The sequence below is a fragment of the Streptomyces ochraceiscleroticus genome (genome assembly GCF_000720485.1).
Lineage (GTDB): Bacteria > Actinomycetota > Actinomycetes > Streptomycetales > Streptomycetaceae > Streptomyces > Streptomyces ochraceiscleroticus.
In genome coordinates, this window is record NZ_JOAX01000031.1 from 1 (window position 1) to 55869 (window position 55869).

Sequence of the window (55869 nt, forward strand, 5' to 3'; positions counted from 1 at the left end):
GAGCGGGGCGGGGGAGCCGGCGGGCGGGCCCCACTGGCCGGCGCTCGGCGCGCCGGGGTGCGGCGGCGCGGGCGGCGTGGCGGGCTGCTGCGGCGCGACGGGCGCCGCGACCGGGGCTGCCGGCTCCTCGACGCTGACGCCGAAGTCCGTGGCGATGCCCGCCAGGCCGTTCGCATAGCCCTGGCCCACCGCGCGGACCTTCCAGGCGTCGCCGCGGCGGTAGACCTCGACGACCACCAGGGCGGTCTCGGGGCCGAGCTGGGGCGGGGTGAACGTGGCGAGCACGCTGCCGTCGTCGGCGCTGCGGACCGTCGCCGTCGGCTCCGTGCCGGCGAAGGTGGCGCCCGGCGCGTCCAGGCTCGCCGTGACGACGATCTTGTCGATACCGGGCGGCACGGCGGCGGTGTCGACCGTGATCGTGTCGCCGCCGCCGCTCGTGCCCGCGGTGTGGGTCACGCCCGGACCGCTCGGTTGGTTGTAGAAAACGAAGTCGTCGTCGGAGCGGACCTTGCCGTCGGCGGTCAGCAGCAGGCCCGACACGTCCAGCCGCACGGGAGCGGTGACGTCCACCGCGACCCGCGCTGCGGAGAGCGGGAGATTCGAGCCAGGAGTCATAGCGGTCATGCCCCCAGTAACGACCGGCACCGCTTTACGGTTCCATTACCCGCTCGGCCGTCCGCCGGCCGTGGGACGCGCCGCTTCAGCTGCGGGAGCGGGAGTTCCCGAAGAGCAGCCGGTAGGCGATCAGCAGGACCAGGGCGCCGGCGATGGAGGCGACCCACATGGCCGGGTCGAAGAAGTCCTTCGGTATGGGACGGTCGAGGAACTTCGTGGAGAGCCAGCCGCCCACGAACGAGCCCACGATGCCGGTCAGGGTGGTGCCGACGAGGCCGCCCGGGTCCCTTCCGGGCAGCAGGACCTTGGCGATGACGCCGGCGACCAGCCCCAGTACGAGCCAGCTGACGATGCCCATGATGATGTTCCTCGTTCCTGCAAGGGGTTGTTACGCCTTCAAGGACGCGAGGACGCCGCCCGGAGTTCCGTGCGGTATGCCACGACCGGCCACCGACGGGCAGCCGCCCGCCGCCTCTCGGGGCAGTCGCCCGCCCCGAGGAGCAGCGGGTCTCAGTACGGCCAGGCCGGCGGGTCCGTGCAGAAGGCCCCGCCCAGGTGCGCGTGTTCGGGGTTCTCCGGGTCCAGCTCGCCCTGAGCCGCGATGAGTTCGGCGGCGTACTCCTCGGAGTCGTCCTGCGGCTCGTAGCCGAGCGCGCGGGCGCTGCTCAGGTCCCACCACAGCCGGGTGTTGGCGGAGGAGCCGTAGACGACGGTGTGGCCGACGTTCTCGGCGGTGAGCGCCGCGTGCAGCAGCCGGGCGCAGTCGCCGGGGCTCATCCAGATCGACAGCATCCGTACGGAGGTGGGCCGCGGGAAGCAGGACCCGATGCGGACGGAGACGGTCTCCATGCCGTGCAGGTCCCAGTAGAGCGAGGCCAGGTCCTCGCCGAAGCCCTTGGACAGCCCGTAGAAGGTGTCGGGGCGGCGCGGGGTGTTCACCGGTATCGCGGCCGAGCCGTCGCGCGGGCGCGGGGTGAAGCCGACGGCGTGGTTGGAGGAGGCGAAGACGATCCGCCGTACGCCTTCCTCGCGCGCCGCTTCGTAGAGGTTGTACGTCCCCTCGATGTTGGCCTGGAGGATCTTCTCGAACGTCGACTCCAGGGAGATGCCTGCCAGATGGATCACCGCGTCGACCCCGTGCACCGCCTTGCGCAGCGCCTCCCGGTCGGCGAGGTCGGCGACGATCGCGTCCGGCTCGCCCTCGATGGGCAGGCGGTCGAAGAGCCGCAGTCGGTAGCCGTACGAAGGCAGCAGTTCGCGCATCAGGGTGCCGAGGCCGCCGGCGGCCCCGGTGAGCAGGACGGTGCGGGGTGCGGTCATGAGCGTCAACGTAAAGAAGGGGAGTGCTCCGGTCAAGATGGTGGACGAGGAAGGGCTCTTGACCCGCCGGATGCGCTGTTTTAGCGTCAACGCGTTCATGTAGATGGATGCTGGCCATGAATACGTTTCGGCGTATGTGGTTCTCCGGAGGGATCCCGATGCGTGCCGCCGCCTTTCTCTACCCGTGGGACGTCGTCGGGGACCCGGATGCCGCGCGGCGGACGGCCGGGCTCGGCGTCGCCCAGGTCACCCTCGCCGCCGCCTACCACTCCACCCGCGCCCTCACCCCGCGCCACCCGGAGCACCGCGTCGTCACCGCCCGGCACTCCGCCGTCCTCTACCCGCCGTCCCCGGAGCGCTGGGCCGGCCGCGCGCTGCGCCCGTATACGCAGGACTGGGTACCGGGCCCCGACCCGTACGAGGAGGCCGCCCGCGCGCTCACCGACGCGGGCCTTGAGGTGCACTCCTGGGTGGTGCTGGCGCACAACTCCCGGCTGGGCGCCGAGCACCCGGAGTCCGTCGTCCGCAACGCCTACGGGGACGAGTACCCCTGGGCGCCCTGCATCGCCCGCCCCGAAGTGCACGACTACCTGGTCACCCTGGCCGCCGAGGCCGCCGTACGGCCGCACACCCGCGGCACCGAACTGGAGTCCTGCGGCTGGTACGGGCTCGCCCACCTGCACGCGCACGACAAGATCGGCGGCGTCCCCTTGAGCGGCGCTGCGCAGTACTTGATGTCGCTGTGCTTCTGTACGGAGTGCCGGCACGGGTACGCGGCGCTGGGCGCCGACCCCGAGGAACTGCGCCGCGCCGTACTGCGCGCGCTGGCCCCGGTGTGGGCGGGCGGCGGCGCGAAGGGAGCGGGCGACCGGGCGGGGGAGTGGGCCGAGGTGGCCGAGGCGCTCGGCGAGGAGTACGCGGCGGTGGTCGCGGACTGGCGGGACCGGGCCGCAGCACGGCTGCAGCGCGACGCCGTGGCCGCCGTACGGGCCGCCGCCGGGCCGGACTTCCGCGTCCTGCTGCACGCCGACCCGGCCCCGCACCGCTGCGGCGCCAACGTGGGCGTCGACCCCGGGCAGGTCCTGGACCACGCGGACGGCGTGGTCGTGCCGTGCACGGGGAGCGCGGAGGAACGGGCCGCGGCGCTGGCGCCGTTCACGGGGCGCGGCGTCCGTGCCGCGAACTTCACGGTCGTCCGGGGCATGGGAGGCAGTCCGGACACGCTCGCGGCGGACGCAGCGCACGCGGCCGCGTGCGGCGCCGACGAGCTGCGGCTGTACCACGCGGGCCTGGCCTCCGAAGTGGACCTGGAGACCGTACGTACGGCCCTCACGGAGCTGAGCGGCTCCGGGGCCTGATCCCCTCGAAGGCGCGCGCCGCCCGTCTCATAGGCGCGCGCCGCCCCTACAGGCGCCGCGTCGCCAGCGTCAGCCGGTCCCGGGCGTCGAAGAGCGCATCCTTGATCATCTGCTCGTGGGCCGGGGTGAGCCGGGCGACCGGGACCGAGCAGCTGATGGCGTCGCGGGCCGGTGTGCGGTACGGGATCGCCACCCCGAAGCAGCGCAGCCCGAGGGTGTTCTCCTCGCGGTCGACGGCGTACCCCTGCTCCCGTACCGCGTGCAGCTCCTCGATCAGCGCTTCGCGGTCGGTCCTGGTGTTCTCGGTGAGTGAGGGCAGCGTCTCCGGGAGCATCTTGCGCACCTGCTCGTCCGTGTGCGTCGCGAGCAGGGCCTTGCCCAGGGACGTGGAGTGCGCGGGCAGCCGGCGGCCGACGCGGGTGAACGGGCGCAGATAGTGCTGCGACTGGCGCGTCGCCAGATACACGACGTTCGTGCCGTCCAGGCGGGCGAGGTGGATGGTCTCGGTGGTGTCGTCCGAGAGCCGGTCCAGGGTCGGGCGCGCCGCGGCCACGACCTCGTCGCCGTCGATGTAGGACGTGCCGACGAGCAGGGCGCGCACCCCGATGCCGTACCGCGTGCCGGTGGCGTCCGTCTCCACCCAGCCCAGGTCGACGAGCGTGCGCAGCAGCATGTAGAGACTGGACTTCGGGTAGCCGACGGCCTCCTGGACGGAGGCGAGGCTGTGCATCCCGGGGCGGCCCGCGAAGTACTCCAGCAGTTCGACCGTCCGCACCGCGGACTTGACCTGTGATCCCCCGGTCTCGGCAGCCGGCATCGCCCTTGACCCCTCAGTTCGGACAGTCATAGAGTCCCAGAGTATTCACACTCCGGGACGCAGTTCAGTATATCGAACAACGCCCGGACTGCAGAAGTACTCGGCCCGGGAGGAATGCACGGTGGCAGCACCAGTCTGGAGCGTCGACCCCCGCAGCGGGAAGCAGCGCGAAGAGGTTGCGGCCGAGGCCACAGCCGAGGAGGTCGACGCGACCGTACGGGCCGCGCACGAAGCCCGCGGCTCCCTCGCCGACCGGACCGTGCGCGCCGCCTTCCTGCGCCGCGCGGCCGACCTGCTCGACCAGGCGGGCGAGGCGGTGATCGAGGCCGCCGACGCGGAGACCGCGCTCGGCCCCGGCCGGCTCACCGGAGAACTGGCCCGGACGACGTATCAGTTGCGCGCGTTCGCGGACATCGTCGACGAGGGCGCCTTCCTCGACGTGCACATCGACCACGCGGACCCGCAGCTCACCCCGCCCCGCCCCGACCTGCGGCGCTACAAGATCCCGCTCGGCGTGGTCGCGGTCTACTCCGCCTCCAACTTCCCGCTGGCCTTCTCGGTGCCCGGCGGCGACACCGCCAGCGCCCTGGCCGCCGGCTGCCCGGTCGTCGTCAAGGCGCACCCGGACCACCCCGCCACCTCCGAGCTGTGCGCGGCCCTGCTGCGCCGCGCCGCCGCCGAGTCCGGCCTCCCCGAGGCCGTCGTCGGCCTGGTGCACGGCTTCGACGCGGGCGTGGAGCTGGTCCGTCACCCGCTGATCACCGCCGCCGGCTTCACCGGTTCGGTACGCGGCGGCCGCGCCCTGTACGACGCGGCGGCGGCCCGCCCGCACCCGATCCCCTTCCACGGCGAGCTGGGCAGCCTCAACCCCGTTGTGGTCACCCAGGACGCCGTCGAGGAGCGCGCCGACCAGATCGGCGCGGGCCTGGCCGGCGCGATGACGCTGGGCGTCGGCCAGTTCTGCGTCAAGCCCGGCCTGGTGCTGGTGCCCGAGGGCGCGGCCGGTGACGGGCTGGTCAAGGAGCTCACCGCCAAGGTCAGCGACACCGAGGCGGGCGTACTGCTCGACCACCGGATGCGGGACGCCTTCATCGCGGGCGTCCAGGCCCGCGCCGAACTCCCCGACGTCGAGGCACCCGTGACGCCCGGCGCGGGCGGCGAGCACACCGTGTCCGCCGGCTTCCTCACCCTCCCCGCCGCCCGGCTGGCCGCAGACGGCCCGCACGACGTGCTCCTGGAGGAGTGCTTCGGCCCGGTGACCGTGGTCGCGCGCTACGCCGACGACGCCGAGGCGACCGCCGTCCTCGGCCGGCTGCCCGGCAACCTCACCGCGACCCTGCAGCTCTCCAGTGGCGAGTGCGCGGGCGAGGGCAGCGGCGGCGAACTGCTCGCCGAGGTCACCGCGCTCGCCGGCCGCGTCGTGGTCAACGGCTGGCCCACCGGCGTCGCCGTGGCCCCCGCGCAGCACCACGGCGGCCCCTACCCGGCGACCACCTCGACCTCCACCTCCGTCGGCGGCACCGCCATCGAGCGCTGGCTGCGCCCGGTCGCCTACCAGGACACCCCGCCCGCGCTGCTCCCGCCCGAGCTGCGCGACGAGAACCCGCTGGGGCTGCCCCGCCGGATCGACGGCGCCCGCGAGGCGTAGCGGAGCGGCGGAGACACGACACCGTGCGCACTCCCGCGAGCGGCCCGGACCTCACCGTCCGGGCCGCTGCCCCGCGTGACCTCGACGCGCTGGCCGCGCTGCACTCCGGGGCCCGTGCCCGGTACTTCAGCGGCCGGCTGCCCGAGGCGCTCCTGGACACCCCCGCCGAACGCGCCCGCTCGCGCGAGACCTGGCAGCGCGCCCTGGCCTGCTCGGAGACGACGGTGCTGTGCGCCGAGCGGTCCGGCGCGCCGGTCGGCGTCGCCGCGTACCGGCCCGCCAAGGACGTGCCCCCGGACGGCGTCGAGCTGAGCCAGCTCCACGTCGACCCCGCCCACTGGCGCAGCGGCGTCGGCAGCGCGCTGCACGACGCCTGCGTCGCCGCCTGGCACGCGGCGGGCCACCCCCTCGCCCGGCTCCAGGTGTACTGGCACAACCGCCGGGCCCGTGACTTCTACGCCCGGCACGGCTGGCGGCCGGACGAGGGCCGCCGCCCGGCCCCCGACGACACCCACCTCAGCCTGGCGCTCATGCTGGCACCCGGCGTGCGATGAGCTGGAGCCGGCTCACGGAGTGACCGTGCAGCGCGCCGACGGTGTCCGTGCGCTCCTCGGTCACGGCGAAGCCGTGCATCCGCAGCAGCCGCCGCAGATGCTCCGGTTCGTGGTGCCGGACCACCGCGCCGTCCTCGGTGCGGAAGATCCCGTACGCGCCGAACTCGTCCTCGTACGCGGCGTACCGGGCACGCGAACGCGGGTCGGTCTGCAGCGGTACGTCGCTGAGGTGCAGCAGCCCGCCGGGGCGCACCACGCGCGCCAGCTCCGCGAGGACGGCGCGCTGTCCGTTGTCGTGCGCCACGCGGGTGAGCACCGCGAAGAGCAGCGCCGCGTCGTGGCGCCTGTCCTGGTAGGGCAGCGGCAGTCCGGGGCAGTGCGTGAGCGGCAGTCCGGGGTGTTCCCGCCGCCCGCGCTCGACCAGCGCCCGCGACCCGTCCACGCCCTCGGCCGCGTACCCCAGTGCCGCGAGCGCGGCCGTTCGCCGGCCGCTGCCGCAGCCAAAATCCAGCACCCGCGCGCCGGGTGCCAGATGGGACCGGAGCGCGGCGGGGTCGAAGGGATGGCCGGCGGCGGGGTCGGTCCCGGCGCTCTCCCAGGAGCCGAGACGTTCTTGCGGCGTAGTCATGCCCGGACCGTACCGGCGCGGGACGGCGCGAACGGCCCGATGCACGGCAAGTGCATCGCCGAGCGCCGGAGGATAGCGCAAAACCGCCCATGGGTGCGTAAAACTGGTCCCTCCACCCCCACGGAGACGCCTTCCGGCCCCCTCTCCAAGCAGTCCTTCGGGCGTGGCCAAGAAGAATCGGGATGGACGCCGGGACGCCGAACGATCAGAGTGAGGCAATGACCCAACAGCGACTGGGAGGCGCGGAGTTCGCGCCCGAGACGACCTATCTGAACACCGCCGCCAGCGGGCTGCTGCCCGCCAGGACCCGCGCGGCGCTGCGCGACGAGCTCGACGTCGCCACCTCCTACGGCACAATGGGCCACGACTACTTCGGCCCGGCGGACGCCGCTCGGGCCTCCTTCGCGCGGCTGCTCCACACCACCCCGGACCGGGTGGCGCTCGGCGGTTCGGTCGCCGTCTCCACCGCACTGATCGCCGCCTCGCTGCCCGAGGGCGCCGAAGTGCTGCTCCCCGAGGGCGAGTTCAGCTCGGTGGCCAACCCCTTCTCGATGCGGCCCGGCCTGCGGGTGCGGACCGCGCCGCTGGAAGGACTGGCCGACGCGGTACGGCCGGGCACGGCGCTGGTCGCCTTCGCCGCGGTGCAGGCGCTGGACGGCCGGATCGCCGATCGCGCGGCCGTCCGGGACGCGGCCCGCACGCACGGCGCCCGGACGCTGCTGGACGTGACGCAGGGCGCGGGCTGGCTGCCGCTGGACGCCCGGGAGTTCGACTATGTCGTGTGCGGCGCCTACAAGTGGCTGCTGTGCCCGCGGGGCACGTCGTTCCTGGTGGTCGGCGAGGACGCGCCGCAGCCGGCCGCGCTGCACGCGGGCTGGGTGGCCGGCGCCGACCCGATGCAGTCCAACTACGGCCCGATCGAGCGGCTCGCCGAGGACGCCCGACGCTACGACGAGCCGCACGCCGTCCTCTCGTACGCCGGAGCCCAGCACTCCCTCGCGCTCCTCGAAGAGACCGGGGTCGCGGCGGTGCACGCGCACAACACCGCGCTGGCGGAGCGGTACCGCGCCGGCCTCGCCGAGCTGGGGCACGAGCCGCTGCCCGCGCCCGGCTCCGCGATCGTCACGGTCCCCGGCCTCGCGGACGCGCACGAGCGGCTGGCCGAGGCGGGCGTCGTGGCGGCCGTCCGGGCGGGGAAGCTGCGGGCCGGCTTCCACCTGTACAACACGCCGGACGACGTGGACCGGCTGCTGGAGCTGCTCAAGTAACCGGGGGTCAACAAGTATGCGGAAAGCGGGAGTTGAGGGTGCCGGGAATGTCCCGGCGGGAGGTCGTGTTGGGGACCGGTGACCGCACCGGCCTTCGTGAAAGGAACGCCTTGACCACTGCCTTCGACCCCGTCGACGTAGCCGGGCTGACGCTCGCCAACCGCCTCGTCATGGCCCCGATGACGCGCAATCGCGCCACCGCCGACGGTGTGCCCACCCCGTCCATGGTCCGCTACTACACCCAGCGGGCCTCGGCCGGCCTCATCATCACCGAAGCCACCCAGCCGAACGTGGTGGGCCGCGGCTACCCGCTCACCCCCGGGCTGCACACCGCCGAGCAGATCGAGGGCTGGCGCACGGTCACCGACTCCGTGCACGCCGCGGGCGGCAAGATCTTCGCGCAGCTCTGGCACGGCGGCCGGATCGGCCACCCCGTGCTGCTGCCGGACGGCCTGATACCGGTCGGGCCCTCCGCGGTCGCCGCCGACCAGCAGGTCTTCACCCAGGACGGCATGAAGGACTGCGTCGTGCCGCGCGAGCTGTCCGACGACGAGGTACGCGAGACCATCGCGGACTTCGCGGTCGCGGCGCGCAACGCGATCGAGGCCGGCTTCGACGGCGTGGAGATCCACGGCGCCAACGGCTACCTCATCCACCAGTTCCTCTCGCCCGCGAGCAACCTGCGCACCGACGAGTGGGGCGGCTCGGACGAGGCCCGCGCCCGCTTCGCCGTCGAGGTCACCAAGGCCGTCGCGGCGGAGATCGGCGCGTACCGCACCGGCCTGCGGATCTCGCCCGGCAACCCCTTCAACGGCATGTCGGAGCCCGAGCCCGAGGCAACCTACACCGCCCTCGTCGAGGCCATCGCCCCGCTGGGCCTGGCGTACCTGCACGCCTGCGACGTGCGGGACACCGGGCTGCTCGCGCGGCTGCGGAAGCGCTTCGGAGGTACGTTCGTCCTGAACCCCGCCGCCGACGGCCGCCCCGCCGGGCCCGAGGAGCTGTCGCTGGTCGAGGAGGGCGAGGCCGACCTGCTGGCGTACGGCCGGCTGTTCCTCGCCAACCCGGACCTGCCCGCGCGCCTCGCGGCCGGCGGCCCGTTCAACGAGCCGGTACGGGAGAGCTTCTACGGCGGCGACGACAGCGGCTACGTGGACTACCCGGCGCTCACCGGCTGACCGGCGGCACCGCAGCGTCCGGGCGGGTGGCCGCGCCCTACGGCCATCCGCCCGGGCCCACCGGCGTTCGAGCCGCCGAGGTGTGTCCGCTTGTTCCCTGCCGGGGCGGTGCCGGATGGGGCTAGCGTCGCCCGGGCGCCGGGCAATTCGGCCGGGCGGACGGCTACCGCGCGGCGGCGCGGACGGCTAGGAATGGCAGCACGACCTCACGAGGTGGTGCCGGTGGACCGGAGAACTGCTCATTCGTCGACTCCGCCGCGCGACGAGGACCTGCACCGGCGACTGGTGTACGGCGACGAGTCCGCCCTCGGCGAGGTGTACGACGCCTTCGGCGGGCTGGTGCACGCCGTCGCCCGCAGCGTCATTCGCAGCACGAACGCCGCCGAGGACGTCGTCCAGGAGGTGCTCACCCACCTGTGGGCCCGCCCCTACGCCTTCGACCCGGCCCGCGGCTCGCTGCGCGCCTGGCTCAGCATGCTCGCCCACCGGCGGGCCGTCGAGCGGGTGCGCGACGAGGCGCGCGAGCCCGGGCCCGCCCTCGCCGACGCCGCGCTGCTGCACGCCGCGCTCACCGAACTCCCACTGGCCCAGCGGCAGGTGCTCCACCTGGCGTACTTCGCGGGGCGCACCTACCGGCAGGTCGCGGTGGAACTGAGCATTCCCGAGGACATCGCCAAGACCCGGCTGCGCGCGGCGCTGCGCAGCCTCGCCGACCGGCTGGCCGACCCGCCGGATCCGGCCGTCGAGAGAGGCATCTGATGGGCTGGGACGCCGCGGAGGAACACCCCGAGATCGACGCGCTGCTCGCCGCCTGGGCGCTGGACGCGGTGATGACCGGCGACGAGGAACGCATCCGCGCGCACGTCGAGGACTGCGCCGGGTGCGCGGAGGAACTGGCGCGGCTGCGGGAGGCGGTGCACCGGCTGGACGGGCCGCCCGCCGAGCCGGCCAAGGGCGCCCGCCGGGGCGTGGACAAGGTCGGCAGGGGCCGGCTGATGGCGGCGGCCCGCGCGGCGCGCACCGGGCACGACGCGCCCGCCGCGCACGCCGCTCCGTACGCCGCGGCGGTCGCGAGCCTGGAGGCGCTGCTGCGCGAGCTGGACGGTACGCCTGCGCGCTGGGGGACGCCGGTGGTGCACGACTGGGACGTACAGGGCACGGTCGCGCATCTGATCGCGGCGGACGAGCCGCTGGCCGAGCGGCTGGGGCTGCTGCCGGTGACGCGCGCCGAGCAGGGCGGCTCGGGGGACGCGGCGCCGTGGGAGGTGCGCTGGGCGGCGCGTACGGAAGAAGTGGTGGCGTACGAGCACACCCGCCCGCCCGCCGAGACGGCCGAGGCGTGGCGGACCCAGGCGCACGGGCTGCTGGACCTGCCCGAGGCGCGGGAGGCGGAGCCGGCCGCGCTGTCCACCGCGCTGATGGGCCGCCGGCTGCCGGTCGCGGACCACTACGGGATCAGGGCGTTCGAGACCTGGATCCACACCCGGGACATCGGACGGGCGCTCGGCCTCGGCGTGCCCGCGCCGCCTCCCGTCCATCTGCGGCGGCTGGTGTCGCTCGCGGTCCGCATCCTGGACTTGGCACTGGGGGACGGGGCCCGGCCCGTCCTGCTGGCGGTGGAGGGCGAGGCGGGCGGCGACTGGGTACTGGGTCCCGCCGCCGAGCCGGTCGCCGCGGAACTGGTCCTGGAGGCGGTCGACCTCTGCCTGCTGGTGGGCGGCCGGCTCACTCCGCAGGAGGTGAGCCGGGGCCAGGCAGGCGACGCGGCCGCCGCTCAGCATGTGCTGGCGACGGCCGCGTCACTCGCCTGGTTGTGAGCCGGAGACCCCTGGGCGGACCCAAGACCCCCCGGCCCCTAACCGGACTTCCTCGTCACGGGGGAGAGGACACCACGGGGTGCATCACTTGACCGGGGTGAAGTCCCGGGCACCGATGTACTCAGGGCGCCGCACCGGGGCCGCGAACGGCTCCACCGCCGGGTTGTCCACGCTGTTGAACACGATGAAGACGTTGCTCCGCGGGTACGGCGTGATGTTGTCGCCGGAGCCGTGCATGGCGTTGCAGTCGAACCACGTCGCCGAGCCCGCCTTGCCGGTGAACAGGCGGATGCCGTGCCGGTCGGCCAGCTTGGTGAGCGCCTCGTCGGTCGGGATACCCGCGTCCTGCATCTGCAGGGACCGCTTGTAGTTGTCCTTCGGCGTCTCACCCGCACAGCCCAGGAAGAACTTGTGCGAGCCCGGCATGATCATCAGGCCGCCGTTGGTGTCGTAGTTCTCGGTCAGCGCGATCGAGATGGACACCGTGCGCATGTTCGGCAGGCCATCCTCGGCGTGCCAGGTCTCGAAGTCCGAGTGCCAGTAGAACCCGGACGCACCGAAGCCCGGCTTGACGTTGATCCGCGACTGGTGGACGTAGACGTCCGAGCCGAGGATCTGACGGGCGCGCCCTACCACGCGCGGGTCGCTGACCAGCTTGGCGAACACCTCGCTGATCTTGTGCACCTCGAACACGGACCGGACCTTGTCCGACTTCGCCTCGACGATCGAGCGCGGGTCGGCCTTGACCTCAGGATCGTGGGTCAGGCGGTCCAGCTCGGCGCGGTACACCGTGACTTCGTCCGGCGTCAGCAGTTCCTCGATGGCGAAGAAGCCGTCGCGTTCGAAGTCGCTCAGCTCGGACGGCTGGAACGGGCCTGCCGTGCCGGGCTGCGACCACACCACCGGGTCCTGGCGCGGGGTGATCACCTCGGTGGCCCCACGGGTCGGGTACAGGTCGGCGGTGCGCTCGGGTGCGGTGGTCATGGTGTTGCCTTCCTCTCCTCTCGTACGTGCCTTCCTCAACTGCCGGACGGGGCAGCGGGCCTGATCCAGCGGCGTCAGCTCGCCTCGGGCTCGGTGAGCAGCGGGTACACGCCGTTCTCGTCGTGGTCCTCGCGACCGGTGACCGGCGGATTGAAGACGCACACGCAACGGAAGTCCGTCTTCGGCCGCAGGGTGTGCTTCTCGTGGCCGTTGAGCAGGTACATCGTGCCGGGCTCGATCCAGTGCTTCTCACCGGTCTCGCGGTCGGTGAGCTCTGCCTCGCCCTCTACGCACAGTACGGCCTCGATGTGGTTCGCGTACCACATGTCGGTTTCTGTGCCCGCGTAAAGGGTGGTTTCGTGCAGCGAGAAGCCGACACCCTCCTTGGCGAGCACGATGCGCTTGCTCTCCCACGTCCCCGAAGCGGACTTGACGTGGCGGTCGGTGCCCTCGATGTCCTTCAACGAGCGAACGATCACGTGGTTCAAAACCTTTCTGTTCTGCGGGTGGTGAGATCCGCCGGGGCCGGCCGGCGGGCAGCCGGCCGGCCCCGTGCACGTCGGTTCAGACGCAGTCGCGGACCGCGCGGGCGAGGGTGCGCAGCCCCTCGTCCAGCTCCTCGGGGGTGGTGGTGAGCGCCGGCAGCAGCTTGACGACCTCGCTCTCCGGCCCCGAAGTCTCGATCAGCAGGCCCAGCTCGAAGGCCCGCTTGGAGATCTTGTTCGCCAGGCTCTTGTCGGCGAACTCCATCCCCCAGACCATGCCGCGGCCGCGGTAGTCCACACCCGCCCGCGGGTGCTCCTCGGCGATGGCACGCAGGTGCGATTCGATGATCTCACCGCGGGCGATGGTCTGCTTCTCCATCTGGCCGTCGGCCCAGTACGTGTCCAGGGTCGCGGCGGCGGTGACGAAGGCGGGGTTGTTGCCGCGGAAGGTGCCGTTGTGCTCGCCCGGCTCCCAGACGTCCAGCTCCGGCTTGAAGAGCGTGAGCGCGAGGGGCAGGCCGTAGCCGCTGATGGACTTGGAGACCGTGACGATGTCCGGCACGATGCCCGCCTCCTCGAAGGAGAAGAAGGCACCGGTGCGGCCACAGCCCATCTGGATGTCGTCCACGATGAGCAGCATGTCACGGCGGTGGCACAGATCCGCGAGGGCGCGCAGCCACTCGGGACGGGCGACGTTGATGCCGCCCTCGCCCTGGACCGTCTCGACGATCACGGCGGCGGGCTGGTTCAGGCCGGAGCCCTGGTCCTCCAGCAGCCGCTCGAACCACAGGAAGTCCGGGTAGCGGCCGTCGAGGTAGTGGTCGAAGGGCATCGGGGTGCCGTGCACCAGCGGGATGCCCGCGCCGGCCCGCTTGAACGCGTTGCCGGTCACCGCGAGCGAGCCCAGCGACATGCCGTGGAAGGCATTGGTGAAGGACACGATCGACTCGCGGCCCTTGACCTTACGGGCCAGTTTCAGCGCGGCCTCGACCGCGTTGGTGCCCGTCGGGCCCGGGAACATGACCTTGTACGGCAGGTCACGCGGGCGCAGGATGACGTTCTGGAAGGACTCCAGGAACGCCCGCTTGGCCGTGGTGGACATGTCCAGGCCGTGGGTGACGCCGTCGCGCTCGATGTAGTCGATCAGTGCCCGTTTGAGCACCGGGTTGTTGTGGCCGTAGTTCAGCGACCCGGCGCCGGCGAAGAAGTCGAGGTAGGCGTGGCCGTCCTCGTCGTACATGCGGCTGCCCTGCGCCCGGTCGAAGACGGTGGGCCAGCCGCGGCAGTAGCTCCGCACCTCGGATTCGACGGTTTCGAAGACGCTCAGATCCGGCTGGGTGATGGTCACAGCATGCTCCTGGGAGATGTGGGGTGTGACAGAGAGGGGGAAGTCTTGGGGTGCGCTCTGCGCACTGGACGTGCGCTCAGCGCACTGGCTGGGCAGGGGCGGCGAAGGGGCCGATGTCGTGCAGCACCTCCGGCTCGTGGCCCTCCTCGGGGAACAGCCCGGCGTCGAAGAGGACCTCGCGCTCCACGGGGGCGCCGTGGCGCTCTGCGAAGGAGGCGAAGAGCCGGTTCGATGCGGTGTTGTCGGGCGAGATCGTGGTCTCGAGGCGAGTGATGCCCTGCTCCTGCGCGACTCGGCCGGCGAGGCCGTCCAGGAGAGCTGCGGCCAGCCCGCGGCCACGGTGCGCGTCGTCGACGGCGACCTGCCAGACGACGAGGGTCTCGGGGCGGGCGGGGCGGATGTAGCCGGTGATGAAGGCTGCCGTCTCGCCCTTCGCGTCGCGGGCGACGACGGAGGTGGCGGCGAAGTCGCGACACCACAGCAGGTAGCTGTAGGAGGAGTTCAGGTCCAGCGTGCGGGAGTCCCGGGCGATGCGCCAGATGGCGGCCCCGTCCTCCACTCGCGGGGCATCGAGCTTGAAGCCCTCCGGCATTTCTCTGAATTCGCTTCGGGCACGTGCAAGGTCTGCTTGTGCGGCGGTCATGCGAATTAAATTTACCGAGGGAAATTCGAAATTGCATCGCGGGCTGGGGTTACGGAGACGGGGGGTTCTGTGTTATCGCGCGGGGGCGCACGGGCGCACGGAAGACCCTTGGGATGTCTCGGTTTGCCCGGAAAATAGGGGGCAAATCAGTCTGCCTGTGTGGTCGGTCACATGTGCGTAACGGCCGCGAGATCCGTCCGAATTACGGGACTTGCGGGTCACCCGAATCGACGCGTTTGAGCTGCGGAAAAGCGGGCAGAAGAATACGGGAAGCTGCGCACCTGAAGAATTGGCAATTCGCTGGTAACAGGTGTACAGCAAGGAAAGCCCGGAGCGCCATGGGGTTTCCGGGATTCTTCCCCGGCGACCGTCCCGTCCAGCGCTGCACGCGCGGCTCGTACAGTGCGTGCATGAGCGATAGCGCGGTGCTGCACATCAAGGGGAGGGTCCTGGCCGGGCCGGACGACGTACGGGACGGCCTGTGGGTCGTCGGCGGACGCGTCAGCTACGAGCGGCCGGCCGGGGCGCGGGACGTCACCACCATCGAGGGCTGGGCGCTGCCGGGCCTGGTCGACGCCCACTGTCACGTGGGCCTGGACGCGCACGGCGCGGTCGACGAGGCGACCAGCGAGAAGCAGGCGCTCACCGACCGCGAGGCGGGCACGCTGCTGATCCGCGACGCCGGCTCGCCCGCCGACACCCGCTGGATCGATGACCGCGAGGACCTGCCGCGGATCATCCGCGCCGGCCGGCACATCGCGCGCACCCGCCGCTACATCCGCAACTTCGCGCACGAGATCGAGCCCGAGGACCTGGTGGCGTACGTCGCCCAGGAGGCGAAGCGGGGCGACGGCTGGGTCAAGCTGGTCGGCGACTGGATCGACCGGGAGACCGGCGACCTGGCATCCTGCTGGCCGCGTGGCGCGGTCGAGGCCGCGATCGCCGAGGCGCACCGGCTGGGGGCACGCGTCACGGCCCACTGCTTCGCCGAGGAGTCCCTCGCGCCCCTCGTGGAGGCGGGCATCGACTGCATCGAGCACGCGACGGGGCTGACCGAGGAGACGATTCCGCTCTTCGCCGAGCGCGACGTCGCGATCGTCCCGACGCTGGTGAACATCGCGACCTTCCCGCAGCTCGCGGCCGGGGGCGACGAGAAGTACCCGCGCTGGGCCGACCACATGCGGCGGCTGCACGAGCGGCGCTACGACACGGTACGGGCGGCGTACGACGCCGGGGTGCGGGTGTACGTCGGTACCGACGCGGGCGGGTCGCTCGCGCATGGGCTCGTCGCCCAGGAGGTGGGGGAGCTGGTCAAGGCCGGGATTCCGGCGGTCGAGGCGCTGTCGGCGACGGCGTGGGGCGCCCGGGAGTGGCTCGGGCGTCCCGGACTCACCGAGGGCGCCCCTGCGGACCTCGTCGTGTATGAGTCGGATCCGCGGGAAGACGTACGGGTTCTCGGTACGCCGCGGCGGGTGGTGTTGCGGGGGCGGGTCGTGAGCTGAGCGCCGCGAGGGTTTCTCCCGGTGGCCTTCCGCGGCGCCGTCGTGGCCGGTCGCGCAGTTCCCCGCGCCCCTGAGGCGGGCGCTGCGCGCCCTGCCCCAGGGCGCTTGCGCTGCGCGGCCGCCCCTCTGCGCGCCTGCTTACGCGGCGGTCTTGCGGGCGCCGCGGGCCATCCAGGCGGCCACGACCGCGCCCGAGATGTTGTGCCACACCGAGAACACCGCTGCGGGCAGAGCCGCTGCTGGGCTGAAGTGGGCCGTGGCCAGGGATGCCGCCAGGCCGGAGTTCTGCATGCCGACCTCGAAGGCCATGGCCCGGCTCGCCGGGCGGCCCAGGCGGGCCAGCGTGCCCGCGCCGTAGCCGAGGGCCAGGCCGAGGCCGTTGTGCAGCACGACGGCGAGCAGTACCAGCGCCGCCGCGTCCTTGATCTGCGCCGCGCTGCCCGCCACCACGACCAGCACGATCACCGCGATGGTCAGCGCGGACACCCAGGGGAGGGCCTTCAGCAGCTTGTCGATGAAGCGGCCGGCGGCCAGCCGGACCAGCAGCCCGGCGAAGACCGGCAGCAGGACCGTCTTGAGGATGTCCGTCACCATGACCCCGGCGTCCACATGCATGAACTGGCCGGCCAGCAGGTAGGTCAGCGGCGGGGTCACGAAGGGCGCGACCACGGTGGAGACCGTGGCGACCGAGACGGACAGGGCGACGTCGCCGCGGGCCAGGTAGGTCACGACGTTGGAGGCCGTACCGCTCGGGGCGCAGCCGACCAGGATCACGCCGGCCGCCAGCGCGGGCGGCAGGTCCAGCACGGTGGCCACCAGCCAGCCGAGGCCCGGCATGATCACGTAGTGCGCGACCAGGCCCAGCCCGACCGCCCACGGCCGCTTGGCGACCGCCGCGAAGTCCGGGACGGTGAGCGTGAGGCCCATCGAGAACATCACGACGCCGAGCAGCCAGGGCACGGACGGGGCCCAGCCGGTGAAGTGCGACGGCCAGAACAGGCCGATCAGCCCGGCCACGATCACGAGCAGCGGGAAGAGCGTGACGGCGCGCCGCGCGGCGCGGTCGGACGCGGGGAGGTCGCCGGTCCCGGGCTCGTGCGGCGTGGCGGGTGCGGGCCCCTCGGGCGCCGCGGCCTTCTGGTTCGTCTGCTCGTTCGTCACGTCGGCACCTTACGGGGACCTTACGTGTATCAAGCAATGGGGTTCCGGATGGTGGACGGCCCTCGGACCGCCGTCGTCAGACCGCCTTCGTCACGCCGCCGTCGTCAGACCGTCTTCGCCAGGGCCGTCACGAAGCGGTCGGTGGTGTCCCGGTCCCGGACCGCCAGCCGCAGCCAGTCGGTGCCCAGCCCCGGGAACGTGTCGCCGCGCCGGACCGCGAAGCCCAGCTTCCGCAGCCGCTCCCGTACGCCTGCCGCGTCCGGCAGCCGGATCAGCACGAACGGACCCTCGGCCGGACGCGCCACCGTGATCTGCGGGAACTCGCCCAACCGCGCGATCAGGTACTGGCGGTCGGCGGCGATCTGCGCGGCCGCCGCCCCGGCCTCGGCGAGCGCCGCCGGCTCGCAGCACGCTTCGGCCGCGGTGAGCGCGGGGGAGGAGACCGGCCACAGCGGCTGGACCCGCTCCAGCGCCTCGATGATCTCCGGATCCGCCAGTACGTACCCGATACGCAGCCCGGCCAGCCCCCAGGTCTTGGTGAGGCTGCGCAGCACCACCAGGCCCGGCAGGTCCGTACGGGAGGCCAGCGACTCCGCCTCGCCCGGTACCGCGTCCATGAACGCCTCGTCGACGACCAGCGTGCGGCCCGGCCGCGCCAGCGCCGCCACGGTCTCCGCGGGGTGCAGCACGGACGTGGGGTTGGTCGGGTTGCCGACCACGACCAGGTCCGCGTCGTCCGGTACCGCCTCCGGAGCCAGCCGGAAGCCGTCCCGCTCGGACAGCAGCACCCGCCGCACCTCGTGCCCGGCGTCCCGCAGGGCCGCCTCCGGCTCGGTGAACTGCGGATGCACCACGACCGGCTGCGTGGCGCGGACTGCCCGCGCGAGCAGCACGAACGCCTCCGCGGCGCCGGCCGTCAGCAGCACCCGGGAGACCGGCAGCCCGTGCCGGGCGGCGACCGCGGCGCGCGCCGCCGTGCCGTCCGGGTACGCGGCCAGCCCGTCCAGTGACGCGGCGATCCGGGCCTTGAGCCAGGCCGGCGGGGTGCCCGTACGGACGTTGACGGCCAGGTCGGTCAGGCCGGCCGCGGCGCCGCGTACCTCGGCGTCCCCGTGGTGGCGAAGGTCGGGCAGGGGGGTCACGGCGTCTCCTCGTGCGTGCGGGTCGGATGCGTGCGGACGGTCTGATGCGTGCTGCTGTCGTGCGGCGCGGCGCGGCGGGCGACCGCACAGGTGGCCCGCGCCGCGCCGCCGTCAGCGGACTTCCGCTTGGGCACGGCCAGCGTGGCGCCGGGGCCCGCCGCGGCCAGCGCGGCGGCCTCGGCCACGGACGGCGTCCCGGCGGCGGCCAGCACCGCGCCCGAGGGATGCGGCACCGGCACGGTGGCCAGCACGGCGGCCGGGTACGCCAGCAGTTCCACCCCCAGCAGCGCCGCCGCATCCCGCAGCCCCGGCTCCCGGGCCCTGGCGTCCACGGTGGCCAGCGCGCGCACCGCGGAGAGCGGCAGCCCGGCCTCCGCGAGCACGGCCCCGACCAGCGCCGTCAGCTCCCCGGCCGGTACTCCGGGCCGCGCGCCGACCCCCACCACCAGGTCCCGCTCCGGTCCGGGCACGGCACGTTCGGCAGGCACGGCGGGTCCTTTCTGGAGTGCGTAGCCGGACATGCGGGACCGGCAGGGGATCAGTAAGCAGGTGACACGGGTACCGGCACCGGTACACCTGTGGGCACGGCGGCGGAAGGGGCGAGACAGTGCCTGTGGTCATCGCGGTCGGCGCGTTCCTGATGACCCTCGTCGGCGGCTGGGTCGCGCACCGGGTCACCGACCGCCGCCACCTCGTCCTCGGCCTCGCCGGCGGCCTGATGCTGGGCGTCGTCGGCCTCGACCTGCTGCCGGAGGCCCTGGAGGCGGCCGGTGTGCGGCTCCTCGGCGTCCCCGCGGCGCTGCTCTGCTTCGTACTGGGCTTCCTGGCCGCGCACGCCGCAGAACGGCTGCTGGCCGTCCGGAAGGCGGCCCACGGCATGGACCCGGAGGAGCGCGTCCCGCAGGTGGGGCTGACGGCCGCGGCCGCGATGGTCGTGCACAGCCTGATGGACGGCTTCGCGATCGGCGCGGCCTACCAGGTCGGCAGCGAGATGGCGGTGGCCGTGGCGCTCGCCGTGATCGCCCACGACTTCGCCGACGGCTTCAACACGTACACCGTCGCCAGCCTCTACGGGAACGTCCGGCGCAAGGCGCTGCTGCTGCTCGGCGCGGACGCGGTGGCGCCGCTCGCCGGCGCGGCGATCACGCTGGCCGTCACCCTGCCGGAGCAGCCGCTCGGGTTTTACCTGGGCTTCTTCGGCGGTGTCCTGCTCTACCTCGCGACCTCCGACATCCTGCCGGAGGCCCACCACGACCACCCCGCGCTGTCCACCCTGGCCTGCACGGTGGCGGGCGTGGGCTTCATGTGGCTGGTGGTGGGCCTGTCGGGCGGCTGAGGCCATCAGGCGCTGCCCGCCCACGCCGCGGCCCGCGCCGCCAGCCGGTGCGCGAGCGACGGCTCGGCGGCCCAGTGCACATGCAGGTACGAGGCGTGCACCCCGTCCTGCACGAAGCCCTCGGTACGGCGCTCGGGGCGCACGAAGCCCCACGCCGGACTGTCGCCCGTACCCGGCTCCAGGACCGTGCGGTGGAACTCGTGGCCGCGCACCCGCGTCCCGGCCGCGGCCAGCGCGCTGTCGCCGATGGCCACCGCCTCCCGGTAGCCCAGCGTCAGCCGCTCCGACATCCGCCCGTCGGCGGGCAGCACACCACACATCGGCCTGCCGTCCAGCGACCGGGAGAGGTACAGCAGGCCCGCGCACTCCGCGGCGACCGGCGCGCCCGCGGCCGCCAGCCGGGCGACCTCCGCGCGCAGCGGCTCGTTCGCCGACAGCTCCGGCGCGTACACCTCCGGGAAACCGCCGCCGATCACCAGCCCGGCCGTCCCCGGCGGCAGCTTCTCGTCCCGCAGCGGATCGAAGGTGACGACCTCGGCACCGGCCGCCGTCAGCAGCTCGGCGTGCTCCGCGTACGAGAACGTGAAGGCCGCGCCGCCCGCCACCGCGATCACCGGGCGGCCCGCCGCGGGCGTCTCCGGGGCCGTCGGCGCCCACGCGGGCACGGTCAGCTCCGGCGCGCTGCGCGCCAGCGCCAGCAGCCCCTCCAGGTCGCAGCCCGTACGGATCTGCTCGGCGAGCGCCGCCACCGAGTCCACCGCCTCCGGGGCCCGCTCCGCGACCGGGACCAGGCCCAGGTGCCGGGCGGGCGTATTGACCTTCGGCGCGCGCCGCAGACAGCCCAGTACCGGCACGCCCGCGCCGCCCAGCGCCTCGCGCAGCAGCGCCTCGTGCCGGTCGGAACCGACCTTGTTGAGGATCACACCGGCGAGCCGCACCTCCGGGTCCCAGGACGCGAAGCCGTGCACCAGCGCCGCCACCGAGCGGGACTGCGAGGACGCGTCCACGACGAGGACGACGGGCGCCCGCAGCAACTTCGCGACCTGCGCCGTCGAGCCCAGCTCGCCCATCCCGGACGCGCCGTCGAACATGCCCATGACGCCCTCGACGAGCGCCAGGTCCGCGCCCGCCGCGCCGTGCAGGAACAGCGGCTCGATCCGCTCCGGACCGCACAGGTACGCGTCGAGGTTGCGGCCGGGGCGGCCCGTGGCCAGCGCGTGGTAGCCGGGATCGATGTAGTCCGGGCCCACCTTGTGCGGGGACACCGCGAGGCCCGCCTCGCGGAAGGCCGCCATCAGGCCCGTGGCGACGGTGGTCTTGCCGCTGCCCGAGGAGGGCGCGGCGATCACCAGGCGCGGAACGTTCACCACTGGCTCATCACTTCGGTCATCGCTGCGGTCACCACTCGATGCCCCGCTGGCCCTTCTGGCCCGCGTCCATGGGGTGCTTGACCTTGGTCATGTCGGTGACCAGGTCGGCGAAGTCCACCAGCTTCTCCGGCGCGTTACGGCCCGTGATCACGACATGCTGGGTGCCGGGACGGTTCCGCAGCACCTCGATCACCTCATCGGTGTCGATCCAGCCCCAGTGCATCGGGTACGCGAACTCGTCCAGCACGTACAGCTTGTACGACTCCGCCGCCAGGTCCCGCTTGACCTGCTCCCAGCCCTCGCGGGCCGCCTCCTCGCTGGACTCGATGTCGCGCTGGACCCAGGACCAGCCCTCGCCCATCTTGTGCCAGGCGACGGTGCCGCCCTCGCCGGTCTCGCCGAGCACCTTCAGCGCCCGCTCCTCGCCGACCTTCCACTTCGCGGACTTCACGAACTGGAACACTCCCACCGGCCAGCCCTGGTTCCAGGCGCGCAGCGCCAGCCCGAAGGCGGCGGTGGACTTGCCCTTGCCGGTGCCGGTGTGGACGAAGACGAGCGGGCGGTTGCGGCGCTGACGGGTGGTGAGGCCGTCGTTCGGTACGACGGTCGGCTGTCCCTGCGGCATCAGGCGGCCCTCCGGTGAGTGGTGTCGGTGACGGTGCGGACGAGCGCGGAGACGCTGTCCGCGCGGAGTTCGTCGAGGGTGACGGCGGTGCCCTGCAGATCGCGGGCCAGCTCGCCGGCCAGGCCGAGGCGGACGGGACCGGCCTCGCAGTCCACGACGACCGAGGCGACGCCCTCGGAGGCCAGCAGGTGCGCGGCCTTGGCAGCGCGCGGGCGCGGCTCGACGCCGCCGGTCGCCCGGCCGTCGGTGACGACCACGACCAGCGGGCGGCGCGAGGCGTCCCGCATCCGCTCCACGCGCAGGACCTCATGGGCCTTCAGCAGGCCCGCGGCCAGCGGGGTGCGGCCGCCGGTCGGGAGCTGCTCCAGCCGGGCCGCGCCCGCCTCCACGGAGGAGGTCGGCGGCAGCGCGAGCTCGGCGTCCGCGCCCCGGAAGGTGATCATGCCGACCTTGTCGCGCCGCTGGTACGCGTCCAGCAGCAGCGACAGCACCGCGCCCTTGACCGCGGTCATCCGCTTCCGCGCCGCCATCGAGCCGGACGCGTCCACGACGAAGAGGACCAGGTTGCCCTCGCGGCCCTCGCGTACGGCCTCGCGCAGATCGTCGCGCCGGACCAGCAGCCCGCGGCCGCTGCGCCCGCGCGCCTTCTGGTGCGGCGCCGCGGCCTGCACGGTCGCCGCCAGGTGCAGCTTGCTCAGCGCGCCCTGCGGGCGGCGGGCGCCGGTGGTCCGGCCGTGCGCGGTACGGGCCCGCGACCGGCGGCCGTCGGCGCCCTCGCCGAGCCCCGGCACGTCCAGCCGCCGGGTCTTGAACGGCTCGGTGGCGCCGACCGCGGCCTTCTCCGGGGCGGCCCCGCCCTCGGCGGCCTCGCTCTTGGGCTGAGCGGGCTGCTGCTCCGGAGCCCCGTCCGAGCGCTGGTCCGGTACGGAGGGCTGCTCGGGGCCCGCGTCCGCGCCGGCCGGTGGCGGCGCGTCGTCCGGGCCGCCCTGCGGCGGCAGCCCGCCGCCCCCGTCCGGGCCCCCGCCGTCCGGCCCGTCCGGACCGTCGTCCGGGCCCTGCGGCTCGGGGTCGGGCTCGTCGTCGCCCTGGGAGTCCTCCTGGGGGCCGAACTCGTCCAGGGTCTGGTCGAGCTTGTCCTCGTCGAGGCCGGGGGCGTCGAAGGGGTTGCGGCGGCGCCGGTGCGGCAGCGCGAGCAGCGCGGCCTGCCGGACGTCCTCTTCCAGCACCTCGTCCCGGCCCGCCCACGCGGCCAGCGCCGTCGCGGTACGCGCCATCACGATGTCCGCGCGCATGCCGTCCACCTCGAAGGCCGCGCAGGTGGCGGCGATCTGGCGGAGCGCCGCGTCGCCGAGCGTCACGTCGGGGAGCAGCGCGCGGGCGGTGGCGATCCGCTGCCGCAGGGCCTCCTCCTCGGCGGCCCAGCGCGCCGCGAAGCCGGCCGGGTCGGCGTCGTACGCCAGCCGCCGCCGTACGACCTCGACCCGCTGGTCCGGCTCGCGGGAGGCCGCGACCTCCACGGTCAGCCCGAACCGGTCCAGCAACTGCGGCCGCAGCTCGCCCTCTTCGGGGTTCATCGTGCCCACGAGCAGGAACCGCGCGGCGTGCCGTACGGAGACGCCCTCGCGCTCGACGTAGGAGGCGCCCATGGCGGCGGCGTCCAGGAGGAGGTCGATCAGGTGATCGTGCAGGAGGTTGACCTCGTCGACGTACAGGATGCCGCGGTGGGCGTGTGCGAGCAGGCCCGGCTCGAACGCCTTGACCCCCTCGGACAGGGCGCGCTCGATGTCGAGGGCGCCCGCCAGGCGGTCCTCCGAGGCGCCCACCGGGAGCTCGACCATGCGCGCCGCACGCGATTCGGCTGGGCTCACCTCGTGCGGCCCGTCCGGGCACTGCGGGTCGGGACCGGCGGGGTCGCAGCTGAAGCGGCAGCCGGCGACCACCGAGACGTCGGGCAGCAGGTCGGCCAGCGCACGGACCGCGGTCGACTTGGCGGTGCCCTTCTCGCCGCGGACCAGGACGCCGCCCACCGCCGGGCTGACCGCGTTCAGCAGCAGCGCCAGCCGCAGGTCGTCCATGCCGACGACGGCGGTGAACGGATACCGGGTGCTCACGTACGGATCACTCCTCCGAGTGGCTTTCGTTGGCTTGTCGCCGGGCGTGCTCACGGTGCCCCCGGCGGTACGAACGGCAGATCCTTCGGCACCCCGTCCTCGATCAGCCGCAGCAGGGCCGCGGTGTCCGCGTGTTCCTCGATCAGGTCGCCCAGCGCGTCGAGCTGTTCCTCACGCAGCGCGTCGAAGCAGGTGTCCGGCGCGGGCACGAACGCGCGCCCCGCGGCGGCGGCCACCCGGCGCAGGAAGGCACGCCGGAAGCCGTCGCTCTCCAGGGAGCCGTGCCAGTGGGTGCCCCATACGGAGCCGACCCGGCAGCCGTCCAGGAACGGCTCGTCGCCCTCCCGGACGTCGGCCACGCCGTGGTGGATCTCGTACCCCGCCACCGGCTCGGACAGCGCCTCGCCTTCCGGCCGGGCGAGGGTCTTCTCCGGTGCGAACCGCACCCGTACGGGCAGCAGTCCGAGCCCGTCGACGGCGCCGGCCCGCGACTCCACCTCGTCCTCGATGTGCTCGGCGAGCATCTGGAAGCCGCCGCAGATGCCGAGCACCGGGCGGCCCTCGGCGGCCCGGCGGGCGATCGCGTCGGCGAGGCCGCGCTCGCGCAGCCACTGCAGGGCCCGTACGGTCCCGCGGGTGCCGGGCAGGACGACCAGGTCGGCGTCGGCCAGCTCCTCGGGGCGGTCCACGAAGCGCACCACGACGCCCGGTTCGGCGGCGAGCGCGTCGACGTCCGTGAAGTTCGACATCAGGGGGACGGCGGCGACGGCCACCCGCAGGATGTCCTTGCCGTGCGGCGGCGCGACCGTGCTCTCGCGCACCGCGCCGCGCAGCGAGACGTGCAGGCCGTCCTCCTCGTCGATGCCGAGCCCGTGCCGGAACGGCAGGACGCCCAGCGTCGGCCGCCCGCTCAGCTCCTTGAGCATGTCCAGGCCCGGCTCCAGCAGCGTCACGTCGCCGCGGAACTTGTTCACCAGGTAGCCCGCGATGTGCGCCTGGTCGGCCTCGGAGAGCAGCGCGGTGGTGCCGAAGAAGGACGCGAAGACGCCGCCGCGGTCGATGTCGCCGACGACGACCACGGGCAGGTTCGCGGCGCGTGCGATGCCCATGTTCACGATGTCCGTGCGGCGGAGGTTGATCTCCGCGGGGCTGCCGGCGCCCTCGCAGATCACCGCGTCGTGCGTACGACGCAGCTCCTGGAGGCAGTCGGTGACCGTGCCGAGCAGCTTCTCCTGGCGCCCGGCGTGGTACCCACGCGCGCTCAGCTCACCCACCGGCTTGCCCAGCAGCACGACCTGGCTGCTGCGGTCGCTGCCAGGCTTGAGCAGGACCGGGTTCATCAGCGCGGTCGGCTCGACGCGGGCCGCCGCGGCCTGCATGGCCTGCGCCCGCCCGATCTCCGCGCCCTCGCGCGTCACATACGAATTGAGCGACATGTTCTGCGCCTTGAAGGGCGCGACCTTGACGCCTTTGCGCGCCAGCCAGCGGCAGATGCCCGCCGTGACCACGCTCTTGCCCGCGTCCGACGTCGTCCCGGCGACCAGCAGGCCGCCGCCGAGAGTCCTGTCCGTACCGCTCACCGGGATCTCCTCGCCTTCCGCGCACCGCGGACCGCGCCCACGGCGATCCGCGCCCCGACCGTCGTCGCCAGCGCCAGCGCGCTCACCCGGCGCGACAGCCGCACCGCGCGCGCGATGTCCGCGCCGTCGACCGCGCGTGCGCCGTCGTTGAGCACCGGCCGGTGCTCGACCCGCCCCGCGTACGCGAGCGTGCCGCCCAGCCGTACGCCGAGCGCGCCCGCGAACGACGCCTCCACCGGGCCCGCGTTGGGGCTCGGGTGCCGCTTGCCGTCGGTCCGCCAGGCGCGCCACGCGCCGCGCGGGTCGGGCCCGGCGACGGTGGCCAGCAGGGCGGTGAGCCGCGCGCCGGGCCAGCCCGCCACGTCGTCCAGCCGGGCCGAGGCCCAGCCGTACCGGCGGTAGCGGTCCGACTTGTGGCCCACCATCGCATCGAGCGTGTTGACCGCGCGGAAGGCGACCAGGCCCGGTACACCGCCCACGGCGCCCCAGACCAGCGCGCCCACGACCGCGTCGGAGGTGTTCTCGGCGACGGACTCCACGACGGCGCGGGCCATCTGCTGTCCGTCGAGGGCCTGCGGGTCGCGGCCGCACAGGTGCGGCAGCCGCTCGCGCGCCGTGTCCAGGTCGCCGGCCTCCAGCGCGCCGCCGATGGCGCGCGCCTCCCGGCCCAGCGTCGTCCCGCCCAGCACGGCCCAGGTGGCGGCGGCGGTCAGCGCGATGTGTGCGGGGGCGCAACGGCGTACGGCACGGGAGAGCAGGGCGGCGCCCACGGCGGCCCCGCCGGCGCACAGCGCGGTGTGCGCCGCTCCGTATCCACGGTGGTCGCGCCACAGCCCGCGCTCCACGGCGCCCGCGGCCCGCCCGAAGGCGGCCACCGGGTGGCCGTGGCGGGGATCGCCCACGGCCAGGTCGCCGAGAAAGCCCAGAGCCGCGCCGCACGCATAGGTGGCGTGTTCGGCACGCATCGTCGGATCAGCCTGCCGTCGTGCCTCGGAGGGACGGCCGCACGCGGTCGCGTACCGGGCGTACGGCACAGGAAGGCAGGGGTCTCGGCTCGGGGCCCGGCATGACGTGTGTCCTCACTCAGGGTCCGCGCCCTGGCTCGACGTGACGGGCGACGAGAGTCTCCTGGCTCCCGGATCGGCGCTGCCCCCGGCCTTCCAGCCCGGTGTCTGCGGCGGGCCGTGGCCTCTTCTGGAGGAGCGCTCCCCGGTGACAGTGGCGGGACCGCGCCGGATTCTCACCGGACTTCCTCATCTGTCGCCGAATGGCACCGGGCAGTCCACCACGTGCCGCGAATGCCCGTCAACTCACCCTTGACCTGCGACGCGAACGTATGGCAGCCCCTGTGGCCAAGGACACAGCGTGGACGGTGGTTGACGACCTGTTGCCTGCCGCACCTCCGGCACGACACCATCGGGGCACCTATGGCAAAGGTGCCGCAGGAGGGGGACGGGATGACGGAGAGCCGACAGCGTCACGAGGTACGCATCAGAGTCACCGGGACGCATGACGGGGGCCAGGATCTGGAGGACCTCCAGCGCTGGCTGCAGCGCGAGTCCTGGCTGACGCCCGGCAACCACGACTGGCGCCGGGCGCCGGGCGCGGAGACCGCCCCGAGCGCCGGAGCGGACGCGGCGGACCAGGGTCCCGAGATGGCCGTCGGCATCGACGACCTCGTCCTGGTCCTCATCGGCGCGGTCGCGGCGCCGATGACCGAGCAGCTCCTCATCGCCCTGCGGGAGTGGCTCGCCCACCGCAGGGAGACCGCCGCCAGTGGCGAGGCCCCGGGCCTCGACATCACCGACGCCTCCGGACACCGCCGCCTCGACGACCCCGATCCGCGCACCGAACGCGACGACCGGAGCGGCCGCGTCGGCACGGAGTAACCGGCGATGCCCCTCTACGACGCGCGGGGCAAGCAGAACCGCGCGCTGATCATCGGCGTCAGCCGGTACCAGGACCCCCGGCTGCACGACCTCGACGCGGTCTTCGCCAACCCCGACGAGCTGGGCCGGGTGCTGTGCGCCCCGGCCACCGACCTCTTCCTGCCCCAGGAAGTGACGCCGCTGCGCCCGGACACCCCCGAGGAGCTGACCGCCGCGCTGCGCACCGCGGCCCGCGAGGCGCGCGGACTGCTGCTCGTCTACTTCTCCGGGCACGGCCGGGTCCGGCGCGACGGCAGCGACCTGCACCTGCTGGTCGGCTCCTCGCGGGTCGCGCAGGACGAGCGCAGGGTGGCCTCGCACGAAGCGGTCTCCTGGGCCAAGGACGTCCTGCCGCGGCTGGAGGCGTCCCGGGCCGACCGTGTCGTCGTCGTGCTCGAGTGCTGCTTCGCGGGCAACGCGGACGACAGCTTCCGCACCCACGAGAAGCCGGTCTCGCTGCTGATGGCCGCCCAGCCGAACCGCCGCATCTTCAGCGGCACCGAGCCCGGCGGCGGCACCCTCTTCACCCGCGCCGTGCTCGACATCCTCGAACACGGCATCGAGGGCAAGGAGTTCGTCACCTTCGAGGACCTCGCCGGCGAGCTGCGCCGCCGGCTCGCCGGACACACCACTCCGCAGGGCGGCGCCTGGGTGCCGCGCGCCTCCAAGCAGAACACCGTCGACGACGTGGTGGTCTCCTTCGCCACCCGGGAGCTGCGGCCCCGCACGCCGTTCGCCGTCCGGGCCCGGCGCTGGTGGCGCTCCCGCCCGCGGCGCCGGTTACGGCTGCTGACCGCCGCCGCCGTCGCGCCGGCCCTCACCGCCGCCGCTCTGATCCTCGTCGATCGGCTGGGGCCGCCCGAGAGCTGCCCGCCCGCCCAGGAGCTGCGGCTGCTCACCGCCCCCGAGGCCGAGCCGACGCTGCGCGCCGCCGCCCTCGCGTACGAGATGTCCGGCCTCAACACCGAGCCCGTGCCGGGCGAGGACGACGTCCCCGACGGCTGCCGGCGCACCCAGATCACCGTCTACTCCGCCGCCAAGGACCAGGTGGCACAGGGCTTCGCCGCGGCGGACCGCTGGCAGGGCGAGGCCGAGGGGGCCGACGAGGCTCCGCCCGGAGGCAGCGGCGGCCAGGCCACCGAGCCGCTCTACCGGCCGGGCCCCCAGCCCGATCTGTGGGTGCCCGAATCGACCGTCGACTACCTCCAGGTCCGCCAGGGCATGGCCGCGCACGCGCCCGTCACCCTGCACCGGACCGGCCCGGTCGCCTTCACCCCGCTCGTCGTCGGCGTCCCCGCGGCGCGCGGCCTCAGCGACACCGAGCAGGCCGGCAGCAGCTGGCACAAGATCCTGGACGACGCGGCGGACCGCAAGCTGCGGCTGCTCCGCCCCAGCCCCGCGCTGTCCGGCATCGGCCTGATGCACACCATCGGCCTCTACCTGGCCGACGACGGCGCGCCCGTCGGCCGGGACAGCGGCGCGCCCCGGCCGGAGGTGGCCGAGCGGGTGGAGAGCCGGCTGCGGGCGCCGGGCAGCCAGTACGCCGGCAGCGCCGAGCTGCTGTGCTCGCTGCGCCCGGGCGCCTCGGCGGCCGCGAAGGCGCGCGCCACCGCGGCGCCGCTGGTCACGGAGAAGTCCCTCACCGACGCCAACCTCGGCCACGCGGTCGGCAACTGCCCGGCCCTCGCCACCGTCCCCGAGAAGGACGACCGCTACGAGGCGTACTACCCGGCCGGCGTGCCGGGCCTGGACCACCCGCTGATCCGGGTGGCCTGGCAGGGGGCCGCCGACGCCGCCCGCCGGCAGGCCGCCTCGGAGCGGTTCGCCGACTGGCTGCGGCGGCCGGACGGCGGCCAGCGGGTGATCACGGAGGCCGGGTACCGCGGGGTGAACGCGGACGGCCGCGCCGCCCCGCCGCCCACCGGCTCCCCGCTCCGCGACAGCCGGGCGGGCGTCCTGCCGGACGTCGGCGTGGAGCCGTACACCGCGGGGCAGCAGCGGGTCGCCCAGGTGCTGGCCGCGTACGACACGGCGCACCGCCCCGGGCAGCTCCTCTTCCTCCTCGACACCTCCACCTCCATGGCGGACGGGGGCCGGATCGCCGGGGCGGCGGACGCGGTCGGCCGCGCCCTGGAGGTCCTCGGGCCGAAGGACACGTACGGGCTGTGGACGTATCCCGGGCCCGGCACCACCGCCCGGGACCGCGAGCACCCCGTCGAGCGCATCAGGACCGGCAGCTCCGGCCCGGACGCGGGGCGCAGGCTGCTGGAGCGCCTCCAGCGGGACGACGGCGGTCTCGTCGACCAGGGGGCCTGGATGCAGGAGGCGCTCACCGCCGCGCTGGACCGGCTGCGCGACAGCCCGGCCGAGCGGACCAAGGCCGTGGTGCTCGTCCTCGACGAGGACGACGGCGCGGGCAAGCGGTCGAAGGCGGCGCGCGACGCGCTCTCCGAGGCGCTCGCCGCGCACCCCCGGATCCCCGTGGTGGTCCTGGCGACCGGCAGGGGCGGCTGCGACGCGGCCCCGGTCCGGCACGTCGTCGAGGGCTCGGGAGGGAACTGCGTGGCCGGCGGCCCGGGAGCCGCGGACACCCTGGCCGGACTGGTGGCCTCCTTCGGTACGGGCGGACAGGAGGCGGGCCGGTGAAGCGCGTGGCCGCGGCGGTCGCCGTCCTCTGCCTGCTCGCGGCGGGCTGCTCGGACCCGGGGCCCGCGCCCGCCGCGGACGGGGACATCGTCCTGGCCACCGGCAGCGACCTCAGCAGCACCGGGGTGCGCCGGGAGCTGATCCGCCAGTGGGAGCGGCGGACCGGAAAGACGGTCCGCATCGTCAAGCTGCCGGACACCGCCGACGGGCAGCGCAGCCAGCTTCTCGCCGCCGGCCAGTCCGGCAACAGCGGGTACGACGTGCTCAACATCGACGTGGCCTGGACCGCGGAGTTCGCCGCGGCCGGCATCATCCGGCCCTGGGGCAAGGAGCTGGGCGGCGACTTCCTCAGCAGCGTCAAGAAGACGGCCACCACCGGCTCCGACGGCACCGTCTGGGCCGTCCCCTTCAACACGGACGCCGGGCTCCTCTACTACCGCAGCGACCTGCTGGAGAAGTACGGGTACGACGGGCCGCCGGACACCTGGGAGCAGCTCCGGACCTGGTCGCAGGAGATCATGGCCAAGGAGAACGCCCACCGCCCGGCGGACGAGAAGCTGTACGGCATGGTCGCCCAGCTCCGGCCCTACGAAGGGCTCACGGTCAACACCCTGGAGTCGGTCTGGGCGTCCGGCGGCGACCCGGAGCGGACCGCCCACCTCGCCGGGGCGCTGCAGCAGGGCGTGTACGCGCTCAAGGAGCGGCTGCGCACGATCATGCCGCAGGAAGCGACGGCGATGGACGAGACCGCCAGCCGGCAATGGTTCGCCGACGGGCGGGCGCTGTTCATGCGGAACTGGCCGGTGGAGTACGCCTCGGTCGCCGAGAAGCTCGACCCCGGCCGGCAGTTCGACGTGGCCCAGCTTCCCGCGGGCTCCTCGGAAGGCCGGCACCGCACGGTCCTGGGCGGCCAGAACCTCGCCATCGCGGCCGACGCCGCGCACCCGGACGAAGCCCGCTCCCTGATCACCGCCCTCACCTCGGCGCGCAGCGAGCACTGCCTGCTGCAGCGCGGCTTCGCGGCCACCCGTGCCTCGGCGTACGACGGCACGGCGCCCGCGTGCGACCTGCCGCCCGACGACGCCCGGCGGGAGGAGGGCGACGGCGCCCGGCACAGCACCGCGCCGCCCGGCCGGGTCCCGCCGTACACGGACCTGCTGCACCGCGCGCTCAAGGACGCGGCGCCCCGGCCACGCAGCGCCCACTACGCCACGTACAGCAAGGTCGTCCAGCTCTATGTCTCCGACTACCTCACCGGCCAGGACGACGCGTCCATCGCCGACGAGCTCGCCGAGGAAGCGACGAAGGCGCTCAGCGGCCGCGGAGAACGCGGACGCTGAGCGCCTTCAGTGCTATGCGGGGGTGTCAGCCGGCGACGATCAGGAAGATGCCGTAGCCGACGGCCGCGAGGCAGAGCGCGAAGCAGGCGTAGCCGCCGGTGCGGGCCACGGCGGAGGTGCCGCCGCCCACGGCCGCGGCGGTGCCCGCCTCGCCCTCCTGGCGGGGCTTGCGGGACGTGCCCACGATGCCCAGGGTGAACAGGCCCACCATCGCGACGGTCACCACGAGGGTGGTGCCGAAGACCTGGCCGAGTGCGGCCCAGTCGATGTTCATGGCGTGAGTTCCTTAAGGCGAGCGCCCGGCGTCAGCGGACGGCCGAGGTGGCGGGGGAGCGGGTGGTGGACTGGGCCGGGATGCCCTCTATCGTCCCGGCGCCGGCCGTGGTCGAACCCGCGGGCGGCGGGGCGACGCTCTGCAGCGCGGCGGTGACGACACCGGCCGGCGCTGCGGACTCGGCGGGCGCGACGTCGTTGACGTTGCTGTGGTCCACCGGCTTGCGGCGGGAGGCGGCCCAGATGGCGCCGCAGATCGCGACACCGAGCACGGCGACGGTGGTGACGCCCCAGGTGCCCTGGCCGGCCAGGAAGGCCGCACCGGCGGCCACCAGCGCGGCGGCCGGCAGCGTCAGGCCCCAGGCGATCACCATCCGGCCCGCCGTGGACCAGCGGACCACGCCGCCCTTGCGGCCGAGGCCGGAGCCCATGACCGCGCCGGAGCAGACCTGGGTGGTGGAGAGCGCGAAGCCGAGGTGCGAGGAGGCGAGGATGGTCACCGCGGCGCCGGTCTGGGCGGCGAAGCCCTGCGGCGGCTGGATGTCGGTGATGCCCTTGCCCATCGTGCGGATGATCCGCCAGCCGCCCAGGTACGTGCCGAGGGCGATGGCGATGCCGGCCGAGGCGATGACCCACAGGGGCGGGTCGGCCTGCGGGGCGAGCACGCCGCCGGTGATCAGCGCGAGGGTGATGACACCCATCGTCTTCTGGGCGTCGTTGGTGCCGTGCGCGAGGGAGACCAGCGCGGCCGAGGCGATCTGCCCGGCGCGGTAGCCCTTGGCGGAGTCCTCTTCGGCGCGGTTGCGGGCCAGCCGGTACGTGAGCCGGGTGGCGGCCGTCGCGGCGATGCCGGCGACGATGGGTGCGGCCACGGCCGGGATGAGGACCTTCATGACGACCGCGTCGGCGTTGACCCCGCCGATGCCGACGGACACCAGGGTCGCGCCGATGAGGCCGCCGAAGAGGGCGTGCGAGGAGCTGGAGGGGAGGCCGGCGAGCCAGGTGAGCAGGTTCCAGACGATCGCGCCGACCAGACCGGCGAAGATCACTTCGGGCCGGATACCGGCACCTTCGTCGATGATGCCCCCGGAGATGGTCTTGGCCACCTCGACGGAGAGGAAGGCGCCGACGAGGTTCAGCGCCGCCGACATCGCCACCGCGGTCTTGGGCTTGAGGGCCCCCGTGGAGATGGTGGTGGCCATGGCGTTGGCCGTGTCGTGGAAGCCGTTCGTGAAGTCGAACACCAAGGCCGTGACGATCACGATCCCGATGAGAAGCGTGATGTGTTCCATTCACCCAGGCAATCAGTTCGATGGTCAGTGACGCGAACGACCGTAGGGAGGATGGGTGAACGGAAGATGAACGACAACGGGCCTGGTGGTGACGCCCCCGCCGATTTCGTGCGGAGGCGCCTCACCTGTCACTTGAGGTTCATCCGGAGGTGTCCCGGACGTGCTGCGTGCTAGCCCGCGGCGAACCTGCGGAGCTGGCCGTACGTACCGTTCCAGGCGTTCTGGTCGCCCGGGAACCTGCCCTTGTTGGAGTACTGCCAGATACTGAGGAAGGACCAGCCCTTTGGCAGCTTGCCGGGCTTGCCGTGCCAGGACGCCAGCCACAGCGGGTGGCTCTGCGCGAAGGCGCCGCTGCCGCCGGTGCAGGTGTTCCACCAGCGCGTAGTCGTGTAGATGACCGGCCGGCGCCCGGTCTGCCGCTTGATCTCGTCGCTGAAGCCCCAGATCCAGCGGACCATCTTCTTCTTGCTCACGCCGTAGCACTTGTGCTTCTTGCTGTACGGATTGTGCTCGATGTCCAGGGCCGGCGGCAGCGTCCGGCCGTCCGCCTTCCACTGGCCACCGTGGTTCAGGAAGTACCGGGCCTGCGCGGTCCCGGAGGACTGGTTCGGCACCGCGAAGTGGTACGCGCCGCGCAGCAGGCCGGCCTGGCGGGCGCCGCGGTACTGCCGGCCGAAGTAGGGGTTGGTGTAGGAGGTCGATTCGGTGGCCTTGACGTAGACGAACCGCGCGCCGTTCGCCCGGGCTTCCGGCCAGTCGACGTTCTTCTGGTGCGAGGAGACGTCGTGGCCGTGCGGTACACCGCTCGCAGTCGAGGGACTCGCGGCGGCGAGATCGGTGAGCGCGGCGCCGGCCAGTACGGCCAGTGCCAGAGCGGTTCCGGTGGCGGCGGTGGTCAGGCGGGGCAGTAAGGCCGGTGTGTGGTCACCTTTGTGGTCACGAGCCATGGTTCCCCCCGGATGGCGACGTGCATGACAAATCATCCAGAGGTTATTGGATGATCCCGAGATGACGGTGACCTCCGGCCAATCACCGATTATCGCCGAGGTGTCCCTGTTTGGGGGGTACCGGAGGGGAATGGTCCGCCTTACAGTGCCGCGGCTGCGCGGGGGGCGGCCGGTACGGTGCGGAGCCCAGGTGCGTCAGGAGGGAGTGGGGCGGGATGACGGAGCGGGAGTCCGGACCGGTACGAGAGGTGGCGGAGGCGTGGGACGCGCTGGTGGCCGCGGCGCGGCGCACGGTGGCGGACGGGCTGGTGGTCGGCACGTCGGGGAACGTCTCGGTGCGCGTCGGCGGGCTGGTGCTCGTCACGCCCAGCGGCGTCCCCTACGACCGGCTCGGCCCTGACGACCTGGTGGCGGTGGACCCGGCGGACGGGCGGCAGGTGGCCGGTGAGCTGAAGCCCACGAGCGAGTTGCCGATGCACCTCGCGGTGTACCGCCACACCAGTGCCGCCGCCATCGTCCACACCCACGCGGTGCACGCCACCGCTGTCTCCACACTGGTCCCCGAACTCCCGCCGGTGCACTACATGACCGCGGCCCTCGGCGGTACCGTCCGGGTTGCCTCATATGCGACGTACGGCAGCCAGGAGTTGGCCGACAACATGCTGCACGCGCTGCGCGGCCGCACGGGCGTGCTCCTGCAGAACCACGGCACCCTCACCTACGGCGACACTCTCGACCAGGCGTACGACCGTACGGCGCAGTTGGAGTGGATGTGCCGGCTGTGGCTGACCGCCGCGTCCGTCCCCGGCCATACGCCGTCCCTGCTCTCCGAGGACCAGCTCGCCGAGGCGGGCGACCGACTGCGGGGATACGGACAGCGGGGATAGGGGCGCGGTGACGCGGGCAGCGGTGGTACCGGCAGCGGGGCGGGCCGGGGGTGGCCGGGTCCGTCACCCGGCCGGAGCGGCCCACTGGCCAGGCGCCGCCCGGCTCCCCAGACTGGGGAGGGTGCGCCTGGGTACCGCGGCGGCTGCGGCCGTCACCACCGTGATCGGTACCGGAGCGGCCGCGTTGGCGGCCGGCCGGTACGCCAGCGACGTCGCTCTGAAACCCGCCCCCGACCGGCCGTTCCCGGGCGACGGGCGGCTGACGGTGCACGCCACGACGGACGACCGGGTCACGCTCACCCGCAGTCTGTCCGCGCTGCGGCCCGGCCGGTACGGCCTGACGGGCCGCGGCTGCCACGCCGTCATCGGCCCGGTGTGCGACGGCGAGCCGCACGCGGCCGACACCGTCGTCCGGCGCCTGGAGCGGATCACCCACGGCACCCTCGCGCGCGGCACCCGGATGCGGCTGACCCCGCAGGTGTACCTCGGCAGCCCCTCCGACGCGCTCGGCCTGGAGTGCGCGGACGTGGACGTGCCCGGCGAACTGGGCGCGCTGCCCACCTGGTTCCTGCCGGGCGACCGGGACACCTGGATCATCGCCGTGCACGGCCTCGGCACGACGCGGGAGCACCCGATGGTCGTGATGCCGTTCCTGCGACGCCATCACTTCCCGGTGCTGGCACCGGCGTACCGCAACGACCTCGGCGCACCGCGCACCGTGGACGGCATCGGGCACCTCGGGGACACCGAGTGGCGCGACGTGGACGCGGTGATCCGGTACGCCCTGCGGTACGGCGCGCAGCGGGTGGTCCTGCACGGCTGGTCCACGGGCGCGACGATGGCGCTACAGGCCGCGGCGCACTCCGCGCTGCGCGACCGGATCGCCGGGCTGGTGCTGGACTCACCGGTACTGGACTGGCGCGCGACGGTACGGGCGCTGGCGGCGGCGCACCGGGTGCCGCGCCCCGTGCTGCCGCTGGCCGTGCGGGCCGCCGAGGGGAGTACGGGCCTTCACTCCGACCGGCTGGCGGAGGCGCGCGACCCGGCGCTGCTCTCCGTACCGACGCTGATCTTCCACGGCCCCGGCGACACCATCGCCCCCTGGGCGGCCTCCCGCCGTCTGAAGTCGGCCCGGCCCGACCTGGTCAGCCTGCACACCGTCAACGACGCCCCGCACGGCGCCATGTGGAACGCGGAGCCGGAGGAGTACGAGGAGTCGCTGCGGCGGTTTCTGACGCCGCTGATGTAGCTGCTGATGCAGCCGCTCCAGCCGTGGGTGCAGTGGGCAGCGCGGGTGTGTTTCCCCTGGCACGGAGGGGCGGAGAGCCTGGCACGGGGTGCCGCGGGGAAGGGGGCGATCATGGGCGGAACGGGCGCGAGCGGACCTTCCGAAGAACGCAATCCGCATTCCGATTGGGTTTTCGGGCCCACAAGAGCAAGACTGCTCCTGTGACGTCCCGTACTCCGCGCGACTCCCGGCTCCGCCTCGTCCCCAGACAACCGATCGCCGCCGCCCGCCGCGCGGTGAGCACCCGGACCGCCAGGCCCGCGACGCGGCCGCCCGAGGGCACTCCGCCGCCCGCTGAGCTGGCCCGGATGGCGCGCAGCGGACTGGCGGGCGCCGTCCGCGTGGCCCGCTGGGCCGACCGCGCGCGGGGCGAGGGCGTGGGCGCGTGCGCGGGCCCCGACGGCTCGCTCCCGGACGCCGCGGCCGAGGAGGCCGCCGCCGAACTGGATCTGACGCCGAAGCAGGTGCGGGCCGACTGGGACCGGGCCCGGCTGGCCGGACTCATCGAGCTGCACGGCGGGGAGGCCCGGCCGGGCTGGCGGCTGCGTGCCTGGGACCGCGACGACTCGGCGGCGCTGCGCGGCTGGGTCGCGCTCTTCGACGCCTGGTCACTGGCGCGCCCCGCCCCGGAGGCCGCGCGCCCCGGAGCGGTCGCCGAGGTGATCGAGGCGCTGCCGCAGGTGCTGTCGCTGCTGTACCTCTCCTCGGGCCCGGTCCAGGTGGCCGATCTCCTGGAGCTGCTCGACCAGCGCATCGCCGAACTCCGTACGGAGCGCTGCGAGGTGCCGTACGAGGGCCCGGCGGTGGACGAGGCCACCGGGGACGCGGAGCCCGGCGGACAGGAAGCAATCGGCACCGCCCCGGATGCCGATGGCCAGGCCACTGAACACACGCCCGAGGGGCACCCCGCCGCCTCGGCGGAAGAGACGGGCCCGTCGGAGCCGACCGGCGCGGCGGACGCGGACCGGGCCGTCGGTGACGCCGCGGCCGAGGCGCCGCCCGCCGAGCTGCCGTCCACCGAGTTGCCGTCCACCGAGGTGTCGTCCGCCGAGCTGCTGGACTGGGCGCTGGGCGCGCTCGCCGCGGTCGGCGCGCTCGTCGTACGCGGCGGGAACGGCGCTTCCCGGGCGCGCGGTGCCGGGGACGCCGCCACCCTGCTGCGGGGCGGCGAACCGTCCGGCGAGCGGCAGGCCCGGCTCACCCCGCTCGGAAGCTGGGCGGTGTGGGTCAAGCTGGAGCAGATCTGCGTGGCCGCGCAGAGCCCCGCCGGCAACATCGAGCAGTCCGCCGAGGCGATGCTGCGCGGCTGCGCGCGGCTCACCCCGGGACCCGCCCGCGCCGAGTACCGGGCGTGGCTGGCCGCGCGCTCGGCCGGCAGCGCGGTCGAGGAGCTGCTGGCGGTCGCCCGCGGCGACGACGCCCTGCTGCGCGGACTCGCCTTCGAGGCGCTCCGCGCGGTCGGCGCACCGGCCGAGCCCGCCGTACGGGCCGCGGCCGACGAGCCCGCCCTGCGCCCCTACGCCCTGCTGTGGCTGGTCGAGCACGAGGGCGGCGACCCGGAGACCGCGCCGGACGTGCTCACCCGCGAGGAGTCCACCTGGCTGTGGGTGGACACCGCGGCGGCCGTCGCCGACCACGGCGAGAGCCGGCTGCTCGTACGGCATCTGGACTCCGCCGTGCAGGGCTCCGTGCCGCGCCTGCTGGAGGAAGTACGCGCCGTGGGGCACCCGCGCACCGTCCAGGTCCTCGTGGCGCTGGCCGCCGCGCACCCGGACCCGGCCCTCGCCAAGGCCGTCCGCCGCGCCGCCTTCCAGGTCCACACGGGCGGCGCCTGACAGCCACAACCGGCGCTCCGGGCCACGGGCGGGGCTCCGGGCCATGCGCGGCGCTGACCGGCCACCGGGCCCCACCCGACGTGCCTCGGTCCGGCGGCCGGGCGAGGGTGCCACCGACCGGCCGGCGGGGCGCCGCTCAGGCGTTCGCGTCCTTGGTCGACGGGGCGTACGTGCCGAAGCTCCAGACGTTTCCCTCCTTGTCGCGGGCCATGTAGTCACGGGAGCCGTAGTCCTGGTCGGTGGGCGGCATGAGGATCTCCGCGCCGGCCGCCGCGGCCTGCTTGTGATGCGCGTCGACGTCGGCGACGGCGACATAGACGCCGGTCGGCCCGGCGTCGGCCATCGCCTCGGCGAAGACGCCGCCGCGGCCCTTCGCGCCGATCATGACCGTGCCGTTGCCGTACGACAGCTCGGCGTGCAGCACGGTGCCGGACTCGTCCTCGTACAGCGCGCCCCTGGTGAAGCCGAAGGCGGTCGTCAGGAGCTCGATCGCTGCTTTGGGATCGGCGTAGAGCAGGGTCGGGCAGATGGAGGGAGGCGGGGTGGCGGGCATGATCTGTCCCTTCGCGAGCCGTGTGGCCTGACTCACACAAGTCTGCCAGCGGGGTCTGACAACGCCACCTGACCTGGGAGTTCGGCCCTTCTGACGGCTCTCGCCGCAGGGTCACGCAGGGGCGGCGGTGGCCGGGAAATCTGCTTGCACACCACCGTTAGACTGGCCCTATGGCAATTCTCCTTGTGCATTAGACGGCGCCGGCCCGTCCGCGCTCCCCGCGGAGCGCGCCGCGTTGCGGCTTCTTCCGCCCGTCCGTCCCGCCGTCCACCCTGCCCTGGAGTCTTTCCGTGATCACCGCCTCCGGCCTCGAGCTGCGCGCCGGCGCCCGAGTCCTCATCGAGTCCGCCTCTTTCCGTGTCGCCAAGGGCGACCGCATCGGCCTGGTCGGCCGCAACGGCGCGGGCAAGACCACCCTCACCAAGGTCCTGGCGGGCGAGGGCATCCCCGCCGCCGGCACGGTCACCCGCTCCGGCGAGGTCGGCTACCTCCCGCAGGACCCGCGCACCGGCGACCTGGACGTGCTGGCCCGCGACCGCGTGCTCTCCGCGCGCGGCCTGGACGAGGTCCTGCGCAAGATGCGCGAGAACGAGGACCGGATGGCGGGCGGCAAGGGCGCCACCCGTGAGCGCGCGATGAAGAAGTACGAGCGCCTGGAGACGGAGTTCCTCACCAAGGGCGGGTACGCCGCCGAGGCGGAGGCCGCGACCATCTGCGCCAGCCTCGGCCTGCCCGACCGCGTCCTCGCCCAGCCGCTGCACACCCTCTCCGGTGGTCAGCGCCGCCGCGTCGAGCTGGCCCGGATCCTCTTCTCGGACTCCGACACGCTTCTCCTGGACGAGCCGACCAACCACCTCGACGCCGACTCGATCGTCTGGCTGCGGGACTACCTCAAGACCTACCGCGGCGGCTTCATCGTCATCTCCCACGACGTGGACCTCGTCGAGACCGTCGTCAACAAGGTGTTCTACCTGGACGCCAACCGGTCCCAGATCGACGTCTACAACATGGGCTGGAAGCTGTACCAGCAGCAGCGCGAGGCCGACGAGAAGCGCCGCAAGCGCGAGCGCGCCAACGCCGAGAAGAAGGCCGCCGCGCTGAACACCCAGGCGGACAAGATGCGCGCGAAGGCGACGAAGACCGTCGCCGCGCAGAACATGGCCCGTCGCGCCGAGAAGCTGCTCTCGGGCCTGGAGGAGGTGCGGCAGTCCGACAAGGTCGCCAAGCTGCGCTTCCCGAAGCCCGCGCCGTGCGGCAAGACCCCGCTCACCGCGGAGGGCCTGTCCAAGTCGTACGGCTCGCTGGAGATCTTCACCGACGTCGACCTGGCCATCGACAAGGGCTCCCGGGTGGTCATCCTCGGCCTCAACGGCGCCGGCAAGACGACCCTGCTGCGGCTGCTCGCGGGCGCCGAGAAGCCCGACACCGGCCAGGTCACCCCCGGCCACGGCCTCAAGCTCGGCTACTACGCGCAGGAGCACGAGACGCTCGACCCGGACCGCACGGTCCTGGAGAACATGCGCTCGGCGGCGCCGGACCTGGACCTCGTGGAGGTCCGCAAGACCCTCGGCTCCTTCCTGTTCTCCGGCGACGACGTGGACAAGCCCGCAGGCGTGCTCTCCGGCGGCGAGAAGACCCGGCTGGCGCTCGCCACCCTGGTCGTCTCCTCCGCCAACGTCCTCCTCCTGGACGAGCCCACCAACAACCTCGACCCGGCCAGCCGCGAGGAGATCCTCGGGGCGCTGCGCACGTACGAGGGCGCGGTGGTCCTGGTGACCCACGACGAGGGCGCCGTGGACGCCCTGGAGCCGGAGCGGATCATCATGCTGCCGGACGGCGTGGAGGACCTGTGGGGCCCGGATTACGCGGATCTGGTGGCGCTCGCCTGATCCCCCCGCGGCGCCCGGCGCCGCGCTCGCCCGGCCGCTCGCGGCGCCCGGCACGGCGCCGCACGGGCCGTAGGACATCTTGATCAACGCGGTATGGATCATTCGGCCGACGGGTGATCCATCATCTGAGTGAGAACGGCTCGTACCCGGCGCGCCGCGTGTCACGGGCGGGGCCGGACGGCTACGGATTCCGTGGCGCTTCGCCCCGTACGCCCTGACCTGGCCCTTCTTCACACGTCTCGGCGCAGGCGGCCACGTAAGGCCCTTGGAATCCATGATTCCGAGCGGCCGTGCGCCGCCGCGCGCGCCAAACGATGTCCTACGGACCTTGCCGAATGGGTGGCCAGGACGGGCGGGAGGGGTGATCATGAGAGTCCAGAGCGCACTTCCCATGAGGAGGCACGGGTGGCCGAGACTCTGAAGAAGGGCAGCCGGGTGACCGGCGCCGCGCGCGAGAAGCTCGCGGCAGACCTGAAGAAGAAGTACGACTCCGGAGCGAGCATCCGGGCGCTGGCCGAGGAAACCGGCCGCTCCTACGGATTCGTGCACCGGATGCTCAGCGAATCCGGTGTGGTCCTGCGCGGTCGCGGTGGGGCCACGAGGGGCAAGAAGGCCGCCTCGGCATGACCTGAGAGGCGGCCCGCGACTCCGAAGAGCCGACGGTGCCACCCGGTCGAAGAAGCCGTCGACCGGGTGGTTACTGTTCAGTAGACTCACTGGTTACTGTTCAGTGGCCGACGGCCGACTCGGAGGCGCGCGATGAGTTCCCTGACCCTGCTCGACAAGGACGGTGTCCGGCTCACCGTTGACGACGCCGTCGCCACGGTGACCCTCACCAACCCTGCGAAGCGCAACGCGCAGTCGCCCGCCCTGTGGCGGGCCCTGGCCGAGGCGGGGCAGCAGCTCCCCGGGAGTGTGCGGGTCGTGGTGCTGCGCGGCGAGGGCAAGTCCTTCTCCGCCGGCCTGGACCGGCAGGCATTCACTCCCGAGGGCTTCGCGGGCGAGCCGTCCTTCCTGGAGATGGGGCGCGGCCCGGAGCACGAGATGGACGCGCTGATCGCCGAGTACCAGGAGGCGTTCACGTGGTGGCGGCGGAACGACATCGTGTCGGTCGCCGCCGTCCAGGGGCACGCCATCGGTGCCGGGTTCCAGCTCGCGCTCGCCTGCGACCTGCGGGTGTGTGCGCAGGACGTGCAGTTCGCCATGCGTGAGACGAGCCTTGGCCTGGTGCCGGACCTCACCGGCACCAAGCCGCTCGTCCATCTCGTGGGCTACGCCCGGGCGCTGGAGATCTGCGCCACCGGGCGGTACGTCCACGCGGAGGAGGCCGAGCGCACGGGCCTCGCCAATCTCGTGGTGCCCGCGGACCAGCTCGACGGCGCCGTCACGGATCTCGCGGCGGCGCTGCTCGCCGCGCCCAGGGACGCCGTCATCGAGACCAAGGCCCTGCTGGCCGGCGCCGCGACGCGCTCCCTCGACGAGCAGCGCGCGGCGGAACGGGCGGCGCAGGGCCGCCGGCTCCGCGACCTCGCCGGCGCAGGCGAGTAACGCCTGCCTGTGGTGCGCCGGGCGAGTAACGCCTGAGCCGTGCGCCGGGGCGCGTGGCAGGGGAGCAGCCCTGCCGCGGTACGCCGGGGCGTGCGAGGGGCGAGTCCGCGTCGTTCCGCGCCCACTCGGCGTATCCAGGCGGCGCGGTGCCCCGGTCCCGCCTAATGTGGGCATCGGAGCGGACGTCAGCTGTGCCGTTCCGTCCGCTCCTTCCGCGGAAAGGGACGATGCGATGAGCGACACCGCACAGGGCGGCCAGCAGCACGGCGAGGGCGCCGCCCGGAAGACCCTCGGAACCAAGCGCGGCGGCGGCGACCCGGCGACCCGGGGGCGCACGACCATCGCGGACGGCGTGGTCGAGAAGATCGCCGGCATGGCGGCCCGGGACGTCATGGGCGTCCACGCGATGGGCAGCGGCTTCGCCCGCACGTTCGGCGCGGTACGGGACCGGGTGCCCGGCGGCCGGTCCGTCACGCGCGGCGTGAAGGCCGAGGTCGGCGAGGTGCAGACGGCGCTGGACCTGGAGATCGTCGTCGAGTACGGCGTGGCCATCGGCGAAGTCGCCAGGGCGGTACGCGAGAACGTCATCGCGGCGGTCGAGCGGATGGCGGGCCTGGAGGTCGTCGAGGTCAACATCGCGGTCAGCGACGTCAAGCTGCCGGACGAAGTGGAAGAGGAAGAACAGGAGCCCAGGCTCCAGTAACGGCCCGGCAGCAGCAATGGCCCCACAGCAGTCCGAGGGCAGTGGTCCGACCGCCATCCCGGCGGGGTGGCAGCGAGGGAGTGCACGATGAGCATGGCCGTGGCCGGTCTGTTGGCCGGCATGGCGCTGGGCTTCGCCGGGTACTTCGGCGGCTTCGGTGCCTTCTTGCTGGTGGCGGCGCTGGGCGCGGTCGGCTTCGTGGCCGGCCGGTTCCTGGACGGGGACATGGAGCCCGGCGACTTCTTCCGCCGCGCGGGCGGCCGCGAACGCGACGCCCGGCGGCGGTGAGGCGTGGCCGGACAGACCCCGCAGCCCGCTGTCCAGTCGTCCGCCGTCCAGCCGCCCGCCGTCCCGCCGGCACAGCGCGGCGCGACACGGATCTCCGACCGGGTGGTCGCGAAGATCGCGGCCCAGGCGGCACGGGAGGCGCTGCGGCGCGGACCGGACGCGGTGCCGCGGGACGGCAGCGGCGCGCACGCCGCCGACAGCCCGTACACCGACGACCTGGCCGCTCGTGACGGCGCCCCGGACAGCGACACCCCGCAGCGCGGTACCCGCCCCCGCGACGTCCGTCCCGATGATGCCCGTGCCACCGTCGTGGTGCGGCGGCACAACAGCCAGGACACCCATGGCGAGGCACACGTCCGGATCTTCGTCGAGCTCGGCTACCCCTGCGACATCGGCGCGGAGTGCGGCGCCGTGCGTCGGCAAGTGACCGAACGGGTATGGGCGTTGGCGGGCATGACGGTGCCCGAGGTGGCGGTGCAGGTGACGCGCCTGCACTCGCCGCAGCTCAAGCGGGCCGGGCAGGGGAGAGTGCGATGAGGCGTACGGCGACCTGTGCGACGGGACGCGGGACATGAGCGAGCCGGACACGACGCGTCGGCTCCCGACGCTGGAGAAGGCACCGAGCGGACCCGGCGGCCCGGAAGGGCCCGAGCAGTCCGCCTCCGCCGCCGCGTACACCTCCGGCACCGGCGGCGGCAGGGCCGGACGCTTCTGGTCGGCCCGGCGGCTGCCGGCCGCACTGGTGGCGCTGGTGCTGCTCGCGGTGGCCGGGCTCTTCCTGTACGACGTGGCCGCGGTGCGGGCCGGGCAGCAGGCCATGGCCTGGCGCCAGTGGCTCGCCGACGAGCTGGCGTCCCGCCCCCTGGACAGCCCCTGGGTACTGGCCGCGGCGGCGCTCGCCGCGGCGCTGGGCCTCTGGCTGATCGTGCTCGCGGTGACGCCCGGGCTGCGCGCCGTCCTGACGATGCGGCCCGCGACGCCCGCGATGCGGGCCGGGCTGGACCGCCCGGCCGCCGCGCTGGTGCTGCGCGACCGCGCCATGGAGGTGGCGGGCGTGCAGTCCGTACGGATCACGGTCTCGCGCCGCCGGGTGCGGGCGCGCGCGATCGCGCACTTCCGCGAGCTGGACGAGGTGCGCGGTGACGTGGACGCCGCGCTCGCCGAGGGCCTGGAGCGGCTCGGCCTCGTCCGCCCGCTCGCCCTGTCCGTCCATGTACGCCGTCCCGGGAAGAGGTGAGCGGTGCCGATGCGTCAGGTACGGCGGGCGGTCAACCGTGTGCTGCTGGGGCTGATGGGACTGGTGCTGCTGGGCGCCGGCGGGCTGGTGCTGTTCGGCGGCCTCGCGCCGGAGAAGTGGCACGACGGGCTGCCGAAGGGGTGGCCGTGGGCCGCGCCCGGTGACGTCCTGCTGCCCGCCGCGGACCGTACGCGCTGGACGGGCACGGGCTGGTGGTGGCCGGTGGTGATCGCCGCACTCGCCGTCCTGGCGCTGCTCGCCCTCTGGTGGCTGGTGACCCAGTTCCGCGGCCGCCGGCTGCGCGAGGTCCTGGTCGACACCGGGGACGGCGAGGGCGCATTGCTGCGCGGGCGCGCCCTGGAAGACGTCCTCGCGGCCGAGGCGGCGAGCGCGGACGGGGTGCACAAGGCCGTCGCGCACCTGACGGGCCGGCGCCGCGAGCCCCGCGTACGGGTCCGGCTCCTGCTGGAGCCGCACGCGGACCCGGTCGGCGCGGTGGATCTTCTCGGCACGCAGGTGGTGGAGCACGCCCGCGAGTCGACGGGCCTGGCCGAGCTCCCGGCGGAGGTCAGGCTGCGGGCCGTACGGCACCGGGCCGAACGGGTCAGCTGACGCCCGCGCGGGAGCTCGAGTACCGGCTCCTGGGCTCAGGTGGGCTCAGAACCCGTGCCGCGCCCCGCCGTCGATGGGCAGCATGACGCCGTTGACGTACGACGCCGCGGGGGAGAGCAGGAAGGCGGCGGTGCGGCCGAACTCCTCCGGGGTGCCGTAGCGGCGCAGCGGGATCGTCGCGGCGTTGCGGGCGCGGGAGCCCTCCGCGTCGCCCGACAGCTCGTCGAGCTGCTGCATCCGGTCGGTGGCGATGCGGCCGGGGAGCACGCCGAGGACGCGGATGCCCTGCGGGCCCAGCTCGACGGAGAGCGACTTGGCGAAGCCGGCGAGGCCGGGGCGGAGCCCGTTGGAGATGGTGAGGCCGGGGATCGGCTCGTGCACGGAGCCGGAGAGCACGAAGCCGATCACGCCGCCCTCGCCGAGCGCCTCGGCGGCCGTACGGGCCATCCGTACCGCGCCCATGAAGACGGAGTCGAACGCGGCCTGCCACTGCTCGTCGGTGTTGGAGGCGGCGCTGCCCGGGGGCGGGCCGCCGACGCTGATGAGGATGCCGTCCAGGCCGCCGAAGCGGTCGCGGGCGGCGTCCACCAGGCGCTGGGCCGCGGCCGGGTCGGCGTTGTCCGCGCCGACGCCGTGGGCGCGCGGGCCGAGCTGCTTCGCGGCGTCGGTGGCCGCTTCCTCCGTACGCCCGGTGAGCACGACGTTCGCGCCGTCGGCGACGAGCGCACTGGCGGTGGCGCGGCCCAGTCCACGGGTCGCGCCGGTGACGATGTACGTCCGGTCGGTGAGTCCAAGGTCCATGGGGTCAGTCTGCCTTGAGCATCCCGGCCAGCGTGAAGGCGGTACCGATCAGGCCGACGTGGCTGAACGCCTGCGGGAAGTTGCCGAGCTGGCAGCCGGTCGCCGGGTCGTACTCCTCGGCCAGCAGCCCGAGGTCCGTGCGGAGTTCGAGGAGGCGGTCGAAGAGCTCGCGGGCCTCCTTCTGCCGCCCGGTGAGGTGCAGCGCGTCGGCGAGCCAGAAGGAGCACACCAGGAAGGTGCCCTCCTGGCCCGGCAGCCCGTCGGTCTTGTGGTGGGGCCCGTCGGCCCGCCGCGTGCTGTAGCGGTGCACCAGGCCGTTGTGCGTGAGCTCCCGGTGTACCGCGTCGACGGTGCCGATGACGCGCGGGTCGTCGCCCGGCAGGAAGCCGACGCGCGGGATGAGGAGCGTCGCCGCGTCCAGCTCTTCCGAGCCGTAGTACTGGGTGAAGGTCCCGCGCTCGGGGTCGTACCCCTTCTCGCACACCTCGCGGTGCACCTCGTCCCGCATCGCGCGCCAGACGTCGAGATCCGCCTTCAGATGCGGGTGCGCCTCGGCGGTGCGGATGGCGCGGTCGGCGGCGACCCAGGCCATGACCTTGGAGTGCACGAAGTGCCGGCGCGGGCCGCGCACCTCCCACAGGCCCTCGTCCGGCTCCTGCCAGTTCTTCCGAAGGAAGGCGAGCAGCGCGCGCTGGATGTTCCAGGCGTGCGGCTTGTCGGGCATCCCGGCGGCCTGGGCGAGGTGCAGGGAGTCCAGGACCTCGCCGTAGACGTCGAGCTGGAGCTGTTCGACGGCGGCGTTGCCGATACGGACGGGGATTGAGCCGGAGTACCCCTCCAGCCAGGGCAGCTCCGCCTCGGGGAGCCGCCGCTCGCCCGACAGTCCGTACATGATCTGCAGGTCGGCGGGGGAGCCGGCCACCGCGCGCAGCAGCCAGTCGCGCCAGGCCACGGCCTCCTCGGTGTACCCGGCGGAGAGCAGTGCGTTGAGGGTGAGGGTGGCGTCGCGCAGCCAGCAGTAGCGGTAGTCCCAGTTGCGGACGCCGCCGATCTCCTCGGGCAGCGAGGTGGTGGGGGCCGCGACGATACCGCCGGTGGGCGCGTACGTCAGCGCCTTCAGCGTGATCAGGGAGCGGACGACGGCATCGCGGTGCGGCCCGTCGTACGAGCACTGCGCCGCCCACTCCTCCCAGTCCTCCAGCGTGCAGCTCAGCGCGTCGTACGGGTCGATGCGGGCGGGGCGCGGCTCGTGGGAGGGGTGCCAGGTGAGGACGAAGGCGACCTGTTCGCCGGCCTCGACGGTGAAGTCGGAGCGAGTACTGAAGCCCTGGCCGTACGTCGTCACCTCGGGCACGGAGTGCAGCCAGACGGAGTCGGGCCCCGCGACGGCGACCCGGCAGTCCCCGACGTGCCGCACCCAGGGGACGACGCGTCCGTAGTCGAAGCGCAGCCGCAGGACACCGCGCATCTCGACGCTGCCCTCCAGGCCCTCGACGAGGCGGACGACATCGGGGGCGCGGTCGCGCTGCGGCATGAAGTCCGTGACGCGGACGCGGCCGGTGTCGGTCGTCCAGACGGTGTCCAGGACGAGCGAGTCGCCCCGGTAGGACCGCTCGCTGCGGGCGCGGTGGTCGGCGGGGGCGAGCCGCCAGTGGCCGTTGTCGCGGTTGCCCAGCAGGGCGGCGAAGCAGGCGGCGGAGTCGAAGCGGGGCAGGCACAGCCAGTCGATGGAGCCGTCGCGGCCGACGAGCCCGGCGGTCTGCAGGTCCCCGATGAGCGCGTAGTCCTCGATAGGTGGATGCACGCTGTCACGACTGCCCGGTGGGGCCGGGAGCTATGCCGGGGCTAGTCCTTGGCGGCGGCTGCCGGGGTGGCGGAGCCGGCCTTCTCCTGCGGCCGCTCCGGTTCGGCCGGGGCGGCGGAGCCCTCGGCCGTGGCGGCGGCAGCGGCGCGGTCCCGGCGCTCGCGGCGTACGAGGACCACCCAGCCGACCGGCACGGCGGCGGCGAACAGCCACCACTGGATGGCGTACGCCATGTGCGGGCCGATGCTGTCGTGGTCCGGGTCCGGCACCAGCTCGGGCTTGTCGTGCGCGGGCTCGGGCGCGGTCTGCTCGATGTAGCCGCCGAGCACCGGGCGGTGCAGCCGCTCGGCGGCCTGCTTGCTGTTGATCAGCATGACCTGGCGGTCGGGCAGGCCCTTGGTGTCCTTGATCCCGCTCTCGGCGGTGGTCTCGTCGGGGATCGCCCGGCCGGTGACGGTGACCGTTCCCTTCGGCGCCGGCGGCACGTCGGGGAAGGTGGTGAGCGCGCCGCCGCTGGGCGCGATCCAGCCGCGGTTGACCAGGACGGTGGAGCCGCCGGTCAGCCGCAGCGGGGTGAGGACGTAGTAGCCGATGGTCTGCTCGTCGGCGGCGGTGCGGTTGCGCACCACTACCTCGCCCTTGGTGTCGTACCGACCCGTGGCCTGCACCGGATGCCAGCGGTCCGCCTCCGGCAGGTCGCGCCCCGGCTTCGCGAGATCGGTGACCGGTACCGGCTTCGCGTGCAGCGCCGCGGCGATCTGGGCGTTCTGCGCGACCTTGTGCTCATGGCGGTGGAGCTGCCAGAAGCCCAGCCTGATCATGACAGGGATCAGGACGAGGCCCACGAGGGTGAGGATCACCCACTGCCGGGACAACAGGAAGCGGTACACGGTATTGACGGTACCTGTCACGATTCGGCCCCCGACGGCAGGGTCCCGCCGGGGGCCGGCCGAAGCGCCCCGGTCCGGCGGTCAGGGTGCCGGGCGCGCGCCCTCAGACCCGGTCGACGATGCCCACCTTCCCCTCCGCGCGGGCGCAGTGGGCGCAGCAGTACCAGTGGCCGTCGGCCTCGACGCCGTGGCCGATGACCTGGCACCGGCAGTGCTCGCAGATGGGCGCCATGCGGTGGATGGCGCAGGAGAAGCAGTCGAAGACGTGCACCGCGCCCTGCGCGTGCACCTCGAACGTCATGCCGTAGTCGTTTCCGCAGACCTCGCATCGTGCCATGCGCCCCAGGATGGGCGCGGTTTTCCGACGGGGCCCGCCCGGGCGGGGGTGTGTTGTGTGGCTTCACCCGGATGGGGGCGGGGGCTGCGGCTGCTCGCCGTGGGGGTTCGGTCGTCTGCCGGCCGGCCCGCCGTGGTGGGTTGCTCGCGCAGTTCCCCGCGCCCCTGACGGGGCGCTGCCCCTACTTCGCCGGGAGGACGTCCTGCAGGAGTTGCATGAAGGCTGCTTCGTCTATGACCGGGGTGCCGAAGGAGCGGGCCTTGGTGGTTTTGGAGGTGGGGGAGTCGGGGTCGTTGGTGACCAGGAGGCTGGTCAGGCGGGAGACGCTGGTCGCGACGTGCAGGCCGGCCTCGGTCGCGCGGTCCTCCAGCAGCTCGCGGTCCACGGAGGTGTCGCCGGAGAAGGCGACCCGCATGCCCTGCATGAGCCGGCCGCCCGCTTCGTACCGCCCGGGGTTCGGATAGGGGCAGGCCGGGCGCTTGCGGGAGGGGCGCCAGGTCGTCGGGCGGTACTGCGAGCCGTATCCGGAGCGCTGCGCGGGCGGGCGCGGCGCGTCGGTCCACTCGGTCAGCGGCTGGCAGGCCAGCAGCGGCAGCCGGAGGTTCCCCTCGGCGGCCAGCCGGAGGCTCGGCCGGAACGCCTCGGCGAGGACGCGGGCGTCGTCCAGCGCGTGGTGCGCCTGCTCCTGCACGACGCCGTAGTGCGCGGCGAGGGACTCCAGCTTGTGGTTGGGCAGCGGGAGGCGCAGCTCCTTGGAGAGCGCGATCGTGCACAGCCGCTGGCGCACCGGTGCCTGGGCCTTCGCCCGGGCGTACTCGCGGGCGATCATCGACCAGTCGAACATCGCGTTGTGTGCGACGAGGACGCGGTCCTCCAGGCGCCGGGACAGCTCGGGGACGATCTCCGGGAAGAGCGGGGCGCCGGCCAGCACCTCGGTCGTGAGGCCGTGGATCCAGACCGGGCCGGGGTCGCGCTCGGGGTTGACGAGGGTGTACCAGCGGTCCTGGACCTCGCCGCGGGCGTCCAGTTGATACACGGCGGCAGAGATGATCCGGTCGTCGCGGGCCAGGCCGGTGGTCTCCACGTCGACCACCGCATACCCCTGTGGGTACGCGGTGGGCCAGTCGGCCTGTTCCTCCTGCGGGGCCGGCTGCCGCACGATCTCCGGGGAGAGCGGGCGGTCGGCTGCCGTGCGGTCTTCGAGCATGGTCCATGAGGATACGGGCCGGCACTGACAGCGATGCCCTGTGGGGGCGTACGGATGCGCGCTTGGGGAGGATTCGGACATCGCGCGCCCCATGCGTCCGGATTCCTGATAAGGCGTCAGGTTCCCTGCGTCTCCATGTCCTGACGATGCGCCCTGACCGATGCACGTCTCTTTACCTCTCGTGGGGTCGCGCTGTAACCCTGTTCCAGCACGGGCACGACACGTACGCGCAGCACCACCTCGAACGCTTCCTTCCGGACCGACCGAGGAGCCGCGATGACGGACCCGACCGACCCGTACCTGATCATCTCCGCCGACTGCCACGCCGGGCTGCCGGCCGAGCGGTACCGGCCCTATCTGGAGGCCGGGAACCACCGGGCCTTCGACGACTTCCTCGGGCAGCGGGACGCCCGGCGCGCCGTCAGGGCACGGCGCGGCATACGGAACGAGACCTCCGCCCTGAAGTGGCAGGAGGACAACGAGGAGGGCCTGCGCGGCGGCTGGGACGCCGCGCAGCGCGCCAAGGAACTGGACGGCGACGGGGTGGCCGCCGAGGTCGTGCTGCCCGGCACGGACCCTGTCGACGGCGGTGTCGCGGCGCCCTTCGGGGCGGGCCTCGACGACCCCGAGGGGCAGGACCCCGAACTGGGCATGGCGGGCGCCCGGGCGTACAACCGCTGGCTCGCGGAGTTCTGCGCCACCGACCCCGAGCGGCACTGCGGCGTCGCCGTGCTGCCGCTCGCCGGCGAGGTGGACGAGGCGGTCACGGAGATCCACCGGGCCCGCGACTCCGGGCTCGGCGCGCTGCTGATCCCGGCGACGTGGGCCGGCGGGGCGCCGTTCCACGACCGCCGGTACGACCCCGTCTGGGCGGCCGCCGCCGAGACCGCGATGCCCGTCCTCACGCACGCGGGGGCCGCGCCCCGCCACGAGTACGGCGGCCACCTCGGCATCGAGCTGTCCGAGGCCGCCTGGTGGCCGGCCCGTCCGCTCTGGTTCCTGCTGTGGTCCGGGGCCTTCGAACGCCATCCGGGGCTGCGCTTCGGGGTCGCCGGGGCCGGCTGCTGGTGGCTGCCGAACCTGCTGTGGCAGATGGACCGGCTCTACCTCGGCGCGCACGGTGGAAAGAAGCACTCCCCGTTCGCCGCGCTGAAGCGGTCCCCGCACGAGTACCTCGACCGTCAGGTCTTCGTGTGCGCCGCCGCACCGCAGCGCCGCGAGCTGGCGCAGCGCTACGAGATCGGCGTGGACAACATCCTGTGGGGCTCGAATTTCCCGCACCCGGAGGGCACTTGGCCGCACACGGGGGAGTGGCTGCGCCGGGCCTTCCACGACATCCCGGTGGGGGAGACCCGCCGGATGCTCGGCGAGTCGGCCGCCGAGGTCTTCGGCTTCGACAAGCGGCGGCTCGCGCCGCTCGCGCAGCGCATCGGGCCGACGCCGGAGGCCCTGGGGCAGCCGCGCAATCAGGCGCCCGTCGAGGCGTGCTGGCGGCGCGCCCGGGAGACCGGCCGGCACTGGCTGACCGGCTTCGACTTCCCGTTCGTGGGGGTGGGGGAGTGACGCGGGCCCGGACCCCGCGAGCGTACCGCCGGTAACATTTCTTAGTACTCGTTGGTAACAACCTCTGGCCGAGCCCCTGTACGCCGTTCTATGGTGCCCGCATGCCGCACCTGCCCGATGTCGTGTTGTGGTCGATACCGGCCTTCGTCCTGCTCACCGTCCTGGAGATGGTGAGCTACCGGCTGCACCCGGACGAGGACGCTGCCGGATACGAGACGAAGGACGCCGCCACCAGCATCGGCATGGGGCTCGGCAGCCTGGTCTTCGACGCCCTGTGGAAGATCCCGATCGTCGCGATCTATGCGGCGGTCTACGAGCTGACGCCGCTGCGCATCCCTGTGCTGTGGTGGACGCTGCTCCTGATGCTGCTCGCGCAGGACTTCTTCTACTACTGGTCGCACCGCGGCCACCACGTGATCCGCATCCTGTGGGCCTGCCACGTGGTGCACCACTCCAGCCGGAAGTTCAACCTCACCACCGCGCTCCGCCAGCCCTGGACCACCTGGACGGTCTGGCCGTTCTACGTACCGATGATCGCGCTCGGCGTGCACCCGGCGGCGGTCGCCTTCTGCTCCTCGGCGAACCTCGTGTACCAGTTCTGGGTGCACACCGAGCGGGTCGGCAAGCTGCCGCGCCCGTTCGAGTACGTGCTGAACACGCCCTCGCACCACCGCGTCCACCACGCCTCCCAAGGCGGCTACCTGGACCGGAACTTCGGCGGCATCCTGATCATCTGGGACCGGCTGTTCGGCTCCTTCGTCCCGGAGACCGAGCGGCCCGTCTTCGGGCTGACGAAGAACATCGACACCTTCAACCCGCTGCGGGTCGCCACGCACGAGTACGCGGCCATCGCACGCGACGTACGGGCCGCGGGGAGCTGGAGCGAGCGCGCGGGGCGGATCTTCCGGGGACCCGGGTGGCAGCCCGCACGGAGCGGCGAGGGCGCGTCCCGGGTGCCGGGCACCGAGACCTCTGCCGCATGAGCCGCGGCACCGCGGCCCGCGCCCTCCTCGGCGCCTTCGGGCTGCTGTCCGCCGTCCATCTCGGCGCGCTGCTCGCCGGGGCCGGTGCAGTGGAGGTGGCGACCAAGCCGGTGCTAATGCCGGTCCTCGCCGCGTACGTACTCGCCCGCCGCGGCCCCGTACTGCTCGCCGCCGCGCTGCTCTTCGGGTGCGGCGGCGACACGCTGCTCCAGGTGGGCGGCGACACCGCCTTCCTCGTGGGGATGGGCTCCTTCGCGGCCGGGCACATCTGCTACCTGGTGCTGTTCGTACGACGGGGCGCCGCACCGGAGTGGGGCCGCCGGTGGCCGCTCGCCGCGGTGGCCGCCGCGTACACCGTCGCCTGGTTCGGCACCGTCGCGCTGCTGTGGCCCGCCCTCGCCGCCGATCTGCGCGGGCCGGTCGCCGGGTACAGCCTCCTGCTCACCGCGATGGCGTACGGCGCGCTGCGGGCCGGGCCGCGCGCCCTCCTCGGCGGCCTGCTCTTCCTGGCCTCCGACACCCTCATCGCGAGCGGCCTCGCGCACTGGCCGCAGCCGCCCGCGCCGCAGTTCTGCATCATGGCCGGCTACCTCGCCGCCCAGTGGCTGCTGGCCGACGGCGTGCTGCGGACGACGGCGGCTCCGGCCGCCGCCGGCACCGCGGCCCCCGACGGACCGGCCCGGCGCGCCGTCGTACCGGACCGGACGTAGCGTGGGCCGGGAGGCCCCGGGCCGGGGCACGCCCCGGACAGCGAGGACTCCCCGCCATGCGAGCCAGCACCCTCCACGCGCCCCGCGACATCCGCGTCGAGGAGGTGCCGGACGCCGCGCTGCGCCGGCCGCAGGACGCGGTGGTCCAGGTGGTCCGGGCCTGCATCTGCGGCAGCGACCTGTGGCCGTACCGGGGCGAGTCGCCCCGCGAACCGGGGCAGCGCACGGGCCACGAGTTCCTCGGGACGGTCACCGACACCGGTGCCGACGTCGTCACCGTCGCGCCCGGCGACCTCGTCGTGGCGCCTTTCACCTGGTCCGACGGCACCTGCGACTACTGCGCCGACGGGCTGACCACGTCCTGCGTCAACGGCGGCGCCTGGGGCACGCCCGGGTCGGACGGCGGCCAGGGCGAGGCGGTGCGCGTCCCGTATGCCGACGCCACGCTGGTGAAACTGCCCGCCGCCGCTGCCGGTGACGACCGGCTGCTGACCGCGCTGCTCTCCCTGGCCGACGTGCTGGGCACCGGGCACCACGCGGCGCTGGGCGCGGGCGTCCGGCCGGGCGCGACGGTCGCGGTGGTCGGGGACGGCGCGGTGGGGCTGTGCGGGGTGCTGGCGGCCCGGCGGCTGGGCGCGGAGCGGATCATCGTCCTGGGGCGGCATCGGGTGCGTACGGACCTCGCACGGGCCTTCGGGGCCGACGAGGTGGTCGCCGAGCGCGGCGACGAGGCGGTGGCCGCGGTGCGGGAGCTGACCGACGGGCACGGCGCGCACGCGGTGATCGAGGCGGTCGGCACGGAGCAGTCGATGCGCACCGCCGTGGAGATCGCCCGGCCGGGCGGCGCGATCGGCTACGTCGGGGTGCCGCACGGCAGCGGCAGCGGCCTGGACCTGAGCGTGCTGTTCGGGCGGAACATCACGGTGCGCGGCGGCGTGGCACCGGTACGCACGTACATCCCGGAGCTGCTGCCGGACGTCCTGGACGGGACCGTCGACCCCTCGCCGCTCTTCGACATGCCGGTGGACCTGGACGGGGTGCCGGAGGGGTACCGCGCGATGGACGAACGCAGGGCGCTGAAGGTACTGGTACGCCCGTAAGGGCGTCTTTCGGACCGGCCGCCGGGGCCCGCTGCCACGGGCCCCGGAGCCGCTCGCTCAGTCCTGCTCGACGGCGTCCAGCGCGTCCACGATCCCGTAGCCGTAGTGACCGTTGACGTGCGGAGTACCGGTGCACGTCGCGTCACCCTGGGGGCAGCCAGGGTTGTCGGCGTCCTTCTTCAGCAGCCACTGGATCTCCTGCGGGCTGCTCTTCGGGTGCGCGCTCTTCACCAGCGCCGCGACGCCGGCCACGTGCGGGCTGGCCATCGAGGTGCCCGCCAGGTAGGCCCAGTCGCCGCCCGGCATGGTGGAGAGGATGTTGCCGTTCTTGGCGGGGAGTTCGGGGACCTGCCGGCTGTCGCCGCCCGGCGCGGCCACGTCGATCACGCCGTTGCCGTAGTTGGAGTAGTACGACTTCAGCTTCTTCACGCCGGTCGCGGCCACCGTGACGGTACCCGGGAGCTGGGTGGGCACGTCCCAGCACTTGGCCGGGTCGATCTTCCGCTCCACCGGAGTGGTGTCGTTCGGGCTCGACTTGTCGGTGAGTTCCTTCGCCGCCAGGTCGAGGTTGGAGTTGCCGGCCGCGGCGACGTTGATCGCGCCCTTGCGCTCGGCGTACTTGGCCGCCCGGCCCACCGCGTCGACGATGGCGCCCTGGTCGGCGTCGTCCTTGCAGTTGAACATCCACGGGTCGACGTAGTAGCTGTTGTTGGTGACCTCGACGCCGTGGTCGGCCGCGAAGACGAAGGCACAGACCACGCTCTCGGCGTAGAAGAGGCTCGTCTCGGGCTCGCTGACCTTGATGGCGGAGATCTTCACGTTCGGCGCGACGCCGGCCACGCCGACTCCGTTGCGCGCGGCGGCGATCGTGCCCGCGACGTGCGTACCGTGGTAGTCCTCGGCGGGGTTCCACGGGCGCCAGGAACCGGCGGTGGTGTCCGCCACGCCGCCCACGCAGTTGGCGGACTGCTGCGCGGAGAAGTTGGGCTTCAGGTCCGGGTGGGTGTCGTCCACGCCGGTGTCGATGACCGCGACGGTGACCTTCTTGCTGCCCGGGTTCACCTTCGCGGCCTGGTCGGCCTTGATGGCGGGCAGGTCCCACTGGAGGGACTCCAGGGGCTCCTCGCCGGCCGCCTTGGCCTTGGCGCCGGCCAGCTTCGCGGCCTTGCTCAGATCGGCCTTCTGCGGCTTCCCGATGTCGGTGGTGCCGGAGGGCTTCAGGGGGGCGGTGCGGGTGGCGCCGGCCGACTGGACGCCGCGCACCGTGCGTATCGTCTCGGCGAACTTCGGATTCGCCGAGTGGACGACGATCACGCCTATCTTCTCGTGAGCGACGATCACCTTGCCGCCGGCCGCGCGTATCGCCTTGCCGACCTCGGCCATCGACGCCTTGCCCGGCGTGGCGTTGACGACGTACGAGAGCAGCGGTCCGTCGGTGGTGACCGTGGCCCGGGCCTCCTGTGGGGCGGCGGTGGCCGCCTGCGGGAGGAAGCCGAGGGAGGCGACGAGGGCCAGTCCGACCGGTACGCCGAGCGCGCGCACCCGTCTGGATCTCAGATGTGCCATGGGTACTCCACATCATCTTCAACCGCTCGCGGGCAGGTCGCGCGCGAGCCGGTTCACTGACGAGTGAAGCTATCCGCGATCACCCGGACAGTTCAACGGTCGGCAAAGAAAACCCGCCTGTCGGCGGGGGAAAACCCGCCAACTGCCGCAGG

At 73.6% G+C, this 55869-nt stretch carries 54 protein-coding genes and 1 riboswitch; of the genes, 27 read left to right on the forward strand and 27 right to left on the reverse strand.

All coding sequences use genetic code 11. The features are described 5' to 3' along the window. The 3 genes from IG84_RS0131040 to IG84_RS0131050 all read right to left on the reverse strand — a co-directional run. The coding region (locus IG84_RS0131040) for a TerD family protein (protein ID WP_169749911.1) at window positions 1-624 on the reverse strand (624 nt) is incomplete at its 3' end. A gap of 76 nt (window positions 625-700) precedes the next feature. Then, complete coding sequence (locus IG84_RS0131045) at window positions 701-973, reverse strand: GlsB/YeaQ/YmgE family stress response membrane protein (RefSeq protein WP_031064449.1); 273 nt, start codon at window positions 971-973, stop codon at window positions 701-703. Between the two features lie 152 nt (window positions 974-1125). Beyond that, complete coding sequence (locus IG84_RS0131050) at window positions 1126-1935, reverse strand: NAD-dependent epimerase/dehydratase family protein (protein WP_031064453.1); 810 nt, start codon at window positions 1933-1935, stop codon at window positions 1126-1128. A gap of 158 nt (window positions 1936-2093) precedes the next feature. On the opposite strand from IG84_RS0131050, the gene IG84_RS0131060 reads away from it, so the two are divergent. Continuing rightward, window positions 2094-3293, forward strand: a complete 1200-nt coding sequence (locus IG84_RS0131060; protein ID WP_031064456.1) for a glycoside hydrolase family protein — start codon at window positions 2094-2096, stop codon at window positions 3291-3293. Window positions 3294-3339: 46 nt separating this feature from the next. Here the strand turns inward: IG84_RS0131060 and IG84_RS0131065 are convergent, their stop codons facing one another. Next, window positions 3340-4110, reverse strand: a complete 771-nt coding sequence (locus tag IG84_RS0131065) for an IclR family transcriptional regulator (RefSeq protein ID WP_031064459.1) — start codon at window positions 4108-4110, stop codon at window positions 3340-3342. Window positions 4111-4231: 121 nt separating this feature from the next. Between IG84_RS0131065 and IG84_RS0131070 the strand changes: the two genes are divergently transcribed. Both IG84_RS0131070 and IG84_RS0131075 read left to right on the forward strand, forming a co-directional pair. After that, a complete protein-coding gene (locus IG84_RS0131070; RefSeq protein ID WP_031064463.1) occupies window positions 4232-5758 on the forward strand; it encodes an aldehyde dehydrogenase (NADP(+)) in 1527 nt (508 codons plus the stop codon). A gap of 23 nt (window positions 5759-5781) precedes the next feature. Next, entirely contained in the window at window positions 5782-6312 is a 531-nt protein-coding gene (locus IG84_RS0131075) for a GNAT family N-acetyltransferase (RefSeq protein ID WP_037801055.1), read from the forward strand. On the opposite strand, the gene IG84_RS0131080 is transcribed toward IG84_RS0131075, so the two are convergent. Beyond that, window positions 6287-6940 (reverse strand): class I SAM-dependent methyltransferase, encoded by a 654-nt coding sequence (locus IG84_RS0131080; RefSeq protein WP_031064470.1) that lies wholly within the window; start codon window positions 6938-6940, stop codon window positions 6287-6289. The two genes, IG84_RS0131075 and IG84_RS0131080, sit on opposite strands and share 26 nt — an antisense overlap. 218 nt (window positions 6941-7158) lie before the next feature. On the opposite strand from IG84_RS0131080, the gene IG84_RS0131085 reads away from it, so the two are divergent. From IG84_RS0131085 to IG84_RS0131100, 4 genes are all read left to right on the forward strand, one after another. Then, window positions 7159-8208 (forward strand): aminotransferase class V-fold PLP-dependent enzyme, encoded by a 1050-nt coding sequence (locus tag IG84_RS0131085; RefSeq protein WP_031064473.1) that lies wholly within the window; start codon window positions 7159-7161, stop codon window positions 8206-8208. 110 nt (window positions 8209-8318) lie between these two features. Beyond that, window positions 8319-9386: an alkene reductase gene (locus tag IG84_RS0131090; protein ID WP_031064476.1), complete on the forward strand. Its 1068-nt coding sequence runs from the start codon at window positions 8319-8321 to the stop codon at window positions 9384-9386. 192 nt (window positions 9387-9578) lie between these two features. Continuing rightward, the gene (locus IG84_RS0131095) at window positions 9579-10145 is read left to right on the forward strand and encodes a sigma-70 family RNA polymerase sigma factor (RefSeq protein ID WP_031064479.1); all 567 of its coding nucleotides are present in this window, start codon (window positions 9579-9581) and stop codon (window positions 10143-10145) included. Then, complete coding sequence (locus IG84_RS0131100; RefSeq protein ID WP_031064481.1) at window positions 10145-11203, forward strand: maleylpyruvate isomerase family mycothiol-dependent enzyme; 1059 nt, start codon at window positions 10145-10147, stop codon at window positions 11201-11203. The genes IG84_RS0131095 and IG84_RS0131100 overlap by 1 nt, the downstream gene beginning before the upstream one ends. An 84-nt stretch (window positions 11204-11287) precedes the next feature. On the opposite strand, the gene thpD is transcribed toward IG84_RS0131100, so the two are convergent. The 4 genes from thpD to ectA all read right to left on the reverse strand — a co-directional run bounded on the left by thpD (window position 11288) and on the right by ectA (window position 14663). Then, window positions 11288-12187 carry an ectoine hydroxylase gene (gene thpD, locus IG84_RS0131105; protein ID WP_031064484.1) on the reverse strand — a complete coding sequence of 300 codons (900 nt, stop codon included), beginning with the start codon at window positions 12185-12187 and terminating at the stop codon, window positions 11288-11290. 74 nt (window positions 12188-12261) lie between these two features. Next, a complete protein-coding gene (locus tag IG84_RS0131110) occupies window positions 12262-12666 on the reverse strand; it encodes an ectoine synthase (RefSeq protein ID WP_031064488.1) in 405 nt (134 codons plus the stop codon). An 85-nt stretch (window positions 12667-12751) separates the two neighbouring features. Continuing rightward, window positions 12752-14020, reverse strand: a complete 1269-nt coding sequence (gene ectB, locus IG84_RS0131115; RefSeq protein ID WP_030264602.1) for a diaminobutyrate--2-oxoglutarate transaminase — start codon at window positions 14018-14020, stop codon at window positions 12752-12754. 76 nt (window positions 14021-14096) lie between these two features. Then, window positions 14097-14663: a diaminobutyrate acetyltransferase gene (gene ectA / locus IG84_RS0131120; RefSeq protein ID WP_078649607.1), complete on the reverse strand. Its 567-nt coding sequence runs from the start codon at window positions 14661-14663 to the stop codon at window positions 14097-14099. A 410-nt stretch (window positions 14664-15073) separates the two neighbouring features. Here ectA and IG84_RS0131125 point away from each other — a divergent pair, with 410 nt between their 5' ends. Further along, complete coding sequence (locus IG84_RS0131125; protein WP_031064495.1) at window positions 15074-16165, forward strand: amidohydrolase family protein; 1092 nt, start codon at window positions 15074-15076, stop codon at window positions 16163-16165. A 138-nt stretch (window positions 16166-16303) separates the two neighbouring features. Here IG84_RS0131125 and IG84_RS0131130 read toward each other — a convergent pair whose 3' ends face one another. The 3 genes from IG84_RS0131130 to IG84_RS0131140 all read right to left on the reverse strand — a co-directional run bounded on the left by IG84_RS0131130 (window position 16304) and on the right by IG84_RS0131140 (window position 18956). Beyond that, entirely contained in the window at window positions 16304-17326 is a 1023-nt protein-coding gene (locus tag IG84_RS0131130) for a bile acid:sodium symporter family protein (RefSeq protein WP_031064498.1), read from the reverse strand. A gap of 104 nt (window positions 17327-17430) precedes the next feature. Continuing rightward, complete coding sequence (gene cobC / locus IG84_RS0131135; RefSeq protein ID WP_031064501.1) at window positions 17431-18468, reverse strand: Rv2231c family histidinol phosphate aminotransferase CobC; 1038 nt, start codon at window positions 18466-18468, stop codon at window positions 17431-17433. Then, window positions 18465-18956, reverse strand: a complete 492-nt coding sequence (locus IG84_RS0131140) for a cobalamin biosynthesis protein (protein WP_051862668.1) — start codon at window positions 18954-18956, stop codon at window positions 18465-18467. The genes cobC and IG84_RS0131140 overlap by 4 nt, the downstream gene beginning before the upstream one ends. A 152-nt stretch (window positions 18957-19108) precedes the next feature. Between IG84_RS0131140 and IG84_RS0131145 the strand changes: the two genes are divergently transcribed. Then, window positions 19109-19804, forward strand: coding sequence for a ZIP family metal transporter (locus IG84_RS0131145; RefSeq protein WP_382467432.1), 696 nt, complete (start codon window positions 19109-19111; stop codon window positions 19802-19804). A 5-nt stretch (window positions 19805-19809) separates the two neighbouring features. On the opposite strand, the gene IG84_RS0131150 is transcribed toward IG84_RS0131145, so the two are convergent. From IG84_RS0131150 to IG84_RS0131170, 5 genes are read right to left on the reverse strand one after another with little or no spacing between them, the layout of a single operon-like run. Further along, a complete protein-coding gene (locus tag IG84_RS0131150) occupies window positions 19810-21174 on the reverse strand; it encodes a cobyrinic acid a,c-diamide synthase CobB (RefSeq protein WP_031064511.1) in 1365 nt (454 codons plus the stop codon). A gap of 28 nt (window positions 21175-21202) precedes the next feature. Further along, window positions 21203-21799, reverse strand: coding sequence for a cob(I)yrinic acid a,c-diamide adenosyltransferase (gene cobO, locus IG84_RS0131155; RefSeq protein ID WP_030264627.1), 597 nt, complete (start codon window positions 21797-21799; stop codon window positions 21203-21205). Next, window positions 21799-23910: a putative cobaltochelatase gene (locus IG84_RS0131160; protein WP_031064514.1), complete on the reverse strand. Its 2112-nt coding sequence runs from the start codon at window positions 23908-23910 to the stop codon at window positions 21799-21801. Before IG84_RS0131160 ends, cobO begins: the two co-directional genes overlap by 1 nt. A gap of 50 nt (window positions 23911-23960) precedes the next feature. After that, window positions 23961-25490 carry a cobyric acid synthase gene (locus IG84_RS0131165; protein WP_031064518.1) on the reverse strand — a complete coding sequence of 510 codons (1530 nt, stop codon included), beginning with the start codon at window positions 25488-25490 and terminating at the stop codon, window positions 23961-23963. Beyond that, window positions 25487-26455 carry a cobalamin biosynthesis protein gene (locus IG84_RS0131170; RefSeq protein WP_031064522.1) on the reverse strand — a complete coding sequence of 323 codons (969 nt, stop codon included), beginning with the start codon at window positions 26453-26455 and terminating at the stop codon, window positions 25487-25489. The genes IG84_RS0131165 and IG84_RS0131170 overlap by 4 nt, the downstream gene beginning before the upstream one ends. 137 nt (window positions 26456-26592) lie before the next feature. Then, window positions 26593-26792: riboswitch (cobalamin riboswitch) on the reverse strand. Between the two features lie 155 nt (window positions 26793-26947). On the opposite strand from IG84_RS0131170, the gene IG84_RS0131175 reads away from it, so the two are divergent. Genes IG84_RS0131175 through IG84_RS0131185 form a run of 3 tightly spaced genes read left to right on the forward strand, consistent with a single transcriptional unit; the run spans window position 26948 to window position 31404 of the window. Further along, window positions 26948-27379: a hypothetical protein gene (locus IG84_RS0131175; protein WP_051862669.1), complete on the forward strand. Its 432-nt coding sequence runs from the start codon at window positions 26948-26950 to the stop codon at window positions 27377-27379. 6 nt (window positions 27380-27385) lie between these two features. After that, window positions 27386-30064, forward strand: coding sequence for a caspase family protein (locus IG84_RS0131180; RefSeq protein WP_031064529.1), 2679 nt, complete (start codon window positions 27386-27388; stop codon window positions 30062-30064). After that, window positions 30061-31404, forward strand: a complete 1344-nt coding sequence (locus IG84_RS0131185; protein ID WP_031064530.1) for an extracellular solute-binding protein — start codon at window positions 30061-30063, stop codon at window positions 31402-31404. The genes IG84_RS0131180 and IG84_RS0131185 overlap by 4 nt, the downstream gene beginning before the upstream one ends. 25 nt (window positions 31405-31429) lie before the next feature. Here the strand turns inward: IG84_RS0131185 and IG84_RS0131190 are convergent, their stop codons facing one another. The 3 genes from IG84_RS0131190 to IG84_RS0131200 form a co-directional block, all read right to left on the reverse strand. Further along, window positions 31430-31678: a hypothetical protein gene (locus IG84_RS0131190; protein ID WP_031064532.1), complete on the reverse strand. Its 249-nt coding sequence runs from the start codon at window positions 31676-31678 to the stop codon at window positions 31430-31432. A gap of 31 nt (window positions 31679-31709) precedes the next feature. Further along, entirely contained in the window at window positions 31710-32969 is a 1260-nt protein-coding gene (locus IG84_RS0131195) for an inorganic phosphate transporter (protein WP_031064534.1), read from the reverse strand. A gap of 170 nt (window positions 32970-33139) precedes the next feature. Further along, window positions 33140-33916: a lysozyme gene (locus IG84_RS0131200; RefSeq protein WP_031064536.1), complete on the reverse strand. Its 777-nt coding sequence runs from the start codon at window positions 33914-33916 to the stop codon at window positions 33140-33142. Window positions 33917-34131: 215 nt separating this feature from the next. Between IG84_RS0131200 and IG84_RS0131205 the strand changes: the two genes are divergently transcribed. The 3 genes from IG84_RS0131205 to IG84_RS0131215 all read left to right on the forward strand — a co-directional run bounded on the left by IG84_RS0131205 (window position 34132) and on the right by IG84_RS0131215 (window position 37926). Then, window positions 34132-34803 carry a class II aldolase/adducin family protein gene (locus IG84_RS0131205; protein WP_031064538.1) on the forward strand — a complete coding sequence of 224 codons (672 nt, stop codon included), beginning with the start codon at window positions 34132-34134 and terminating at the stop codon, window positions 34801-34803. Between the two features lie 121 nt (window positions 34804-34924). Then, window positions 34925-36052, forward strand: a complete 1128-nt coding sequence (locus IG84_RS0131210) for an alpha/beta hydrolase (RefSeq protein WP_031064539.1) — start codon at window positions 34925-34927, stop codon at window positions 36050-36052. Between the two features lie 200 nt (window positions 36053-36252). Continuing rightward, a complete protein-coding gene (locus IG84_RS0131215) occupies window positions 36253-37926 on the forward strand; it encodes a hypothetical protein (protein WP_382467429.1) in 1674 nt (557 codons plus the stop codon). Between the two features lie 136 nt (window positions 37927-38062). Here the strand turns inward: IG84_RS0131215 and IG84_RS41905 are convergent, their stop codons facing one another. After that, a complete protein-coding gene (locus tag IG84_RS41905) occupies window positions 38063-38479 on the reverse strand; it encodes a VOC family protein (RefSeq protein WP_031064546.1) in 417 nt (138 codons plus the stop codon). 290 nt (window positions 38480-38769) lie between these two features. Here IG84_RS41905 and abc-f point away from each other — a divergent pair, with 290 nt between their 5' ends. From abc-f to amaP, 8 genes are all read left to right on the forward strand, one after another. Further along, window positions 38770-40368, forward strand: a complete 1599-nt coding sequence (gene abc-f / locus IG84_RS0131225; RefSeq protein WP_030264662.1) for a ribosomal protection-like ABC-F family protein — start codon at window positions 38770-38772, stop codon at window positions 40366-40368. A gap of 405 nt (window positions 40369-40773) precedes the next feature. Further along, window positions 40774-40995, forward strand: a complete 222-nt coding sequence (locus tag IG84_RS0131230; protein WP_006606369.1) for a helix-turn-helix domain-containing protein — start codon at window positions 40774-40776, stop codon at window positions 40993-40995. Window positions 40996-41127: 132 nt separating this feature from the next. Next, on the forward strand, window positions 41128-41916 hold the full coding sequence (locus IG84_RS0131235; RefSeq protein ID WP_031064553.1) for an enoyl-CoA hydratase/isomerase family protein: 789 nt from the start codon (window positions 41128-41130) through the stop codon (window positions 41914-41916). Window positions 41917-42148: 232 nt separating this feature from the next. Further along, window positions 42149-42619, forward strand: a complete 471-nt coding sequence (locus IG84_RS0131240) for an Asp23/Gls24 family envelope stress response protein (RefSeq protein ID WP_031064556.1) — start codon at window positions 42149-42151, stop codon at window positions 42617-42619. An 87-nt stretch (window positions 42620-42706) separates the two neighbouring features. Then, entirely contained in the window at window positions 42707-42907 is a 201-nt protein-coding gene (locus tag IG84_RS0131245) for a hypothetical protein (RefSeq protein WP_031064559.1), read from the forward strand. Between the two features lie 3 nt (window positions 42908-42910). Continuing rightward, window positions 42911-43444 (forward strand): Asp23/Gls24 family envelope stress response protein, encoded by a 534-nt coding sequence (locus IG84_RS0131250; protein ID WP_031064564.1) that lies wholly within the window; start codon window positions 42911-42913, stop codon window positions 43442-43444. A 34-nt stretch (window positions 43445-43478) separates the two neighbouring features. Continuing rightward, a complete protein-coding gene (locus tag IG84_RS0131255; RefSeq protein ID WP_031064569.1) occupies window positions 43479-44144 on the forward strand; it encodes a DUF6286 domain-containing protein in 666 nt (221 codons plus the stop codon). Window positions 44145-44153: 9 nt separating this feature from the next. Next, the gene (amaP, locus tag IG84_RS0131260; RefSeq protein WP_031064573.1) at window positions 44154-44756 is read left to right on the forward strand and encodes an alkaline shock response membrane anchor protein AmaP; all 603 of its coding nucleotides are present in this window, start codon (window positions 44154-44156) and stop codon (window positions 44754-44756) included. 45 nt (window positions 44757-44801) lie between these two features. Here the strand turns inward: amaP and IG84_RS0131265 are convergent, their stop codons facing one another. From IG84_RS0131265 to IG84_RS0131285, 5 genes are all read right to left on the reverse strand, one after another. Beyond that, the gene (locus IG84_RS0131265) at window positions 44802-45557 is read right to left on the reverse strand and encodes an SDR family oxidoreductase (protein ID WP_031064576.1); all 756 of its coding nucleotides are present in this window, start codon (window positions 45555-45557) and stop codon (window positions 44802-44804) included. Window positions 45558-45561: 4 nt separating this feature from the next. Continuing rightward, window positions 45562-47361 carry a glycoside hydrolase family 15 protein gene (locus tag IG84_RS0131270; RefSeq protein WP_031064581.1) on the reverse strand — a complete coding sequence of 600 codons (1800 nt, stop codon included), beginning with the start codon at window positions 47359-47361 and terminating at the stop codon, window positions 45562-45564. 41 nt (window positions 47362-47402) lie between these two features. After that, window positions 47403-48251, reverse strand: coding sequence for an SURF1 family cytochrome oxidase biogenesis protein (locus IG84_RS0131275; RefSeq protein ID WP_031064586.1), 849 nt, complete (start codon window positions 48249-48251; stop codon window positions 47403-47405). 103 nt (window positions 48252-48354) lie between these two features. Then, window positions 48355-48588, reverse strand: coding sequence for a hypothetical protein (locus IG84_RS0131280; protein WP_078649612.1), 234 nt, complete (start codon window positions 48586-48588; stop codon window positions 48355-48357). Between the two features lie 181 nt (window positions 48589-48769). Further along, window positions 48770-49795, reverse strand: coding sequence for a DEDDh family exonuclease (locus IG84_RS0131285; protein ID WP_031064594.1), 1026 nt, complete (start codon window positions 49793-49795; stop codon window positions 48770-48772). Between the two features lie 276 nt (window positions 49796-50071). On the opposite strand from IG84_RS0131285, the gene IG84_RS0131290 reads away from it, so the two are divergent. The 4 genes from IG84_RS0131290 (at window position 50072) to IG84_RS0131305 (ending at window position 54151) form a co-directional block, all read left to right on the forward strand. Further along, window positions 50072-51358, forward strand: a complete 1287-nt coding sequence (locus IG84_RS0131290) for an amidohydrolase family protein (protein WP_031064596.1) — start codon at window positions 50072-50074, stop codon at window positions 51356-51358. A gap of 101 nt (window positions 51359-51459) precedes the next feature. Then, a complete protein-coding gene (locus tag IG84_RS0131295) occupies window positions 51460-52341 on the forward strand; it encodes a sterol desaturase family protein (RefSeq protein WP_031064598.1) in 882 nt (293 codons plus the stop codon). Then, entirely contained in the window at window positions 52338-53051 is a 714-nt protein-coding gene (locus IG84_RS0131300; protein ID WP_063761878.1) for a lysoplasmalogenase, read from the forward strand. Before IG84_RS0131295 ends, IG84_RS0131300 begins: the two co-directional genes overlap by 4 nt. Before the next feature lie 56 nt (window positions 53052-53107). Then, a complete protein-coding gene (locus IG84_RS0131305; RefSeq protein WP_031064603.1) occupies window positions 53108-54151 on the forward strand; it encodes a zinc-dependent alcohol dehydrogenase family protein in 1044 nt (347 codons plus the stop codon). Between the two features lie 57 nt (window positions 54152-54208). Here IG84_RS0131305 and IG84_RS0131310 read toward each other — a convergent pair whose 3' ends face one another. Further along, window positions 54209-55717, reverse strand: coding sequence for a S8 family serine peptidase (locus tag IG84_RS0131310; protein ID WP_031064608.1), 1509 nt, complete (start codon window positions 55715-55717; stop codon window positions 54209-54211). Between the last annotated feature and the right edge of the window lie 152 nt (window positions 55718-55869).

Excerpts from the sequence above, each read along its gene's own strand:
- IG84_RS0131170 (WP_031064522.1), bottom strand. The coding sequence starts at position 26,455 with ATGCGTGCCGAACACGCCACCTATGCGTGCGGCGCGGCTCTGGGCTTT.
- IG84_RS0131125 (WP_031064495.1), top strand. The coding sequence starts at position 15,074 with ATGAGCGATAGCGCGGTGCTGCACATCAAGGGGAGGGTCCTGGCCGGG.
- IG84_RS0131295 (WP_031064598.1), top strand. The coding sequence starts at position 51,460 with ATGCCGCACCTGCCCGATGTCGTGTTGTGGTCGATACCGGCCTTCGTC.
- IG84_RS0131100 (WP_031064481.1), top strand. The coding sequence starts at position 10,145 with ATGGGCTGGGACGCCGCGGAGGAACACCCCGAGATCGACGCGCTGCTC.
- IG84_RS0131085 (WP_031064473.1), top strand. The coding sequence starts at position 7,159 with ATGACCCAACAGCGACTGGGAGGCGCGGAGTTCGCGCCCGAGACGACC.
- IG84_RS0131200 (WP_031064536.1), bottom strand. The coding sequence starts at position 33,916 with ATGGCTCGTGACCACAAAGGTGACCACACACCGGCCTTACTGCCCCGC.
- IG84_RS0131145 (WP_382467432.1), top strand. The coding sequence starts at position 19,109 with ATGACCCTCGTCGGCGGCTGGGTCGCGCACCGGGTCACCGACCGCCGC.
- IG84_RS0131050 (WP_031064453.1), bottom strand. The coding sequence starts at position 1,935 with ATGACCGCACCCCGCACCGTCCTGCTCACCGGGGCCGCCGGCGGCCTC.
- IG84_RS0131175 (WP_051862669.1), top strand. The coding sequence starts at position 26,948 with ATGACGGAGAGCCGACAGCGTCACGAGGTACGCATCAGAGTCACCGGG.
- IG84_RS0131265 (WP_031064576.1), bottom strand. The coding sequence starts at position 45,557 with ATGGACCTTGGACTCACCGACCGGACGTACATCGTCACCGGCGCGACC.
- IG84_RS0131245 (WP_031064559.1), top strand. The coding sequence starts at position 42,707 with ATGAGCATGGCCGTGGCCGGTCTGTTGGCCGGCATGGCGCTGGGCTTC.
- IG84_RS0131310 (WP_031064608.1), bottom strand. The coding sequence starts at position 55,717 with ATGGCACATCTGAGATCCAGACGGGTGCGCGCGCTCGGCGTACCGGTC.
- IG84_RS0131300 (WP_063761878.1), top strand. The coding sequence starts at position 52,338 with ATGAGCCGCGGCACCGCGGCCCGCGCCCTCCTCGGCGCCTTCGGGCTG.
- IG84_RS0131280 (WP_078649612.1), bottom strand. The coding sequence starts at position 48,588 with ATGGCACGATGCGAGGTCTGCGGAAACGACTACGGCATGACGTTCGAG.
- IG84_RS0131235 (WP_031064553.1), top strand. The coding sequence starts at position 41,128 with ATGAGTTCCCTGACCCTGCTCGACAAGGACGGTGTCCGGCTCACCGTT.
- amaP (WP_031064573.1), top strand. The coding sequence starts at position 44,154 with ATGCGTCAGGTACGGCGGGCGGTCAACCGTGTGCTGCTGGGGCTGATG.
- IG84_RS0131195 (WP_031064534.1), bottom strand. The coding sequence starts at position 32,969 with ATGGAACACATCACGCTTCTCATCGGGATCGTGATCGTCACGGCCTTG.
- cobO (WP_030264627.1), bottom strand. The coding sequence starts at position 21,799 with ATGCCGCAGGGACAGCCGACCGTCGTACCGAACGACGGCCTCACCACC.
- ectA (WP_078649607.1), bottom strand. The coding sequence starts at position 14,663 with ATGACCGCCGCACAAGCAGACCTTGCACGTGCCCGAAGCGAATTCAGA.
- IG84_RS0131285 (WP_031064594.1), bottom strand. The coding sequence starts at position 49,795 with ATGCTCGAAGACCGCACGGCAGCCGACCGCCCGCTCTCCCCGGAGATC.
- IG84_RS0131240 (WP_031064556.1), top strand. The coding sequence starts at position 42,149 with ATGAGCGACACCGCACAGGGCGGCCAGCAGCACGGCGAGGGCGCCGCC.
- IG84_RS0131065 (WP_031064459.1), bottom strand. The coding sequence starts at position 4,110 with ATGCCGGCTGCCGAGACCGGGGGATCACAGGTCAAGTCCGCGGTGCGG.
- thpD (WP_031064484.1), bottom strand. The coding sequence starts at position 12,187 with ATGACCACCGCACCCGAGCGCACCGCCGACCTGTACCCGACCCGTGGG.
- IG84_RS0131290 (WP_031064596.1), top strand. The coding sequence starts at position 50,072 with ATGACGGACCCGACCGACCCGTACCTGATCATCTCCGCCGACTGCCAC.
- IG84_RS0131045 (WP_031064449.1), bottom strand. The coding sequence starts at position 973 with ATGGGCATCGTCAGCTGGCTCGTACTGGGGCTGGTCGCCGGCGTCATC.
- IG84_RS0131305 (WP_031064603.1), top strand. The coding sequence starts at position 53,108 with ATGCGAGCCAGCACCCTCCACGCGCCCCGCGACATCCGCGTCGAGGAG.
- IG84_RS0131180 (WP_031064529.1), top strand. The coding sequence starts at position 27,386 with ATGCCCCTCTACGACGCGCGGGGCAAGCAGAACCGCGCGCTGATCATC.
- IG84_RS41905 (WP_031064546.1), bottom strand. The coding sequence starts at position 38,479 with ATGCCCGCCACCCCGCCTCCCTCCATCTGCCCGACCCTGCTCTACGCC.
- IG84_RS0131190 (WP_031064532.1), bottom strand. The coding sequence starts at position 31,678 with ATGAACATCGACTGGGCCGCACTCGGCCAGGTCTTCGGCACCACCCTC.
- IG84_RS0131060 (WP_031064456.1), top strand. The coding sequence starts at position 2,094 with ATGCGTGCCGCCGCCTTTCTCTACCCGTGGGACGTCGTCGGGGACCCG.
- IG84_RS0131095 (WP_031064479.1), top strand. The coding sequence starts at position 9,579 with ATGGCAGCACGACCTCACGAGGTGGTGCCGGTGGACCGGAGAACTGCT.
- IG84_RS0131255 (WP_031064569.1), top strand. The coding sequence starts at position 43,479 with ATGAGCGAGCCGGACACGACGCGTCGGCTCCCGACGCTGGAGAAGGCA.
- IG84_RS0131205 (WP_031064538.1), top strand. The coding sequence starts at position 34,132 with ATGACGGAGCGGGAGTCCGGACCGGTACGAGAGGTGGCGGAGGCGTGG.
- IG84_RS0131080 (WP_031064470.1), bottom strand. The coding sequence starts at position 6,940 with ATGACTACGCCGCAAGAACGTCTCGGCTCCTGGGAGAGCGCCGGGACC.